Origin of the sequence: Nodularia sp. LEGE 04288 (assembly GCF_963896525.1) — a bacterium.
GTDB lineage: Bacteria > Cyanobacteriota > Cyanobacteriia > Cyanobacteriales > Nostocaceae > Nodularia.
The window spans coordinates 1-57,671 of record NZ_CAWQOY010000022.1 but is presented as its reverse complement, the minus strand read 5'-3'; the positions used below and the strand labels follow the sequence as shown (position 1 = coordinate 57,671).

Below are 57,671 nucleotides of genomic sequence, written 5' to 3'. Positions count from 1 at the left end.
ATTTGTCAGCAAGTTTAGGTATATTAATTAACGCGATGAATCAGCCCCAGTGGTGGAAAAAATTAGGTTTAAATTTATTTGCTAGTATAATATTCTACAGTTCTATTCCTCTGCCCTATATAAACGGGCTAGACTTCGCCAGAGTGGCGCATTTTGCCCCGCTAGTCGGGGTGATGATTGGCTCAATTTTAGGGCTATGTGATGTGGTCATGAATTATTTGGGGATACCACTGCTCACTCGTAGCGCTTTGGTGGTGAGTATTTGGATTGCGATTACTGGAGGTTTGCACTTAGATGGGGCTATGGATACTGCCGATGGTTTGGCGGTGGGTAACCCAGAAAAACGCTTAGAGGTGATGACAGATAGTGCTACAGGTGCATTTGGGGCGATGGCGGCGATCGCCTTAATCTTACTGAAAACCACAGCGTTCATAGATATTGCAGATCACCGTTGGCTAGTGCTGATGGCGGCTTGTGGATGGGGACGCTGGGGACAACAAGTAGCGATCGCTCGATATCCTTATTTGAAACCGACGGGTAAAGGCGCATTTCACAAAGCAGCGATTCGTTCATACCAGGATTTATTACCGGGACTGTTTTTATTATTTAGTCTCAGTGGTGTTTTAGTCCTATTAGATAGGAAATATTTATTTTTCGCCCTCAGTATGATATTGGCTGGAAGTGCGATCGCCACCCTTACCGGATTATGGTTCCATCACAAATTAGGCGGACACACAGGAGACACCTACGGCGCAGTTGTTGAGTGGACAGAAGCCTTATTTCTCTGCGTTTTGACCACTTTTTAGTTACGAATTACGAATTACGAATTACGAATTACGAATTACGAATTACAAATTACGAATTACGAATTACTTAACTTCTTGCAGTTTTGTCACCTTCAGTTTAAAAGGTCCAACCCCGGTTTCCCCAAAAGACCAGACACGGATAATATAGTTTCCGGTTTCCTGAATGCGAGTAAACAGTAAGGAATTGCTAGTACCATCCGGGCCATCATCATTTTCTGCCACTTGCGCGCCATTGGGGCCTAAGAGTGTGATGATGGTGTCAAAACTCTCAGAAGACAAGTCAATGACTAAGTTATCACCTGTGTTCAGGTTCACCATATAATCACGGCCAAACCCACCCTGTCCTGTGGGAATGTCTTTATTTGAGAGTGTATCGGCAAGTTCCGTGCTGGGAGTTAAAGGAATTGGACTATACAATTTATTTTGGGCAAATCCTACCCTGGGATTGATGCCCATGACTAACAAGGTGGCAGGAATAATCATTAGTTGTCTCAAACCCACCACAAAAGCTTTACTGATCATTATTAAACTGTGTTCCCACAAAAACAGGGTAATCGGTTAATTATAGGTTTGTTCAGCTGTAATTTGCTTGTAAAGTTTTTGGGGAGTAGTAACAGCGACTAAACCTAAGACGGTAATACCATGCTGATTAAGTATTTTTACAGCCGACCTGGTTGTAGCACCAGTGGTATAAATATCGTCAACTAACAACACTGGGACATGGGGACGGCGACGGCGTAATTCTTGCCCAACAGCAAATGCATCAGCTAAGTTAGCTTCTCGTTCAGAGACTAATAAATCAAATTGTGGTTTAGTTTCTTGGACTCTGGTTAAACCATTGACCTGCAATTTTAACCCAGTTGTTTGACAGAAACTTTTTGCTATTAATGCAGCTTGGTTATAACCACGTTTTTTTTGCTTATGGGGATGAAGTGGGATGGGGATAACTAAAGGAAGCGTTTTGGACACATTTGATAACAACCATGCTTCTCCTAGCCATTGACCCAAGGGGCGGGCAATTTGCGGTTGATTTTCATATTTCATCACGGCGATCGCTCTTTTGACAATCCCACCATACATTCCCCAGCCAAATACTGGTATTGGTTGTTGCCACAAAACCGTAGGATCTTTGTGCTGACACTTTTGTAGTTGCTTCGTACAGTCAGGACAAAATTCACCAGATGTAGGTCTTTGGCATAAAAGACAATTGGATTGCAGAAACAGGTTGAGAAAGTTGTTAAAACTGTGCTTCCAGATTGGCATTTAAACGAGTAGGGAGTGGGAAATGGGGAAAATCCCCTTGAGTTTTTAACTATTGTGCAGCAATTTCATATATACGCGATCGCAGCGTGGTGTTTCTACTCCCGTTGCAGCTTGATAACCATTGCTTTCATACAGTTTGACTGCTTCCACCAATACACTAGCGGTTTCAATCCAAATTTCCTGAAAACCACGGTTGGCGATCGCTGCTTCTAGTTGTTGTAATAAATATTTCCCCAGTCCTAAACCTCTGACACTCGATAAAAGATACATTTTGCGGATTTCCACAGCTTTTCTACCACGTTTAATCGGGTAATATGCCCCCGTACCAACTAGCTGATTTTGGTGTTCGATTACCCAAAACTCACCTCCAGTTTCTAAGTAAAATTCCTCTATTTGCAGCACATCTTTGTCTGCGCCCTTGGGTTCCCAACCCAGACCATATTCTGATAATACATAACTGACGACAGAAGCTGCTCTGGTGCGATCGCCTATCTCCCAGTTACGAATCAAAAAATCTTGATAATAGTTTTTCATTACTATTTAGGGGTCAGGTTTGCACAGAAAATTTTTCTGAATATATATCCCAATGTACCGAGTCAAGAACTAAGTCGGCGGAAAAATTTAAATGTCTATAACGAAATGTAAAGAAAGCTAATAGCTTGACAATAGGGGGTTTCACATTTTCACAAAACTAAACATATATTTGTTTTATTGTACCAACTGACTTCTGGAAAAAATATGTTACAAGCTGCTAAGTAACATCACCCTAAATATAGCCATCTCAAAAAAGGAAAAATCTGCCTAATCATACTAAATGTGGCTCATTCACATCCAAATCAAACAACATAGCAATGTATTAGCAAGTGCTAATCATTAAGTAAAAACCCATAAAATTACCGATTTTGAGGAATAACAATGTCCTAAATTATGCGAGTACGTCCATCTTTATCTAAGACTTCTATGCTAAATTATTACGTGTAAACTAAAACATTACTCATACGCCAGTCCTACCAGCAAAAATCAAGCTATTAAGGAATGCGTGACAAATGTCAATTAGTTTATTCTTGAATCTTGAAAATCAAGACTTTTTTCCCTAGAGAGAATATAAGACCAAAGCAGCTATTGAGCAACTCAGGCATTTCTGTTGAATGGGAAAGCCCACAAATTACCCCTATCCGGGTGATTGTTTAGCAGTTCAAATCATTTCAAAGATTAACAAAATGAAAAACCACGAACAAAAACCCACAAATCTACAACAGCTAAACTGCAATAAAATGCCACTATTTGAACCCCTCAAATTGGAAGAGCAAGATAGCGTAGTTGGTGGTCAAAGTTTCACAGAAGTGATTTTAAATCAAGCAGTAGGTCTTGCAACTAGATTTGTGCCACCGAGTCCTAACGTTCCGGCGAATCCTAACCTTTTTCCGCAGGGTTTTGGTCCCTGTGGAACGTTTATTTGTGCAATCAATTTAGCCCCCAGTCCCGTGGAACCTCAATAGCTGGCGTGGCGTAGCCTTCTACAACCCTTACTTCGTGAATCACCGGCTCAAAATCCCCACCCTATGCGTACATTGAGAGTGGGGACTTGTGCTTTACGTTACAGTAATTTATGAAACTTTAAAAGGGGTATCGCCGATTTGCCCACCATTTCCGCCCCTGAGCCGTTTTAAATGTGTCCCAAGCTACTTTATCACCTTTTTGTGTGGTGTGGAGAGAATCGCGATTTGATCACTCAAAATAATCATCCAGACATTTTTTGGTCATAAAATGCTACAAGCTGCTAAATAACAGCACTGTAAATATCGCAGGAGCAAAAAAAGGGGGATATGGCTAAATATCGTAACTATGACGGTATTCACAGCTAAACAAAAGCAGCTAGAAATGTATAGCTAAATTGGAATTACTAAGTATAAAACCAGTGTCAGAGTCCTGATCAATGAAAAGTGTCCTCAAATATGAGGCTGCGGTTATATTTATACAAGATTTCTATGCTAAATTATTACGTGTAAACTAAAACATTACTTAGTTTATTTTTTGGATCTTGAGAATCGGGACTCCTGCCCCTACAGGGAATATAAAACCAAAGAAGCTACGCAGCAACTCAGGCATTTCTGTTGGGGAAAACCCACCCTGTACCCCTATCCTGGTATTTGTGTAGTCGTTCACATAGCTTTAAAGATTAACAAAATGAAAAACAACGAACAAAAACTAACAAATCCACAACAGCTAAACTGTAATACAAAGCCACTATTTGAACCGCTCAATTTGGCACAGCAAGATAGCGCAGTTGGTGGATTGTTCTCCCTGTCGATTTTGGATGCGTTTCCTGCTGATTTACTCATTCCGGGAAGAGAAGAAGCAGAAGCAGCAGCAGCAGCAGCAGAAGCAGCAGGAACAGTAGCAGTATTACAGGCACAAGCACTGGGATTTTCGATTCAGTTTCCTTTGAGTTTATTACTTAATTAATCGGAAACGGTATAAATTTTTTCACGAAATCGCGTAATTTCCCATGCTTATATTAGCTGGGGATGTCAGCGAGCCAAAAATGAAACGTTCTCAAGGTGTTTTTTGACATAGCCCAAAGACCCTTGGGAACAGTTCAGTGTTTGGCAATACATTAACTTTTGGACGTTTCTGGAGATTGTATTGATATCGGTATAGCATTTCCCAGTCTAATAAAGTCCAAAACTATCCGCGTTTATCTGCGTCCATCTGCGTTTAATTATTACTGCTTGTACCTCACTTGAATAGGAATTGCTGGGACTAATGGCGAAAAACATGGCTTGGTTACTGCACCTCGAATTTTGACCGTGAACCAAAAATTCAGCAAATAAGCAAAGCCAATTCTCTTAAACCTGCGCCAAATTTCCGGAAATGCTGACTATTAATGACAAAAAATTAGATTAAATATATATTAGATTTCTTTAACGAAAATTGTCATGCAAATATCCTTACCAAGCAAATGGCAAAACTAAATAGTTGAAACCTGCTGTAATTTGGGAGATTAACCGGATAGCATTTAAATACGTCTAAACAGACTCTTCAGGATTAAAAGGTCAGTAATCATCAATGTCGCAGTTTTATTTTGATACAAACAATAACGGTCATAAATCTTTTGAATTACCAGGCGCTAGACCGCATTACAACCCAGACCGCCCTGGACAAGTAGAGCATATTTTTCTCGATCTGTGCTTGGATATTCCTCACCAAAGTTACCACGGTAGTTGCAGCATTCGCCTGTTGCCGATCCGCAATGGTATTGACCGTTTGACTTTGGATGCTGTCAACTTAAATATCCAATCTGTACAGGTAGACGAGATAGCGCAGGATTTTGACTATAACGGCGAACATCTGGTGATTCAACTTTCTCAACCAACGCAGATTGGTCAGCATTTGTTGATTGCGATCGCCTACTCAGTGGAAAAGCCTCAACGCGGTATATACTTTATTCAACCAGACAAACACTACCCCAACAAGCCCACCCAAGTCTGGACACAAGGCGAAGACGAAGACTCTCGTTTCTGGTTTCCCTGCTTCGACTATCCCGGACAACTTTCTACTTCCGAAATTCGGGTACGGGTTCCCAAAGATTTAATTGCTATTTCCAACGGCGAACTGATTGACACCCAAAAAGATGGGGATGAAAAAATCTACCATTGGTCACAACAGCAGATTCATCCTACCTACTTAATGACCTTAGCAGTAGGTGACTTTGCCGAAATTCGTGATGAATGGCAAGGTAAACCCGTCACCTACTACGTAGAAAAGGGTAGAAAGGACGATGCTAAACGCAGCATGGGCAAAACTCCCCGCATGATCGAGTTTTTGAGCGAAAAGTATGGTTATGCTTATGCTTTTCCTAAATATGCCCAAGTTTGTGTAGATGATTTCATCTTTGGTGGGATGGAAAATACTTCCACAACCCTACTAACAGATAGATGTTTACTCGATGAACGCGCCACTTTAGATAACCGTGGCACAGAAAGTTTAGTTGTTCACGAATTAGCGCACCAGTGGTTTGGTGACTTAATCGTAATTAAACATTGGTCTCATGCTTGGATTAAGGAAGGTATGGCTTCCTATTCGGAAGTTATGTGGACAGAACACGAATATGGCGACCAAGAAGCCGCATACTATCGATTATTAGAAGCGAGAAGTTACTTAAGCGAAGATAGCCACCGCTACCGCCGCCCGATGGTAACTCATGTTTACCGGGAAGCCATAGAACTTTATGACCGCCATATCTACGAAAAAGGGTCTTGTGTTTATCACATGATTCGGGCGGAATTAGGAGAAGAATTATTTTGGCCAGCAATTCAAAGTTTTGTCCAAGATAATGCCCATAAAACTGTAGAAACAGTAGACTTACTCCGCGCCATTGAAAAGGCTACCGGGCGTAATTTGGCATACCTGTTCGATCAATACGTTTATCGTGGTGGTCATCCCGATTTTAAAGTAGCTTACTCTTGGGATGGAGATGCTAATTTGGCGAAAGTCACAGTCACTCAAACCCAAGCTGACAAGAATGATAGCAAAGATTTGTTTGATCTGAAAATCCCCATTGGTTTTGGCTACAATCAACTGGGTAAACCTCCACAAATCACCACTTTCACTGTGCGGGTGAATGAACGGGAACAAAGCTTTTACTTTCCCCTAGCAGAAAAGCCCCAATTTGTCAGCTTTGATGTGGGAAATCATTTCCTCAAAACTGTGACTTTGGAATATTCAGTTCCAGAGTTGAAAGCACAGTTAGAATTTGACCCTAACCCCATTTCTCGGATCTATGCAGCCGAAGCTTTAGCAAAAAAAGGCGGATTAGAAGCTACCATTGCCCTATCAGCTGCACTGAAAAATGATTCCTTTTGGGGTGTGCAGGTCGAAGCTGCTAAACAACTGGCAGAAATTAAGTTAGATCAAGCCTTTGATGGGTTAGTTCCTGGATTACAAGACCAAAATGCTTATGTGCGGCGTTCTGTAGTCGAAGCACTGGCGACCATCAAAACCCATGACAGTTACAAAGCTGTGAAAAAGTTGGTCAAAAATGGCGATCCCAGTTACTACGTGGAAGCAGCCGCTTGTCGGGCTGTGGGGTCAATCGCATCTGTGAATTTGGCAGACAAACCCAAGGAAGAAAAAGTAATCAAGCTGCTGCAATCCGTTTTAGAATCAAAGGCGGGTTGGAATGAAGTGGTGCGGAGTGGTGCAGTGGTTGGTTTAGCTGAACTGAAAACTTCGGAAGCTGCTGTAAACCTGCTGCTAGAATACACGAAACTGGGTGTACCACAACCATTACGTCTAGCCACAATTCGGGCTTTAGGCAAGATTTCTGTGGGTCAAAGTCCGGTGAATTTAGAACGGATTTTAGAAAAGTTAGCAGAACTAGCCAAAGAAACCTTCTTTCTCACCCAAGTTGCTGTAGTTATAGCCTTGGGACAAATGGAAACTCGCAAAGCTATGGGAATTTTGCGATCGCTAGCCGACCAAACACCAGATGGGCGTGTGCGTCGCTATGCGGAAGAAGAAATTTCCAAGGTGCAAAAGAATGTGGGTACAGACAATGCACTGCGCCAGATGCGTGAGGAACTCGACCAAATCAAGCAACAAAATCAAGAACTGAAAAGTCGCTTAGAAGGTTTGGAAGCAAAATCTAAATAGTCATTGGTCATTGGTCATTGGTCATTGGTCATTGGTCATTGGTCATGAGATGGGGTATTGATGATGAGGAAAACTATTTCCCCACTCACCACTCCCCACTCCCCGGTCATTGGTCATTGGTCATTGGTCATTAGTCATTGAGAAGTGACTGTCTTCTCCCCCCTGCACCCTGCTCCCCTGCCTCTTTCCCCACTCACCACTCCCCGGTCATTGGTCATTAGTCATTGAGAAGTGACTGTCTTCTCCCCCCTGCACCCTGCACCCTGCACCCCTGCCTCTTTCCCTACTTCTCAAGAAAATATTTGTAGTTTTATAAAGTATAATTAAGAAAAAGATAAAAACATCTGGGCAGTATTGTAGGCTAAAACGGCCAAGTATATTACCCGGAAACAATTTAAATTCCTAGTTTTTGATACAAAACTACAAAAAATCCCGAATTACAATTAATTTGTAAGTTGGGACATAAAAAACGAAAGTATATAATTCCCAGTTGAAGAGGTATGTAAAGGCGTGGGTCAGAATCAGCCCGGTCAGCTAAGACGCTACAATTCAGACGCGATCGCTCGTCACTATCGTTACCGTCCCTGGCTTGCTTGGGGGCGAATGTTACAAGTTATCTGGTCTTTTGCTATATTTATCTTCAGTCTCAAGTGGGACGAATGGCAAGATAAAGTCGAGCAAAACAAAGGTAAACGCGCCACTCAGTTACGAGAACTACTCACTAGACTTGGCCCGACATTTATTAAAGTTGGTCAAGCCCTATCCACTCGGCCAGATTTAATCCGGAAGGATTTTTTAGAGGAACTGATCAAACTACAAGACCAGTTACCACCTTTTGATAGTGCGATCGCTTATCAAATTATCGAAACCGAGTTAGACAGACCCATTTCCGAAGTTTTTAGCGAATTGTCAGCTAGCCCAGTGGCGGCGGCTAGTTTAGGGCAAGTTTATCGTGGTCGTTTACTAACTGGCGAAGAAGTAGCAGTGAAGGTACAACGCCCCAACTTACGCCCAGTGATCACACTCGACCTTTATCTGATGCGGTGGATAGCTGGCTGGTTAGCGCCTTGGCTACCCCTCAATCTCGGTCACGATCTGACTTTAATTGTGGACGAGTTTGGCATCAAGTTATTTGAAGAAATTGATTACATCAATGAAGGTCGTAACGCCGAAAAATTTGCCAGCAACTTCCGCAGCGATCCGCGAGTTAAAATTCCGGTGATTTACTGGAGTCAGACTAACACCCATGTTTTAACTCTGGAATGGATTAATGGCTTCAAACTCACCGATACAGACAGAATCAAAGCAGCAGGTTTAGACCCAGAAGTTATTATCCAAATTGGCGTAACTTCAGGTTTACAACAGCTATTGGAACACGGTTTTTTCCATGCTGACCCCCATCCAGGAAATTTGTTTGCTATGCCCGATGGACGCATGGCGTACATTGATTTTGGCATGATGGATCAGTTAGAGGAAAACACCAAAGAAACTCTAGTAGATGCGCTAGTTCATCTGGTAAACAAAGACTACGCCGATTTAGCCGCAGACTTTGTTGAATTGGGTTTTCTCACACCAGACACAAATATTTGCCCCATTATCCCCGCATTAGAATCAGTATTGGGAAATGCCATAGGCAAAAATGTCACGGAATTTAACTTCAAAACCATAACTGATGAATTTTCGGAACTGATGTATGAATATCCGTTTCGAGTTCCCGCAAAGTTCGCCTTGATTATTCGTTCTTTGGTAACACAAGAAGGTATTGCCCTCAGTCTCAACTCAGACTTCAAAATTGTGGAAGTCGGTTATCCCTACATAGCACGACGCTTACTAACTGGGGAATCTCCCGAATTAAGGCGGCGACTATTGAACGTCTTGTTTAAAAATGGTAAATTCCAGTGGCAACGCTTAGAGAATTTGATCGAAATAGCTCGTACTGATAGCAACTTTGATGTATTACCCACAGCCCAAATGGGATTACAATATCTGATGTCTGAAGAAGGTAAATTTCTTCGCCGAGAGTTCGTATTAGCACTCACCGAAGATGACCGTCTCCATACTGAAGAAGTTCAACGCCTGTGGGATTTGGTTAAAGATGACATCAAACCGAATCGTTTGTTAGACGTAGCCATTAGAATGTTGACAGAGTTATCTAGAGAAAGCGTCGCGGCTATCATTCCCAAATCAGGTTTTTTTGCTGCTTTTGGTGGTGTTCAATCAAACTGTAAAAAATAAAAAGTTCAATTTTTTTGCTGCTTAAGTTTTTAATTTAAATTCGGAGTTTTCATGTACTATTTTCCTGAACAACCACCCTATTTTCTGCTAATCATTGGTTTTTTCATAGCATTGACTTCCGGTCTGGCTTTATCAGGCACACTAAAAGTCATAGTGCAGCAATGGACAAAAAATAGTGCAGAAATTTCTCAATCTCCTTCCTCATTAAAACAATTATTTGTGCCATTTTTGGGAATTACTGGCGGTGTTTGTCTATTTCTCTCATCAGGGTTAGAGATATTTGGCTTTCCGTCCTCATTGGCTTTGGGGGTAGGTTTACCAGTAAGTCTTCTGACTTGTTTATTGGTTTGGCTGCAATTGGGAAGTTTGCTAACTTTTGCCAAACGCGAAGGAATGCAAGCTTTAGATTTAGATTCTTGATCTGATAACTATTGATAATTAAGTAAGATATTCTGACAGCATTTTTTGCTGAATTTAGACCAAAGTCGAGAGACGTTCATGCAACGTCTCTAAATTTTTTTATCTGGGTTTGTGTGTTTGATTTACCTAAAAAAACCTGTAATAGCAAGCAGTTTTTTTCTCAGTAATTAAATTTATTTATAGTAAAAATTAGCATTTTTTAAAGCCATAACTCTAGCTAAATTTAAACGGTAGTGATAGCCAATTCTTTTTTGCAATTTTCCCCATAAACTCACCTGGTTGTTAATCAAGGAAGCATCTATATGATGAACTACATCTTTGATTTCTTGCCAGCCATCTGAAGAAATCGTCCAACCCACCTTAGTAGCAGCTATTCCCATTGCATTACCTTCACCAGCATGAATCCCTCTTAATTCCAAATACCTGCCAATCATTGCCCAACATTTTAAGTAATCTACTTCCCTACCATTGTCTCTAGTAATAACAAATAAAGATTCTCCCATATAAGTAACAGTTTCTAACTCTATATTTAAGTTTACAGCTACTTTTTGAAGAGGAGGCAATCTTTCAGGATTATACTTATTGGCGTGTTCTACCAAGTTTTCATAGTGTCCGGCTGTAATTCCTGGTTTCCACTGTAAATTATCTGGTAAAGGAGCTAATATTCTTGTGTCTGCATCAATATGAATTGCCGCTGGAAATTTTGATAAAGCAACTTCCATAAGAATACTTTTGTCATTATAACAATGCAGAATCCCCTGTTGGCGATGTTTAAAAGCTAAAACATTGGAATTTTCTTGAAAGCAACTTGGTTCGTCTGTTAAGACTAATAATATAGTGCCAGGAGAATATTTTTCTAAATCACTAGCTAATTGTTGAGCCAGAAGACGATATTTATTTCTTAAGGCTAATGTACAAAAGCAGAAATCCTTTTGTTCGTGACTCATAAACTGCTTGTTAATTGTATTTTATCTGAATTTCAATAGAGACAAAATAAATGATAGACAAATATTGTAAATGATTTTGCGTGATTTTTTTAAACTTCAGTGCCACACTCACCCGTCAGGTAAGTATGTAATATATCTTGTCTCTATCTGTCGCCTGAGTTATGAGATACTAGATTTTTGCTACAAATTAAGTCATTACTTAATAATTCGAGTGTTGGGAACTTGGGAGGGGTCGCAGAGTGGCTGAGGATAAAAGTACAGTAAGCCCAGAACAGATTGATCAGCAGGACTTTTCTTGGTCTTTCTGGTTTACATTGCCACTCTACCCTTATGGCAAGCGGCGGACAATTCGCCAAGAAGTAATTAAAGACACCATCTGGACTTTTGACCAAATGCAGGGCATTTTCTACGTTGTTGTGCCGATTCGCATGACCGTAGTTAAGCTAGATCAAGGAGGTCTTCTCGTCTATGCTCCCGTTGCGCCCACCCCAGAATGTATCCGACTTGTGAAAGAGTTGGTGGCAGAACACGGAGAGCTTAAGTATATTATTTTGCCAACTGTCTCCGGGCTAGAACACAAAGTCTTCGTTGGCCCCTTTGCCCGATACTTTCCCAACGCACAGGTTTTTGTGGCTCCACATCAATGGAGTTTTCCGTTAAATCTTCCTCTGGGCTGGCTGGGCTTACCTGCTAAACGAACTCAGGTATTACCTCCAGATGCTAGCCAAACCCCATTTGCTGAGGAGTTTGACTATGCGATTCTCGGACCTATCGAGCTAGGGCCGGGGAGGTTTGCGGAAGTGGCATTTTTCCACAAGCGATCGCATACTTTATTAGTAACCGATTCAATAATTTCCGTATCAGTAGATCCGCCAGCGATTGTACAATTAGATCCATATCCCTTGCTATTCCATGCCAAAGACAAAGCATCTGATCTGATTGCAGATACTCCAGCAAATCGCCGTCAGGGATGGCAGCGTATTTCGTTATTTGCTTTGTATTTTCGTCCCAGTGTATTAGAAGTCATTGGATGGGGTAAAGTATTGCGCGATGCTATTCAAGCACGCGATCGCTCACAAAAGGCTTATTTTGGTTTATTTCCTTTTAAATGGCGCTCAGATTGGCAGCGCTCATTCGATATACTCAGAGGTGAGGGTCGTTTGTTTGTCGCCCCGATTTTGCAGACACTCATTCTCAACCGCGCACCGAGAGAAACCATTGACTGGGCTTCAAAGGTGGCTAGTTGGGATTTTCAGTGGATTATTCCTTGTCACTTTGACTCACCGATTAAAGCAGAACCGATACAGTTTCGGCAAGCATTCTCCTTCCTGGAAAAGCATCCGGCTAGCAGTGCGGGTTTGTTAAGTAGTAATAGTTATCCCTTACCAGAGGAGGATTTTCAACTACTTAGAGAAATTGATCAAGGTTTAAAAAGAAGTGGTATTGTGCCACCACCAAAAGAGAAAGTATAGGCTGAAATTGGCAAAATGCGGGATACTCGGCTTTAAAAGTAGTGATTGCTGCGGAACATTGGAGAAGAATTGAGCTAGAAATTGAAGATATACCTTTGAGAATGTTGCTTCAACAAAAGGTATCGCCAGCCTCAAAACCCGCAACACCCCAATAAAGCGATAGACTCGTTACAACTCTGGGAGTAAAGACTGGTTGCTTGTCAGCACAGACAACGAGCTGCTGACAGGAAACATCACTGGACATACATAAATTTTCTTGTTAGGTAATCAGTAATTAGAATCGTCAGTGTTCAATCCGGAAAAATTCCATAAGTTCAGATGATTCTGACCAATAGTTCCTTAATGGTACAAGCCCCCAGATGTCTCTGTGGAATTAATCGAAAATACGACGCTGCTAGCTTTATCTGTGGGGTCAATCCAAAATCCAAAATCCAAAATCCAAAATCCAAAATCCAAAATTGTTTGACCTAATTTGGCGTTATTGCTGTTCTGACTCTTTGTGAGGTATACCCAAGGATGAACCACAGATTTACACAGATAAATCCGTACCTACCACATTCAGACTCGCCATAACTGAATTAACTTTTGAGCAAAACGTAGTTTTATTATGCCCAGTTCCAAAATATTCACTACAAATTTTGATTTTCAAGGAGTTTACCCTTGTCCCGTCTGTCGCGTAGGTAAAATTTCTCAGATGCCAATGATGGAGACTATGGCTTGTGACTTCTGCCATGAAATTTTTACCGTTAACCTAGAACAACAACAAATCAAGATGCCTTCTCGGCAACCTCCCCTGATTTGGCGCTGGAATGGCTTTAACTGGACAGAAACCCAGTTGGAAGGTGTGGAATTGGGTTGGGGTTATGGGCTAGCAGCAATTGCTTTTGTCGTGTTGCCCACAAGTTTAATTGGTCTAGTCGCTTATTACTTTCCTCCACTATCTCATGATCCCATTACTTGGCTACCTTATATCTGGACTATACTCACTTTTTTGTCACATTTATCCGTTATTTTGTGGATTTTGGTGGAGATATATCAAATTCCAGTTGTCGCTTATTTCAGAGCCATGAATCGGTGGCGAAATGGGATGATGGGGAGAGAATAAAATTTAATCCTCAAAAGCCAAAAAATCAGAGTTAAATGCCACGACTTGATTCGTATTTGTTTGGCATAAAAACCTCTTATGGCTAATATCTAGATCAAGTGGGAAAATAGGCATAAGGCTGATGACAAACAACTGCATCGATACAAAACTACACGTTTAACTAGGCGATGACGGTAAAGTTTCGGTGTATACAAAGAAGATAGAGTATTTGAGAATTTGCCCACAAAAAGGTTATTTATGAACTGAGTTATCTAATACACGCTTGTATAATATTTAAATCTCAGTATTGAATTTAGAGCAGATAAGGAGAAGCTCTTGTTGAATTTATTTATACCTGGGGACAAGAAACCGCCCACGGGCTTGGCCAAAACAGTAACTAGAACCAATTCCAGTCTGATGAGTAGATTTGAGTAGGTTTTATTGAGCGGCTGCATCACTCATACTTTATTTGATTGTTGACAATAATATCATAATGAGCGAGATGGAGCAGTATTATAGAGTTTTAGAAATAGAACCTGGAGCAACACTTGAGGAAGTTAACCAAGCTTATAAAGATTTGGTTTTCATTTGGCATCCTGATCGCATTCCTCAAGATAATCACCGCTTACAAAAGAAAGCCCAAGACAAGCTGAAAGCTATTAATGAAGCTCGTGATAAATTGCGCTCTTTACATGGTAAGCAGAAAAACATTTATCATTCTCCAGCATCTCAAGCCAAAAAACCACCTCAAAGTACCTACAAACCACCTAAGACTAACCCTGATTTGAGTGGTAAAGACTTTAGTGGCTCTAACTTAAGCAACAAAGATTTATCTGGCAGAAACTTGAGTTACGCTGACTTGAGTGGGGCTGATCTCAGTGATAGTTTTATGCATAAAGTTATTCTCAGAGGGGCAAATTTATCTGAAGCAAATTTGTTTAGAGCTAACTTGCTTTTAGCCGACATGAGAGAAGCCAACTTGCGTTCTACTAACTTGATTGGTGCGGATTTGAGTGGAGCCGATTTGCGCGGAGCCGACTTGACAGGAGCGCGGATTCGTTCAGGCGATCGCCTGCTGGTAAAATTGATTGGTGCTAACTTAGCTGGGGCAATTATGCCTGATGGTGTCATCCATAGTTAACATGACTACACAAAGAAGGTATTGTTAACCTAAAGATGCCTACTATCGACTGAAAAAATCTGTTTTATTTATGAACATTGCCATTATTGGTTGTGGTTACGTTGGTTGTGCAGTTGCTCAAGCTTGGCAGCAAAAGATGACTTTTATGGTCACAGCTACCACAACTACCCCTGAGCGTGTCCCAACTTTACAAACTGTAGCCCAAAAAGTTGTAGTCACCCAAGGAAATGACCGAGAAAAGCTAAAATCTGTATTGCACAATCAAGATATTGTGTTGTTGAGTATTGGGGCAAAAGGGGCAAATTCATATGAAGAAACTTATCTGAATACTGCGAAAACTTTAGTGGAAATTTTACAGGATACTCCTAGTGTTAAGCAACTCATATACACTGGCAGTTATTCTGTTTATGGCGATCACAACGGTGCTGGCGTAGATGAAGAAACCCTAGCGACACCAAGCCATGATAATGGAAAAATTCTCAAAGCAACTGAAGATATATTGTTAGGAGCATCGAGTGAAAAGCTCCGTGTTTGTATCTTAAGGTTGGGAGGTATTTATGGATTTAACAGAGAACTGATCAAAATCTTCAGTAGAGTTCCTGGTACAACTCGTCCCGGTAATGGTGAAGATGTCGCTAATTGGATTCACCTTGATGATATTGTTGGGGCGATAGAATTTGTGCGTTTCAATCATTTGCAAGGTATTTATAATCTGGTAGATGATGCTGGTCTTACCAGTGGAGAATTGCTGGATAGATTGATGGAAAAACACAATTTACCCAAAGTAAAATGGGATCATACTGCCAAAAATAACCGCTCATATAATGTTAAAGTATCCAATCAAAAAATCAAAGAGGCTGGATATAAATTAATTCATCCACAGATAATTTTTTAATTAAATTTTCAAATAAATACTATGGTAAACACAGTGAACATTACAATATCTCCTACCCAATTTTACACTTGGCAAAATTATCGTTGTGTCTACGAACTACATCAACCAGCTAACTCCAGTAATGAGGGTCTACCTTTACTTTTAATTCATCCGATTGGTGTGGGATTATCGCGGCAATTTTGGCAGAGATTTCGCAGCCAATGGTATAGAAAAGGTCATAAAAATCCTATTTACAATCCTGACTTACTAGGATGTGGTGAGAGTGATATGCCCCATGTGGCTTATACTCCTAAAGATTGGGCAGAGCAATTAGAATATTTTTTGCAAACAATCGTCAAAGAACCTGTTGTGATTGTAGTGCAAGGTGCTTTATTACCAGTTGCTATAGAGTTAGTGCAGAAACAATCTAATTTAATTGCTGGAATGATTTTAGCAGGACCTCCAGCTTGGCCAGTGATTACGAAAAACTCATCAGCATTGCAGCACAAAATTGCTTGGAATATCTTTGATTCGCCTTTTGGTAAAGCTTTCTATCGCTATGCGCGGACAGAAAAGTTTTTGCGTTCTTTCTCCACTCGGCAACTTTTTGCTTCGGAAAATGCTGTAGATAAAGAATGGTTAGATATGTTAGTTGCGGGGGCGGAAAATCCTGAAAGTCGCCATGCAGTCTTTTCCTTTTTGGCTGGATTTTGGCGACAGGATTATAGTGGTTATCTTGCTTGTATCAATCAGCCGACATTGGTAGTTTTGGGAGAAACTGCATCGAGTATTAGCAAAGAAGGTAAACAAGAAACACCAGATGAACGCATGGCGGATTATCTCGGCTGTTTACCTCAAGGTAGTGGAATTAAATTACCGGGACGCAACGTTTTACCCTATGAATCCACAGTTCAATTTGTAGAAGCGATCGCGCCATTTATCGCCGGACTGAAAACTGTCACCTAACTCTGAAACAAAACAGCAATACCCAAGCGCTTCTCTTATCTCTGCTTCGTTGTCTCTTGTATTTTAACTACGAAGCTGGATCTAATATCTGGAGTTTAATCAATTGAACTAAAATCTGTCCACAAAATGTGATAAATCCACCGATTATTAAAAGCATAATTGAGTTTTTATGTTCTACAAAGAAGTTATATTTGTTGGGTTCATTTATCATATAAACAACAGGATATTTTTTGTCTTCAGTTATTAAATGAAAAATGAAAATTATTAATGAGGATATAATAACAACGTATACTATAGTGACTTGAATAACATCATTTACATTGATAATATTTTTCTCCAGCAAAAAATAACCTATTAAAAAAATAAACATTGGTAAAAATGATTTAAGTAACCTCAAAAATAACCATAAAGTCTTATGAGACTTTGATTTAATACATCGAGTTTCCAGGATTTCTTTTAACTTAGTAACAATTCCTATGGATTCTATATCATCTTCTAAAGCAAAAATTGTTGTCTCGTAATCCGACATTTTTAAACTAACTTGTGGCTGTTTTGATTGGAATCGAATTTGGTAAAACTCTGACTGACCTAATTGTTTTAATTCCTCTAATGAATCTAATTCATAATCTTCAGTACATATGATGTAACATTGGCAATAAGTTTGATATATTGCGTCGAGTTTTTCAATATCTTCTAGAAAAAGTTTGACAGGAGGCAGAGACGTGTATACATATTTTGGTAATTTTTTCATGGCATTATTAAATAATGAACGATAAAATTAGGTAATCAATTGCTGTAATTTCAGGCGATTTTTCATCTACCTTCACTTGTCCCAACAATAATCTAAGCGATCGCAACTTCAAATAAATCGCTAAAATCGAAATGTTTACTTATGTGTGCTGAGGTTGTGGCTAATATATCTTGTCCCCATTGCCATCAACTCGTTGATAATCAGGCGATTACCTGCCCCTATTGTCGGACAACGCTCAAAGCTTACGGTCATCCAGGGATTCCACTGCACCGTGCAACTGGGAAAGAGTATCTGTGCGACAGTTGCACATACCACGCCGATAATACTTGTAACTTTCCTCAACGCCCCTACGCTAAAGACTGTACCTTGTACGAAAATCTCCAAGAGAGCAAGTTCAGATTACAAGAGCAGCGTGACGCTAGCAGCTTTGGTGCAACTGTGAAAAATTGGACTAAACGTAATCAGTCTTGGCTGTTGCTACTAGGCTTATTATTGGTCTGCTTGCTCATCGCTTTGTCAACTTCTTGATCTCAGCCCAATCCTGAGACTGTAGGAATTGTGATGGTTTCCGCCGGAGAATCAACTAGCATCTTTGGCTGTTCTTCAAATAAAGTTAAATCGAACCAAAAAGTAGTACCCACTCCCACTTCACTCACCAGATGCATTTGACTACGATGCCGTTCCATGATGTTTCTCACAATGGATAAACCCAAGCCAGTACCTTCTAGGGTGTGAACTCGGTTTTCTACACGGAAAAAACGGTCAAAAATTGCCTGTTGGTCTTCTGTGGCAATGCCAATACCAGTATCGGAGATTTCCACCCGCACATGAGCCTGCTGATTGTGTGAGTTCGGCTTGGGATCTAATTGGTAGGCGCGAATTGCAACTTGACCACCAGACTCAGAGAATTTGAGAGAATTACCGACCAAATTAGCTAAGACTTGCAACAATAAATCATAATTACCCAAGACTAAGGGTAAATCCACGGGTAATTCCTGAATGAGTTCAATACCTTTGTCCCTAGCATTCAATTGGTAAGTCCGCAGGGTTTGGTCGATGGCTTGGGCTAAGTCTACCCCACCAAAGTTGTAGCTGCGTCCAGATTCGAGTTTGGACAAATCCAAAACATCGTTAACTAAACGGGTGAGTCTGTCGGTTTCATTATTGACAGTTTGGAGAAAATCCTGTCGTTGTTCTACACTCAAATCTTCGCCATACTCATGCAAAGTTTCAATGAAGGATTTGATATTAAACAGAGGCGTGCGTAATTCGTGAGAAACGTTGCTGATAAATTGGCTTTTGGCCTCATTCAGTTCTACCTCACGAGTAATATCCTGGACAGTGATGGCAATACCTTTGATGCTCTCTCTTTGCAGGTTGAGTACAGTAGTCAAGAGAATGCGGACGGTGCGCTTAGTGGCTTCGTTCAAATGAATCCGGAACTCGGCACTTTCACATTCACCGGCGGCCATTTCCGACAAGGGACGGCTAATTTCCATCTGCACGGCTGAGGGCAAATGATGTAAAACATTGCAACCCTCAACTTTTATGCCTTCCCAGCCAAAAATGCGCCGCGCTGTGGGATTAACTAAAATCACCTGCATACTGTTATCAATTAACACAGCACCATCGGCGATTGTAGAAACTAGGGTTTCGAGTTTGGCTTTTTCTGCGGTTAATTCTTCAATATTTTGCTCTTCATAGCGCTCTAGACGCTCTGCCATTTCATTAAAACTGAGAATTACCTCTCCGAGTTCCCCTCCTAGCGGTAAGTCAATGCGCTGCTTGAAATTACCCGCAGCAATTTGTTTTACTCCCACCAGCAGTTCTTTAATCGGCTTCGTAATAGTCAACGCGTTAATTACTCCTGCCAAAATCACCATTACCCAAATCGTGATAAAAACGGCAATGGTGACATCGCGGGTGAAATTAGTGGAAATAACTGCGGTTTGGTTGGGGTTGATGCCAATGGCCAAGACACCCTGGTAGTTGTGATCGACAATCAGGGGGATAAATACATCGGTGACTACCCCAGATGGAGTCATGTGTTGCCGCACCATCGGCTTTTCCAGGTCATTGGTGTAATCTTCTGGCAGTTGTATGCGTCGTTCAATGGTCAGGGAGTTTTCTACCTCTGGTTCCCAAAAAGGAATGCCAAAAAATATTTTCCCAGTTTGATCCGCGTAGAGCATATAACGCACACTAGAGGTAGTGCTGTAGAAGCGTTGGGAAAATTGGGCAACTTCAGTGAGATTATGATCAGCTATGAGGGGAGCAACGTTAGCCGCAAGCAGTAGTCCTAAGTCACGACCAAAGCGGGTATCATTCATCCGGGCATCTTGCTGAATTGTATTCACAGCCCAGAAGGTTAGACCACTCATGACCAATGACACTACCAAGGTGGCGACAGCCAAAAGTTTGGTCTGGAGTGTGAATTCAGACCACCAGTTGGTGAGTGTCTTGGACACGCCGTTGGCGAACGCTTCTCGGATTGTTTTTAAAGGAGCCAGCATTTTAAACAAAGTTGTTAGTAGTTTTGGTTATTCAACCCCAACAACTAAAAAATTAACAGTTAATTTGATAAATATGTTAATTGAAGATGAGGGTATAGAGAAGATGGCAACTTTCAAGGGTAGGTTTTGCTTAATTCCCGCAAATGAGGTCAGAGACAGCAGACGATTATTGCCCTGCTAGATGGATAACTTCCATATACCTTAATCATACTGTGGTCTTCGCAGTCCTCTGAATTTTGGATGCGATGGCTACGCCGTGTAGCGTTGCCAAAGCAGACCGCTAGACTGAATTTCTAGTTCAGGACTCGATGACCGATATCTTTTCGGTAATATATTCCCTCAAATTCCAGGGATTTGATCCCAGTGTAGGCTTGAGCGATCGCCTCCTGAAAATCTTTGCCGATGCCAGTCACATTTAACACTCTTCCCCCATCTGTGACTATTTGTTGTTGCTGGTTTAATTTTGTCCCTGCGTGAAATACAGTCACTCCGGCGGACTCAGCCTCTTTAATCCCAGTAATAACTTGGCCTTTTGCGTATTCCCCTGGATAACCACCGGAAGCGGCAACCACAGTGGCAGCAGCGCCCTGTTTCCAAGCTATGGGGGGCATTTCGCCTAAACGTTGCTGTACACAGGCTAAAATCAATTCTTCTAGGGGTGTGTCTAACAGTGGCAAAATCACTTGAGTTTCAGGATCACCGAAACGACAGTTAAATTCTAAAACCTTCAAGTCGCCATCGGGGGCAATCATCAATCCAGCATACAGTACGCCTCGGTAGTCAATGCCTCTGGATCTTAAACAGGCGATCGCTCTTTCCAGAACTTCTGTTTGAATCCGTTTCATTAACTCTGGTGTGGCAATCGGTGCGGGGGCGTAAGCTCCCATCCCACCAGTATTATCGCCTGTATCACCTTCTCCAATCCGCTTATGATCTTGCGCCGGTAGCAACGGGCGAATGGTTAACCCATCGGTTAAGGCTAAAACTGATACCTCTTGCCCAATCAAACATTCTTCCACAACTACAAAGTTGCCCGCATTGCCAAACTGTCCCTGAAAAATGGCATCAATGGCATCTTCAGCCTGTTCTAAAGTTCCAGCAACTATCACACCCTTACCTGCTGCCAAACCGTCAGCTTTCACCACTATGGGGATTCCCTGTGCTTTCACATAGGATTTAGCTGCTGTTGCTTCAGTAAATACCGCAGCTTTAGCTGTCGGAATCCCCGCTTCTTGCATTAAAGCTTTTGCCCAAGCCTTACTCGCTTCAATTTGCGCTCCAGCTCTCACAGGCCCAAATACCATCAGTCCTTGACTTTGGAGGTAATCTGTGATACCCATTGCCAGGGGTACTTCTGGCCCGACTACCACCAAAGAAATCCCATTTTCCAGAGCGTATCTGCTCATACCCTCAAAATCATCTACAGCCAAAGGCAAGTTCTGGCAACGTTCCAGACTAGCTGTACCCCCATTTCCTGGTACACAGACAACTTGCTGAATTTGCGGAGATTGCAACAGTTTCCAGGCTAGAGCGTGTTCGCGCCCCCCATTACCGACTACTAAAACTTTCACTGATTTCCTCGTGCGTCCCTTGTGAAACGAGAATACCCTAGTAACTCTCGCGGATCAATTTTTTCATCAATTATTGTGCTTATGCAAGCCCCTAATCATACTCTGTGCTAATCACATTAAAGGTTATACTTATTTTATTTAATATATTTCAGGAGTAATTGCTGTCTTTTAACAACAGTAAACTTATGAGTATTTGCCAAATATGAATCCAGGTTTTCAGTATTTATAATGAGTTTTTCAACCTTAAAACAATTGACTGCAAAAAAGTTGCTAATTAATGACTTTTAATGATTGTATAGCAATTTTCATTCAAGTGAGGTACTAGCAGTAATAATTAAACGCAGATGGACGCAGATAAACGCAGATAATTTTTTACTGTATTAGACTAGGAAATGCTATAAGTATTAACCTTTAAAAAGATATCAATAAAATCAGAAACATGGCTAAAATTATTGTTACTGGCGCAGCAGGCTTTATTGGTTCTCACCTTGTGGAAGCATTACTGCAACAAGGAAATGAAGTAATCGGGATTGATCAATTTAATGATTACTACGACCCTAGATTAAAGCACAAAACTATTGCACATTTAAACGATTCACCTCAGTTTACTTTAATTGAAGAAGATATTCAGTTTTTAGATTGGCCGGGGCTGCTGAAAAATGTTGAGGTTGTTTACCATCAGGCGGCACAAGCTGGGGTAAGAGCCAGTTGGGGTGAAGGTTTCCGAAATTATACTGAACGGAATATTAGTGCCACACAAGTTTTGTTAGAAGCTGCTAAGGATGCTGAAAACCTGAAAAGATTAGTATTTGCCTCTACATCTAGTGTCTATGGCGATGCCGAAACATTACCCACCCATGAAAAAATTCCGCCGCAACCGGTTTCTCCCTATGGAATTACCAAACTAGCCGCTGAACGTTTGTGCGGACTATATCACAAAAACTTTGGTGTCCCGATTGTGGCATTACGTTATTTTACAGTTTATGGGCCTAGACAGCGCCCAGATATGGCTTTTCATAAGTTTTTCAAAGCTATTTTGCAGGATGAGGCAATTCCTATTTACGGAGATGGACAGCAAACGCGAGATTTTACCTTTGTCAGTGATGTCGTAGCTGCCAATTTAGCTGCCGCTACTGTACCCCAAGCGGTGGGTGAAATCTTCAATATTGGCGGTGGTAGCAGGGTAGTTTTGGCAGAAGTTTTGGACACTATGGCAGAAATAGTTGGTAAACCCATTAAAAAAAATTACATCGAAAAAGCGATGGGAGACGCGCGTCATACGGCTGCTGATGTCTCGAAAGCCCAGGAAATCTTAGGATATCAGCCCCAAGTTTCCTTAAAAGAGGGTTTAACTCAGGAATGGCAATGGGTTCAGGCTTTGTATGCTTAATTAAAAAAATAGTTGTACATCAGGGTGTGTCCATTGGTGACAAGTTAAGGAAAAGGGAAAATGGTCAAGGGTAGTAGATCACTCTCCAATTGGCAGAATCAAGTTTCAACTGCTTTAGTGTGAAGACCAATCCAGTCACCATTTTCAGTTTGACCAATAATATACATTTCAATTTCTCCGGCACTTAATCGATAAAGTCTTAAATTGGTTAGGTTTGAACGGACTAACTCAGCCTGAGTCTCGCTACCAAAAGGATTTTTGACCTCATTTGTGGTAACAATCCCAACAGTATCTAGCAAATTATGGATGAGTGCGCTTTTTCGCTCCGCTATTTCCCAAACAAAGCTTTTTAAGTATTCAGAAGCAAAACGTACTTCTGCAATTTCATTTTCCAAAGTCACAATCAGTTCTTGATTTTCTAGCTTGGCGACTGCTGAATCTCTGAACCGAAAAATTTGAGAAGAATAATGCTGTTGTTCCAAGTAAGACGAGACTTTAGTTGAGATACCTAGCCAATCTCCTGAAGGCGTATTACCGATAACAATATAAAAGTCTGGCGCGGAAACCGCTAATCGATAAACTTGTAAATTAGTTAAAAATGACTTTAACTGCAATAATAATGTTCGGAAAGACTGAATTACCTGTTTATTTTCTGGCAATAAATCATCAAAATTTCCATTACGAAAATCATCACTAGAAATTTCTCTCAAGTATCCAAAAGCTTTTAGTAATCCTTCTAAGGTAAACTCTCCTCGATTTGCAACTTCCCACAAAAAAACTTCATAGGGGTAATCTGCTTCACTACCGTAATACAGTCCTTGAGAAGCTTGTCGAATTTGCTCAAGTAGTTCCAAATTTGGGTTATTTGGCGAATTAGAAAAAATAGCAGCTGAACCAGATGTATTGCGGGCATTTGTCAAATTAGTGCCGAACAGTTTAGTACCAGTTAAATCAGCACTAGTCAAATCTACCTCCGTAAAATCAGCACCTTCTAAATTGGCATCTGTCAAATTAGCATTGTGTAAATTAGCATTTTGCAGTCTTGCTTGTTTTAAATTTGCACCAATTAAATTAGCTTGATTTAAGTTAGCTTGATTAAGATTAGCACCCTTCAAATTAGCACCAGTCAAATCAACTTGGCTAAGATTTGCACTTTCTAAATTGGCGCTACTTAAGTAAGCATTTTTAAGATTTGCACTACTAAGATCGGCATGGCTAAAATTTGCTTTAGTTAAGTTAGCTCTCTGGAAATTTATCCCTCTTAAATTAAGTCCGCTGAAATTGACATTTTGAAGATTGGCACTGCTAAGGTCAACATTAGCCAGATTTATGTTTTCGGCTCCTTGATTAATAATTTGCCAGATGAGATATATTTTTGGATATAGGTTAATGGCTCCTTCAATTTGAGTATTTCGCAAATTAGCATAAGTTAAATCTGCATTTTCAAGGTTTGTGTTACGTAGGTTTGCTCCTTCAAGATTAGTGCTTTTAAGATTTGTATTGGTTAAATTAGAACCATTGAGATTGACACCTTTCATCTCTAGAGTAGAAAAATTTTGCCCACTTAGGTCTAATTGGCTAAGATTAGCACGACTAAGATTAGCTCGATACCAATAGAGGTTTTGGTGACGAAAAATAGCATTTCTTAAGTTTGAGCCTTGAAAGTTTGCTTCAATTAAATCACACGTTAACTTTGTATTTGTGCAATCAGCATTTGCAAAGTCAATATTGGTGTTACCTAATCCATTAGCACCAAAATCAACATTCGTTAAATTAGCTCCTCTAAATTTAGTCCCATTAATTCGAGAAGCACCTATATGAGCATTCGTCAGGTCGGCTCCACTAAAATCAGTATTATTAATTTTGCCATTCATTCGGACTTCTTTAAGATTGGTATGACTGAAATTAGCATGATCAAGATTGACATGGCTCAAAATAGCACCTTCTAAGTTAGCTCCACTGAAATTAGCACCACTCAAATCAATCTTTTTACCTTGTGAACCATAGAGTTTGATGCCTCGTAAATCAGAACCAGAAAAATCTCTTTCTCCATTTACATAACGCTTGAGTAGTTCAGAACTGCTCATCATTATTAATATCTCCTTGTATTGATTGTTAAAAGAATAATGACAGTTTTAAATAGCCTGTTCAGGATGAAATTACCAAATAAAACTTAGGTGTTAGATAAATCCACATCTGCTAAAATGGTATCTGTAAAATCTACTTCATATAAATTGGAGTTGAGCAAGTTAGCGTTACTTAAATCAGCTTGGCTAAGATTTGCCCGACTGAGATTTGCACTACTCAAATTAGCTCCTTTTAAGTTAGCTCCACTGAAATTCGCACCGCTCAAATCAGTTCCGCTTAAATCTGCTCCGCTCAAATCTCGACCAACTGCACCATGATTGACAATTTGCCAAACTAAACGCCATTTCTCTGGTGCGGTTTCCTCATCTAGTTTGGTTCCTCGTAAATTTGCACTACTGACCTCAGTTTGAGTGAGATTTGCTCTCGTTAGGTCAGCCCCAGCTAAATTAGTAAAGGTGAGGTTTGCTTGGCTCAAATTCGCGCCCTTTAAGTTTGCAAGCGTCAGATTTGCTTGTGTTAAATTAGCTTCTGTAAGATTGGCAGTGCTTAAATTCGCTAGCGTCAGATTAGCACCTTTGCGATCGCAACTGTATCTGGCACCGTTCAGGTTCGCTCGGCTCAAGTTCGCTCCACTTAGATTAGCTTGGCTGAAATTAACTTGATTAAGATTTGCACCGCTTAAGTTCGCGTTGCTCAAATTCGCTTTGCTCATGTTAGCGCCATCGCACCGAGTATCTTTGAGATTTGCTCCGCTTAAATCAGATTCTCTCAGATTAACAACTGTCAAGTCAGCACCACTTAAATTTGCACCTCTGAGATCAGCCCCTCTAAGATTCGATACATTTAGCTTGGCAAAGTGTAAGTTAAATCCTCGTAAGTTACAACCTTGCAGGTTAACACATCGTAAATCCACATTTTCTAGAGTTGTACCGTTAAAATTTGCGCCTTTTAGAATCGCGCCTTCTAAAATGACACCCTGTAGTTTTGCATTCTGCAAGTTAGCATTTGTTAAATTTGCTTGTTTCAAACTAGCAGATTGCAAATCCGCATTGGTCAAATTTGCATCAGTGAGATTAGCACTGTATAAGTAAGCGGTACTTAGATTTGCGCCACTCAGGTTTGCACCACTGAGATTTGTTTCTCCAAAAGCTGATCCTCTGAGGTCTGCATTACTTAAATTAGAATTACTCAAGTCAGCTTTATCCAAGTTAACCAAAACTAGGATGATACCTTCTAGATTGGCATTGCTTAAATCTAGACTACTAAAATTCGGTCTTTTTGAATAAACGCTCCTACTAACATTAGAATTACTATTTGCTGTAGTTAAATGAGCATATCTCACATCTATTTGAGAAAAATTTCTTTCACCTGCTGCGTATCGTGATACTAATTCATCGGGATTCATAGAACTCCATGCTGAAAAGAAGCTAAAGGCTAAAAATTATCTTGAACTTTGACAAGTTTTTATATAGTTAGGACTTACGCAAGAACTCTCTGAAACCCTCTTGACTTCGTGTCCTTTGTGTCCTTCGCGGTTCGTTTTTCCATAATTTTGCGTAAGTCCTGATAGTATACCCAAAGTTTACTTTGAGCTAACTCAACGTTTTCAGGAAAAGGGAAAATGGTCAAGGGTAGTATTTGCAGAGGTCAAAAATAGTGGGAAACTCAATCTAGACAAGTAATTGAGCGATTGAGTCCAGCCATGACCACCAGCAAAAAAACCAATAGAGACCAATTTATCAAACAGAAGCGAAAACCAAATGTTAAGTTAATTGTCGCTCCGTTTCCGGATCTTCAACGTGGAACTGACGAGTTTTTTTTCAGCACTTCTCTCAAAGCTTCTTGACATAAGACTTACAGGCTTAACTTGTCACCAATGGGGTGTGTCACACTTTCTCAGGGCAATTTACCTCGCTGGACAGTGATTTGGGTCAACTGATGACACGCCCTAAGATAGATGTTAAAAATACATATTTAATGAGACATTCTACAACGGATGAAAATATTACAATCAAATAAACAGGTACATATTAGAAGTGGCTAAAAAACATGATAAACATACTTGGAGACAAGAAATAAATGATATTGTGCGTGGTACTTGTGGAGGTTTTTTATTTGGTATTCCACTAATATATACGATGGAAATATGGTGGATTGGATCGCTAGCAAAACCAAGATTGCTTGTCATGGCGATCGCCTTCATGTTTATTGTAGTTTTTTTCCTGAATTATACAGAGGGTTTTCGTAAACGCAAAAATAACTGGCGAGTTGATCAAGCATTGATAGATACTGTAGAGGCAATGGCAATTGGATTTATTTGTTCGGCATTTATGTTGTGGTTATTGCAAGAAATTACGCCACAAACCTCTTTGAAAGAATCCCTGGGTAAAGTTGTATTTACTAGTGTGTCATTTACGCTAGGTGTGGCATTAGCCAACCAGTTGTTCCCAGAAGATAATCAAAATAATTCCATATCGACCAATGATAAAGGTAACGGGATCAGCAAAGATCCGCAAAATGATTTGCAAGCCACATTTGCTGATTTAGGTGCAACTCTCATTGGTGCAATTGTGATTGCTTTTAATATTGCACCAACCGATGAAGTTCCGATGTTAGCATCTGCTATTTCACCTCCTTGGTTATTGGCGTTAATGGCTGCATCTTTAGTTATTTCCTACGCTATTGTCTTTCAAGCTGGTTTTTCAGACCAACAAAAACGCAGACAGCAAAAGGGAATTTTTCAGAGTCCATTAAGCGAAACTACCATGTCTTATTTAGTATCTTTGTTAGCAAGTGGAGTTATGCTATTTTTTTTCCAAAAGGTAACTTTTGCAGACCCATGGATGATGTGGTTAGAACATATTTTAATATTGGGATTACCTGCAACTATTGGCGGCGCAGCGGGTAGGTTAGCAATATGATGAAAACAGAACCAAAACCCGAAATTTCTCTAGCTGAGTGGATAACATTCGGGATTGCTTTATCTATTCTCTCAGTCGTTATTAGCTTAGTCGGGTATATGTGGCTGAATGAAAAAGATCAACCTCCCATTTTGTCGGTGCAGAAAAAACAAATGATTCGAGAAGTTGATGGAAAGTTTTATGTTCCCTTTGAAATAGTTAATACTGGTGGTGAAACTGCTACATCAGTGCAAATTATTGCTGAGTTGGAAATTGCTAATAAAGTTGTGGAAACAGGAGAGCAACAAATTGATTTTTTGTCTGATGGTGAAAAGGAAGAAGGAGCATTTATATTTAGCCAAAATCCGCTTCAGGGGCAATTAACTGTGCGGGTTGCTAGCTATCAGTTACCATAATCCCATTTATTGCCATTGCTGAAGTTCATCACTGATGTTGCGAAGTATGGTATTGATTTGAGTCCGGCGAGTTTCAAAGTTGGCGGCTATGGAAATGAGGATAATACCAACGAGTAAGCCGACAATCCATTTCAAAAAGGGATAGCTGAAGCTGAAAATCACTAGTTGGTAAAAACTGGTAATCAAGAAAGTTGCTGTCCCTAGATAGAGAAAAGCTCTGGTTCGTAAAGCTAATCCGGCAAAAATGGCAATCAGGCTGAAGATTCCGGGAATTAAGGGTGTTTGTTGCTCAAATAAAACTGCCCATCCACAAATCACGCCACTGCCTAGCAGTCGTAAAGTGTGACGAGCTGTTTTATACTCTGGTAGTTTCAACAAAGGATCTATTTGAGCAACATACAGCAGTGACAATCCGATTGGTGTCACATACCACAAAGCATTCGTTAAGAGTAAGCTATCAAACCAGCGCAGCAAAGCCCAATTAATTAAGGCTGCACTGATGTATGTCAAACGAATGTTTTCACCCAGTTTGGCGAGGAAGATATAAAACCCAGCGGCTATTAGCAAGGTGATGGGGGAAACTAGCAGTTTGGTTTCCCATAAAATTACTAGGGGTACGATGTATGCGGCTTGTTGCCAAGGTCTTTTAGACCAACCCCAGCTTTCCCAAGGTAAGATGTAGAGAAAATAGGCAATTACGCAAGCGATCGCACCATTCCAAGGCACTAAGGGACCACCAAACCACTGTCCTATGGTTGTTTCCCGCCAATAAATTCGCATTGCAGCTACCTCTAAAAGTCCGAGGTAAACCCACATTTCTCCTCTGGTGATCATGCCAAAGATCAGGGGGGAAGCAGGCGATCGCCTTCCTTGAAATATGGCATATCTAATTAAAAATACCCCTGTGGCTAATCCCACCAGACGGTTAACGTCAATGGGAAGGGGAATCGCCGCCATTAATAAGCCGCTACTCCAAAACCAGTGCAGATGGGCGATTCTTTGCAGTTCTAGGGGAGTTAGACGTAAGTAGCTGACAATCCAAGGGGTGAGGATGCGATAAGCATACATGATGCTCGTGCCAAGGGCTGACATGGCAATTAAGCCATCGCCTAATGCGCCTCCTGTGGCTTGGGACATTTGATAAAACAGCAGTTCATAGGCAGAAATTGATACGCCAATGATTCCTAAATACAACAGAGGTTTCAAAGATGCATTACGTCGCCCTACGCCAATGAGAATTAAAGCTACACCCAAAGAAAATAAACCAGTCCAAGCGGTAAAGGTATCTAAACGCAGCACTACACTAAATGCACCATAGATTAAGGGCAAAATGTGCAGGCTACTGGGAAGCCTTTCTAATTGGTGTTGTCGTCGCCACCACTCTCCTAGTAGTTGGGTGATTAAACCCAAGGCGATGTTAGCTAATGCAATTTTAATAAATGAATGTTCTCCAAAGGCCAGTACCTCAGCAATGATCAATTCCACACACCAACCGATGCTATAAAATGCCCAATTTGTGGGTGAGTGCCAACTGCGATAGAGAATAGCGCCTAATGTGATTGTAGTGGCTGTTAAGTATAAGAATCCTGGGTCGATTATCCCCTGATAAACTAAGGTTGAGTGCAGCGTCATTCCTAAGAGTTCAACGCTAGATAATGCGATCGCCCATCGATCACTGGCGACTGCATATATAGTTGCTAACTCGTTACCGCGTCGGCTGAAAGCTGTTCTTGCTAACCATAAACTGAGAATGGCGATCGCACCGACAACAAACCAACCGGCGATGGTAAGTTCAGGTAATCCCGGTATACCCTCCCACAGCAACGCCCCGATAAAACTCAGACCAAAACCGACTGTAATTCCCGCACTTGCTTGATGTCTTAAATAGCGGGTATTTGCCAACATCACAGCCGTAGCTACACCCAGACTAATTAATCTGATTCCAGGCAGTGGTAAAGTTAATAGCTGAGTCATGCACACAGCGAGAACACTACAAAAACTGCTATTGATGCGGCGTTGTTCAGTGGTGCGACTAGCCAAACCTGTGAGAGTTAAAGGCGTAATTAGCCATAAGATACCCCAGTAATATTGATTTTCAACTGGGTTATACCAAGACAGTTCGCTATTTACCCACAGGAGATTAAAACTCACTATCGCTAGTGCGAAACCGATATACCAGGCGCTACGTTGCCATAATCCATCCCCCAGACTAAATACCCATTCCGCCACCATCACAGCTAGTATAATGCCTGCCCAGATGTGTAAAGCTAGATTTGGTAATAGCCAATTAATCGTCGAAGCAACTGTCAGCAGCCCGATGATATGAGTCAGATATACCAAAGGAATGGGGACAGAGGAACGGCGTTTGGTGACGACGGCGAGAGTGATGGTAGAAAAGAGTAAATTCAGCGATCGCAATGTCGGATTTACAGTGGCAACTGTGGTTAAAAAAGCACCAAATACGAGAGTTAGCAGTTCACCAAATTCAGCTACTTCTAGCTTTTGGGCGCGATTTAGCCTTTCAGTGGTTGCCACCATGAAGATTAAATAAGGGAATAAAGCGACACTCAATAATGCCCAAGGTTCATTTTGAGAATTGGTGAGTTGAGTTCCAATGGCGATCGCTCTTGACTGTAACTCAATCGGGACTAACCGCCAACCCAGCCAAACGGCTTGTAAACCAATGGCAAAAAATGCCGCCAAGTCAGTCTGAAAACTATATCTTTGTAAGCGATTACCTACATACAACAAAGCCAACCCACTCACGACTATTGCTTGTCCTGGTTGATTGAATACCGTTACTAGCCAACCGAGGAATAGTAAAATGCTTCCCAAGTATTGCCAGGGGGATGAAGAATCTCTTTGTCGTGCTAACCAAGTTGCCAACCAGCCGCAAATCCCAATGGCTAACCCTAACTGAGTGACATTTACCCCATGTACAAATATGGCTCGGATTAATAAAACTACTAAGGCATAAATAATTACAGCAGCAAATAAGCTTATACCTAATTTATTCGGCTGTTCATGGGGATTTTCTGAAGTTGTGGGGGGCTGCTGTGGGTAGCGATGATGATAAAGAGTAATGATAGTTGTACCTACCATAGCCACGTAAATGGCAATTACGGGAAAGCCGGGTAGTTGCCAACCCCAATGCAAATAAATTAACCCCAGAATATTGATTAACGGTAATTTTCCGGTGGGTAAGTTGCTAAAAACAGCGCGATTTTTGCAGAGTACAACTGTAATAAATGTCAGAGTAGGGCAGGCGATCGCAACTGTCAACCAGTCCAAAGGATTCTGCCACAACCGAAAGCTATCCATTGCCCAAAAGTTCACCGGGATTAATAACAGGGTGACAATCAGCAACGTCTGAGCTGTTAACCTGAGATTATCTTGCCTCCCCGCCCAAAAGCTAAATCCCCAGAAACTTAAGGTATAAGCGAATAAAACGCCATACTGTCCCGAAGCCGGAAACCTCTCCCACTGACTAGCAGCCAGTACGCCAGAGGAAACCACAACCAGAAATAAACCTAAAAATAGTAGCCAACGCACACTCAATTCTGCCCCCAAGGACTGCAACATTGAGGTGAGGAAGTTGGGTTCTGGTGGTTTTTTAGGAGTTTGTCTGCGGCTACTAGATGCTAAAACTTCTACAGGTAAAAGTTTTACAGGGTCAGAAACAGTTCTAACTACGGGAGTTTCGGGTATATTCAGGGGAACTAATTCCACGGGACAAACCAGAAACCGTCGGCATAGTTGCCTGACTTGGACATCGGATATTAAACCCAAGCGCAACCATATATCCAATCCTTCTAGTAATTGAGGATGTGAGGATGATAGCCTGAGTTGGATATTTAAGAGGTCGTCAACTGGAGATGGCATAAGCCGTAACCGTATCGGTAGATACTTATATCATTATTGCTGAACGGTGGATTTATGCGATCGCTATGCCAGTTATTTTTAGTGACCAGCCACATAGTACTATGTACAAAATGGCACGGAGTGTAAATTTATGTAAAGGTATTTTGGGAAAGATTTGATTTACCGCTTGTCCTCTGGAAAACTATGTAATAACTTGGTTAAAGGTGTAAATTTAGTTGCACTTATTTTTGTATTGGGAGAATATTTATGTCTGAAAATAAAAAAGAAGATGTGAATGCACAAGCGGTTCCATTCTTTGCTCGATTCCTAGAAGGTCAAAACTGTGAAGACCTAACTGATGAAGAATTAGAACGAGTGAGCGGCGGACAAATTCCGGAAGAAGAACTAGTTGTCACTCAGAAATACCCGTCAGATGGCGAGGAAGATTCATCACCTGTCACGCTGAAATACCCGTCAGATGGCGAGGACGGTTCATCATCTGTCACGCTGAAATACCCGTCAGATGGCGAGGACGGTTCATCATTTGTTCCTTCAGAAATACTATCGAGATTGCAACGAAAATTTTTTAACATCACGTAACTAGAATAAACTAGGTTTTTAGTTGGGAAAATTCTGGAGTCAATGTATATTATTTTTGTTACCAACCCCAGGAAAGGGTTGGTTTATTAATAATTAATGACTTTGGTTTTTTAGGATATTAAATCAGAAATTCAACTTGATCAGATAATTTATGCACCCAAAGCGTGATGTAGTTTTATTAATTACTCATAGTGGTGATTATTTCACAATAGATAGAGTTGCCGCAGCCCTATCAAATAGAAATGTCCAGGCATTTCGCCTCGATACTGATCAGTTTCCCATGACAATTAAACTCCAGGCTTATTTCCATCAATCAAGTACCAATCATCAGGTCGAATATGGAGATATTGCCTTTAACACTGAGGAAGTACAGGCAGTCTGGATGCGGCGGTTATGGCAACCGCATTTAAGTGAAGAATTGGCTCCACAATATCGCGCAGCTTGCGCCAGAGAGTCACTAGCTGTTTTAGATGGCTTTTGGGACAGCCTCAGACACGCTCACTGGGTGGATGATTTACAAAAGATTAATGCGGCTGAAAACAAGTTATATCAACTCAGAGTTGCTGCTGAGGTTGGTCTTGTGATTCCTCAAACCTTGGTGACGAATAACCCCAAAGAAGCGAGAGAATTTTTTCAGCAAGTCAAGGGCAAAATGATCACCAAGCTATTAAAACCCCTTTCTTATGGCATGGAAGGTTCATCTTTTTTTATGTACACCAGCACTGTCAAAGAAGAAGACTTGCTAGATGCCGAGACTCTGCGCTACTGTCCGATGGTTTTTCAAGCACAAATTCCCAAACAGCAGGAACTACGGGCAGTGTATGTCAATGGGAATCTGTTTGTAGGAGCTTTAGACGCTTCTAGTTATGCCGCATCTGCCCAAGATTGGCGACACGCTCCTCAAGGTGCTTGTGTATGGCAGCCTTACGAATTACCAGAGCCGATGATCCGCCGCCTTGATCAATTTATGGCGCGGTTGGGGTTGACATTTGGCGCGCTTGATTTAATCGTCACGCCATCAGGAGAATATGTTTTTTTAGAAATTAACCCCACAGGAGAATGGGGAATGCTAGAGCGAGATTTAAATTATCCCATTTCCCAAGCGATCGCAGATGCTCTACTAGAAGGCAAAAAATTATCCTGATGAATGTCTTAATTATTACTCACAGCCACGACAATGAAAGTATTTCTTTAGTGACTCAGGCAATTGAGGCGCAAGGAGGTAAAGCATTTCGTTTTGACACAGACCGATTTCCCACGGAAGTACAACTAGATATTTATTACAGTGATAGTCAAAGATGTATTCTGATCGTCGATGACCAAAAGCTAGATTTAAATGAAGTATCGGCGGTTTGGTATCGGCGCGTTGGCATTGGGGGCAGAATTCCCCACACTATGGACAAGCAACTGCGACAAGCTTCTATCCAGGAATCTCGTGTAACTATTCAAGGAATGATTGCCAGCATTAAGGGTTTTCACCTCGACCCTTTACCAAATATTCGTCGTGCAGAAAATAAGCAATTGCAACTGCAAGTGGCACGAGAGATTGGTTTAGATACCCCACGCACCTTAACCACCAATAGTCCCGAAGCAGTTAAGCAATTTGCCGCAGAATGTCCGCAGGGTATGATTACTAAAATGCTTTCTTCCTTTGCCGTTTATGACGAACAACAAAGAGAGCAGGTAGTATTTACCAATCCCGTTTCCGCCGCAGATTTAGAGCATCTGGAGGGATTGCGTTTTTGTCCGATGACCTTTCAGGAAAAAATTGCCAAAGCCTTAGAATTGCGGATCACAATTGTGGGTAAGTCTATATTTACGGCTGCTGTGGATTCTCAAGCTTTGGAGCAAGCACGTCACGATTGGCGCAAACAGGGAATAGCCTTACTCGATGCTTGGCAACCCCACAATTTACCCCAGGATGTGGCAGAAAAACTGCTGCAACTGATGGCTCACTTCGGTTTAAACTATGGGGCTATTGATATTATTTTGACCCCAGATAATCGCTATGTCTTTTTAGAAGTTAACCCTGTAGGAGAATTCTTTTGGCTAGAACGGTGTCCTGGCTTACCTATTTCCCAGGCGATCGCAGAAATTTTACTGAATCATTGATTGTAGAAGGTCTGACCAATGAACAATGAGCGTTTTTTGAATTGTTTTGATCCACAGGAACTTGCAAATCATCAAATCCTCATACCAATTTAATATAAAGATGCATAAATAGAATTTAAGCAGAAATCCAGTTCCCCTCCTCGCTTGCGCTACCGTGAACACACAAGTGATCGAATCGCCCCCTAACCCCCAATTATGGGGGAACAAGAATTTTCAAAGTCCCCCAAACTTGGGGGATTTAGGGGGCAAAACAGGCTCAAACGCAGATAGATAGGACTTGTGTGTACACTGTAGCCTCGCTTGCACTGGAGGGGTTAGGGGTGGGGTCGAAATAATATGCAGCCTCACAAATAATTAGTATCAGTTAGCAGAAATGTTCAATTCTTTTTGCTGTTGATACATCTTCTTAAATAAAGCTTGCTGCACTTTATGATCTACAATCGGTGCAGGATAGTCGATACTTTGAAGTTCCAAAGGGGGAATTTTTCCAGTTACTAAATATTCGGTATCTACAGACCGCAATTCTGATACCCATTCACGAATATATTCCCCTTCTTCATCAAATTTTTGGGCTTGACTAGCAGGGTTGAAAATCCTTAAAGGTTTCGGGTCCATGCCACTAGAAGCACTCCATTGCCAGCCGCCGTTATTAGCAGATAAATCACCGTCGATGAGTTTCTGCATAAAGTATTTTTCTCCCCATTGGGGATTGATGATTAAATCTTTAGTTAAAAAACTCGCCACAATCATCCGACAACGGTTGTGCATCCAACCAATTTCATTTAACTGACGCATGGCCGCATCGACAATGGGATAGCCTGTTTTGCCCTCGCACCAAGCCTGAAAATGTTCTGGGTTATTTTGCCAAGGAAAGTTTTTGAAGGTGTCGCGGTAAGCCCCCTCAGCTAATTCCGGGAAGTTATACATGGCGTGTTGATAAAACTCCCGCCAGGCTAATTCCTGTTGCCATGTGCGGATGCTAGCTTCTGTTTCTTCGCTGCGGCTTTGTTCTCGCGCCTCTAAAGTGGCTGACCAGACGCTGCGAATCCCAATTACTCCAAATTTCAAAGCTGCACTCAATCTGGATGTGCCATCAACGCCGGGAAAGTTACGCTGTTCTTGATATTCAGCGATCGCATTATCAGTAAATTCCGCTAATCTTTCTTGTGCTGCGGCTTCTCCTGGTGCAATGATTAATTCTCCATCCCAGATAAATCCTAAGTCTGGCGCTGAGGGTAAGGCAATTACTCCGGCTTGTTTGGCAATTTCTTGTTCAGTCTCTGTTAAGCCTGTGGCATTTTGCAGTGTTTCTACTGGTTTCGCTTTGGGTTTGCTACTCCAATTTTTCCAGAAAGGTCCGTAAACAGTGTAAGGACTTTTCGTACCTGTACGAATCTCCTCTGGTGAGTGGAGTATCTGATCCCAATTTTCGTGCAGAAATTCAATGCCTTGTGCTTTCAGGATATCAATGATTGTGCGATCGCGTGTTTGAGAATAGGGTTCTACATCCCAGTTCCAAAATACAGCTTTGGCATTTAAAGCCCCCGCTAAAGCTGGTATAGCTTGTACGGGGTTGTCATGCAGAATTAACAATTGGCCACCTACTTCCGCATATCGCTGTTGCAGTGCCTGTAAACAGCCAATCATGTACGTTACTCTCGCTGGGGCGACATCATCTCGTTCCAGAATCTGGGAATCAAGGCAAAACACGCCCACCACTTTTGCACTCCGCCCTCTGGCCGCCGCTAGTCCTGTATTATCAGAAATACGTAAATCACGCCGATGCCAAAACAAAATTAAGTCAGACATTCCACACATTCTTAGTTCGCTTGTACTAGCTTAAACCTTCATGGTATCTTTAAGCATCATTCTGCCGACAAATTTCTGCTTTGTGGTGAGGGTGGTAGATTCACCTGAAAGTTGGCAAAAATAAATGAGTATTTCCGGACTACAGAGGTTAAAATATCATCGCAGCATAATCACCTGTATATCTATCGAGATTATGTCCTATAGAGTTAAACTAAATTAGTTCATTAGTATTTTTATTATGCCCATCCTATTACTAGACGACGGTACAATCAAGGTAAATTTAGATGAAATAGTGCGAGAACTTGCGCCTCTTGATATTCACCTCAAACACTATGACCCAGGAACATCATTGCTTTTCCCCCATCTGCTAGAACAGGATGTTTTGACTGATTCCGAGAAACAGCAGATTGTAGAATTGCATAACGGCAGTTTTGAATTTATCCAGCAAGAAAAGGGATATCTGTGGTCTGATTTGCTAAATCTGCATCCAGGTTCAGCGAATTTCCAGAATTTGATCGCTACTTACAACCGTTATCATCATCATACTGCTCCTGAAGCCCTTTACGTATTGGCAGGAGAAATGATTTTTGGTTTTGTTAAACCCGATGGTCATCAGATACAGCTGTTAATTCAGTCCCAAGACTATATCCACATTTCTGAAGGTGTAGAACATTGGTGTAGTCCTACCGCATTGTTGCATTTTAAAGCGGTACGCTATTTTACAACTGTAGAAGGATGGGTTCCTCATTATACGGGTACTCAGTTGAGTGATTCACGCCATCAAAAGCAGTGAAAGTGAAATTATTTTTCAGTATTTAATCGTTGGATTAGTTGATTTGCGTGAGACGCGATCGCCTGCCAATCTCTTTCTTTAACAAGTCTTTCAGGAAATAATTGACCACTCAAACCCACAGCGATCGCACCAGCTTGGATAAATTCTGGAGCATTTTCTAAAGTCACTCCCCCAGTGGGAATTAAGGGAATTTCACCCAGTGGCCCTTGTAAACTTTTAATATAATTAACTCCGCCCACAGCTTGCACAGGAAACACCTTCACACAACTTGCACCCTGATTCCAAGCAGTCACAATTTCTGTGGGAGTCATAGCACCGGGAATAATTGGCACATCTTGTTTGACTGCGGCTTGAATCATGGCAGAATCAACGTGGGGTGAGAAGAGAAATTGCGCCCCCGATGCGATCGCCTCTTGCAATTGTCCGACATTGAACAGCGTCCCAGTGCCAATGATACAGTTTGGTAACTCCGCCCGTAATAGACTAATTAATTCCCCAGGGCGATCGCTATTCCAGGTAATTTCAATCAGCCGCATTCCCCCATCAGCCGCAGCCATAGCCATATTTTGAGCTAACCGCATATCTGAAGCGCGAATAACTGCGATCGCACGGTGTTTTTGCAGATGTGATAACCAAACTTGATCAGACATTTCATAAAAACGTGAGTTCTGCTTAAATCCAGTTCCCCTCCTCGCTTGCGGGGAGGGGCTAGGGGTGGGGTCTTATGACACAAAATGGAAGGTACAAGATATGTGTTTTGACTCTTCCTAGAGGGAGATCCATACATCTATATATCATGCGACCTTAGCCAGATGGAATCAGAGATTGAGATTTTTAAGCTGAATATAGTAAGAACCGAAATCTAACAGGTGTAAAAACCGTATCGAACTTAACTTGCGCGGTGATACGGAATTTAAAACCCGTGCGGGTATTTCTCAATCATTAATTCCTATGCTTGACGCAACTATCACCAACATAGTCGATGCGGTGCGTGGGTATGCACACAGATTAACAGGAGCGGATCAAGACTACGATCCATTAATGAATTTAATCGGCAACGCGCGTTTTGTCTTGATTGGCGAAGCCTCCCACGGGACTCATGAATTTTACGAACAACGGGCGGAAATTACTAAACGGCTAATTCAAGAAAAGGGGTTTACAGCCGTAGCGGTGGAAGCGGATTGGCCTGATGCTTACCGAGTCAATCGTTACGTCCAGGGTGTCGATGATGACCCCACACCAGCCGAAGCACTCTTAAGTTTTCAACGCTTCCCTTTATGGATGTGGCGGAATACAGATGTGCTAAATTTTGTCGCCTGGTTACGAGAATACAATGATCGTTTACCCAAAAAAGCTATTAAAACGGGTTTTTATGGGTTAGACCTTTATAGTATGTATGCTTCCATAGAAGCAGTTCTCGGCTACCTGAATCAAGTTGACCCCGAAGCCGCCGAACGCGCGCGCGATCGCTATTCATGCTTGGAGCATTTTGGCGAAGATGCCCAGCACTATGGGTATGCTACCAGTTTTGGTATTGCTAAATCCTGTGAGCAAGAGGTAATTAATCAACTGCAAGAAATGCAACGTCGGACTGCCGAATACGTCCAAAAAGATGGGCGAATTCAGGCTGATGAGTTGTTTTATGCCGAACAGAACGCTCGACTAGTCAAAAATGCCGAGCATTACTACCGCTCAATGTTTCAAGGGCGAGTGTCTTCGTGGAATATTCGCGATCGCCACATGGCAGAAACTTTACATGAGCTGGTGGCACATTTGGATCAACAAAATCCACCAACCAAAGTTGTGGTTTGGGAACACAACTCCCATTTAGGTGATGCACGCGCCACTGATATGGGGTCAATGGGTGAGGTGAATGTTGGTCAATTGGTCAAAGAACGTTATGGCAATCATGCTGTAAATATCGGCTTTACCACCTATACAGGGACTGTCACGGCAACTTCTAACTGGGGAGAAACGGCTCAACTCAAACAAGTTCGCTCTGCCTTACCTGGAAGTTACGAAGCTTTATTCCATGAAACGGAAATACCCCGATTTTTCCTCAACCTCCGGGATGAGAATCAAGCAACTGTGGGTCTGCGGGAACTTCGCCTAGAAAGAGCAATCGGTGTGATTTACCTCCCGGAAACTGAGCGTGTCAGTCACTACTTCCATGCTTGTCTCCCCGAACAATTTGACGCGGTAATTCACATTGATGATACCAAGGGAGTCCAACCTTTAGACCGTGTTCCCACCTGGGAAATGCGGGACGCACCGGAGACTTTTCCCTTTGGTGTTTAGACCAACTATTGATAACTTTAACGCCAGTTACAAACTCCAGCTATGACAAACCTTGACCCCATGAGAATGGGAACGCGCTTGGCCAGGAATTGGTGGACAGTTGCATTACGAGGTGCGATCGCGATCATCTTTGGTTTAGCCGCCCTCTTCTGGCCAGATATTACCCTCACAGCTTTGATCTTGATCTTTGCTGCCTTTGTCTTAGTCAGTGGAGTATTATTAGCGATCGCTGCATTCCGCGATGGTCTGACTCATACCCACGGTTGGCTAATGTTGCTCGAAGGTGCAATTGGCATGGCGATCGGAGTCATGGCTTTCATCTGGCCAGGGATCACAGCATTAGTCTTACTTTACCTGATTGCAGCTTGGGCGATCGTCACTGGCGTTTTAGAGATAATTGCCGCCATTCAAGTCCGAAAAGAAATTGAGAATGAATGGCTACTAGCATTAGCTGGTATCGCGTCGGTAATGTTCGGCGTACTACTGATTATCTGGCCGATTGCTGGGGCATTAGCAATCCTGTGGATTATTGCCGCCTACGCCATTATTTTCGGTGTCTTACTTTTAATTCTGGCTTTTCGGCTCCGTAGATGGGGAACTGAACGCAGCATCTTTTAAACACTTGATCAATTAATTGGAGATAAAAATCATGGTATTAAGTCGCTGGGAACCTTTTAGAGAAATAGAAACCATCCAACGGCAAATGAATCGTCTACTTGATCAAATCACACCCTCAAGTGATACTGGCGAGATCATTAGCGATCGACTGACATTTGTACCTCCAGCCGAACTGGAAGAAACCTCTGAGGATATCAAACTGTGGATGGAAATTCCTGGTATTGACCCCCAAAACTTAGATGTCAAAGTTGCCGCAGATACAGTTTCTATCACTGGTGAGCGTAAATCTGAAATCAAGGACGAAGAAAGAAGAGGTATGCGGCGTTCAGAATTTCGTTATGGCAGATTTCAAAGAGTAATTCCTCTACCATCTCGAATCCAAAACGATAAAGTCCAGGCTGACTTTAAAAATGGTGTTTTGTGTCTCACCATGCCAAAAGCCGAAGAAGAAAAAACCAGAGTTGTGACTGTTCAATTACCAGGACAAAGCCAACAAGGACAAATTTCCGGAGGTAAGAAAGAGAAATAAAACCATTGTGGGGTGGGCATACTTCGGCAAGCTCAGTACAAGTCTTGCCCGCCCATAACAGGTATCTTGCCTGTTCCACAAGACAAAAATAATGCACTATTCTAACTGTGTCAATCCAGCAAGGTGCGTTATAAGGTTTAACGCATCATCTTAAACAAACTACGAATTACGAATTACGAATTACGAATTAGATAAAATATGCCAACGGCAACAGACTATAAAGACTATTACGCCATACTGGGTGTAGATAAAAAAGCTACACCAGAACAAATCAAACGAGCATATCGCAAATTAGCCCGTAAATATCACCCTGACCTGAATCCTGGAGACAAAGAAGCCGAAACACGCTTCAAAGAAATTAACGAAGCCCAAGAAGTGCTATCTGACCCAGAAAAACGACAAAAGTATGATCAGTTTGGACAATATTGGCAACAAGTAAGTCAAGGAGGCGCACCACCACCCAGAGGCGCAGGCGTTGGGGTGCAAGGATTTGATTTTGACCAATACAGCGACTTTGATTCCTTCATTGAAGACTTGCTAGGTGGTTTTGGCGGCGCAGGTAGAACTAGGGGCAGAACTTACACCTATCGCACTCCTACAGGGCGACCAACTGGGTTTACAGAACCAACACCGGCGGCTGATACGGAAGCGGCAATTGCACTCAGTTTTTCCGAAGCTTTTCACGGCGTACAAAAACGGCTACAACTGGATAATGAAACCATTAACGTGCGAATCCCCCCAGGTGCTAAACCAGGAAGCCGGATTCGGATTAAAGGTAAAGGTCGTCTGAGTCCCTTTTCTCAGCAACGGGGAGATTTGTACCTGACAATTGAAATTTTGCCTCACCCCTTCTTTCAATTTGAAAACGATCACATTGTTGCTGAAGTCCCCATTCGACCTGATGAAGCAGTGTTAGGCGCTCAAATTCAAATCCCCACTCCTGATGGGAGCGTCACCTTAAAAGTACCGCCAGGCGTGCGTTCTGGTCAGTCCCTGAGATTACGGGGTCAAGGCTGGAGAAAACCCCAAGGCGATGATCGCACTGATTTAATCGTCAAACTCCAGATTGTACCTCCCAAACATTTAGATCCCATAGAGCGGGAAGCCTACGAAACCATTCATAAACACACCAGCTTTAACCCCCGCACTCAATTACAAGAGATAAGATTATGAGTGAGTTTAGTCTTTCCCAAGTTGTAGTTTCCCAACAGGGAGAGCAGCTTTATACTTTTGAATATGCAGCAATCGTTACCGAAACATCCACCAGTTTAGTAGAAAGTTTTGCTCAGTTGGGATTAATTGAACCCGTGGGAGTGATGCTACAACAGCGTGATATTGCTCGGATTGCTCAAATTCAACATTTGCGTCAGGATTTGGGATTGAATTTGGTCGGCGCTGCAATGGTTCTCGATATGGCGCAAGAAATCGCTCAGTTACGCGCCCAAAATCAAGCTTATGAGTTGTTGCTGGATTTTATGCACGCAGAGGCGCAGAGGCGCAGAGAGAAGGAAGATTAGGAGATTGTACCAAATCCGCCGCCGCCAGGGGTTTCAATGATGAAAACATCTCCAGGCTGCATTTGTACTGTGGCGGTACTGTTTAAATTCTCTTGGGTTCCATCTTGACGTTGTATCCAGTTGTGTCCGACTTGTCCTGGTTCCCCTCCATTTAATGCAAAGGGTGGAACTAAGCGATGGCTAGAGAGAATATTTGCTGTCATGGGTTCTAAAAACCGAATGCGGCGAATTACGCCATCACCACCGAAATGTTTACCTTGACCACCGCTATTAGGACGCAGACTAAAGCTTTCTACTAATACAGGATAGCGGGTTTCTAAAACTTCGGGGTCAGTTAATCGAGAGTTGGTCATGTGGGTATGGACTGCATCAGTACCATCAAAATTAACTCCTGCGCCAGAACCACCGCAGATGGTTTCATAATATTGATAACGCTGATTTCCAAACGTAAAATTATTCATTGTTCCCTGGGAACCAGCCATGACACCCAACGCACCATATAAAGCATCGACAATGGTTTGAGAGGTTTCCACATTACCTGCTACGACTGCGGCCGGGTATATTGGGTTAAGCATACAGCCAATTGGCACAATTATTTCTAAAGGGTTAAGACAGCCAGCATTCAGGGGAATATTATCATCAACCAAAGTCCGGAAGACATATAAAACTGCTGCTTGAGTTACGGCTTTGGGAGCATTAAAGTTACTATTTAGCTGTGGAGATGTGCCAGTAAAATCAATGATAGCACTGCGATTTTCTCGATTAATTGTGACTGTAACTTTAATTTTTGCCCCATTATCCATTGCATAAGTAAATGAACCATCTTTGAGTAGATTTATCGCTCGCCTCACTGATGCTTCGGCATTATCTTGCACGAATTTCATATAAGACTGCACTGTCTCAATGCCGTATTGAGTAACCATTTTTCGGAGTTCTTGCACTCCTCTAGAATTAGCAGCAATTTGGGCTTTGAAATCAGCAATATTTTGGTCAGGGTTACGCGCCGGATAGGGATGATTTGCGAGGATTTCTCGTACTGGAATTTCCTGAAATTTTCCCTGTTCAACTAAGAGGAAGTTATCAAATAAAATTCCTTCTTCTTCTACTGTGGTGCTGTGGGGAGGCATGGAACCGGGCGTAATCCCACCAATATCGGCTTGGTGTCCACGAGAAGCCACGTAAAAGAGGGGAATTGAGGTGTGAGTATCTTCGAGGAAAACGGGGGTAATAGCTGTAACATCTGGAAGGTGCGTTCCGCCGTTATAAGGATTATTTGATAGGTAAACATTTCCGGGTTTAATGGTGTCGCCTTTATCGTTAATTAAGCTGCGGACACTTTCACTCATTGAGCCTAAATGTACGGGAATATGGGGGGCGTTGGCTACTAATAATCCCGAAGTATCAAAGATGGCGCAAGAGAAATCGAGGCGTTCTTTAATGTTTACCGATGCGGCTGTGTTTTGCAGCACGATTCCCATTTGTTCGGCGATAAATTGATAGAGATTTTTGAATATTTCTAGGCGAACTGGGTCGGGTTGATGTGTTGTGTACATTTTTTTAATCCTATTTATAAAACCACAGAGATGCAGAGAAAGCAGAGAGAATTTAGATGACTGGGTTTAAGTTGTCTTCTGAGCAAGGATAATGAGAAACCAAGGTTTTTGAGAGAGTTTTTCATAATCTTGCGGGTAAAGTTGTTTGCACTCCTCGGTGGGACGTGGTTCAACAATTTGTTTGATGACAAATCCTGCACTCTTTAATGCGGAAGTCATCGCACTTAATGGACGGCGGTAAAAGCGCACGCTTACAGGTGTGTTACCATAGCCTTGCCAAGAATCTTCTAATAAATCTGTGGCAAAATAATCAGCTTTTTCAAACAATTGGAAATCCATAAAAGGATGATGTGTGGAAAACAAAAATAATCCTTTAGGTGATAGAATGCGGTGAAATTCTTGGAAAACTTGTTCCCAATCTCTTAAATAGTGGAGAGTTAATGAGCTTAAAATGAGATCAAACGAATTATTATTTAAAAAAGTCAGGGGTTGATTCAAGTCAGCTTGGTAAACTTCTCCCCGGTCTTTGAGTCTTTCTTGGGTCAATTTTACCATTTTATTGCTAATATCAATAGATACAACTTCAGCACCATGATTAATCAACCATTCAGAATAAATTCCGCCTGCACAACCAGCATCTAATACACGCTTAAATTTGATATGGGATAAAAGAGAGAACATGGCTGGTCTTTCGTAGTAAGCGTTGTGGGAATTGGATTCTGTACGCTTTACATAAGCTTCTGCAAAGGCTTCGTAGTCGTTAAAATGCATAGATTCCTGCTGTTCTAGACTCATATTCAATCTCATCCTTTATTTGTATTTGATTTGGGATAGCTTTTAAATGGCTTGGCTAAAAGACTTTTAATGATATGTGGTACAAGTGTGAAACCTGGAATAAAAACAATACCCAGTTGTTGCATTAATCCTAGTGCGTCTCCTTGTCCCCAATGCTCTACAATTTTGCCGTTTTCAACGCGGTCAATGTGCATGATGGATAACTGGATTTGTTTACCTGTTGGTGGAATACCCTGAAAGTTACCCAGATGTGTAGCTGTGAATGTCCCACAAGTAACGATTTTATCTTCTTCAACAATCACCTGATCAAATTTGTGTTCACTATTGGTAAAGGCTAAGTAGAAAGCCATACCAAATTCTTTAAAACCTTCGCCATTGAGGGGTTCAGCGACACCAGCCATGTGAGCTACAAAATTTGAGGCGAGAAGTGCGAATGCTTTGTCAATATTTCGATTGTCGAAAGCTTGATAAAACTCAAGAACTATGGCTTTATTTTCCTGGGGTAACATTTATTTTATATAGGACTACTATTTGATTTTTGTTGGCGTAGCCTGCGCTTTGCGCTTACAGACACGTAGGGTGTGTTAGCGGGGAGATTACGGCACTAAAGCCTTAATAATGGTGCGTTACTGACTTCATCCTAACGCACCTTACAATACTTAATTTTTTCATAAATCAAACCGGATTCCTATATTTAGGTTTATTACCAGTGAATTGGCATAATCATTGCTAAAGTTTTCAGAGGATATTTGAAAAGTTTTATTGTAGGTAGATGCGCTAAACTATGATTAGGAACGCTGTAAAATTAAATGATTGCGTTCAGTTAATCTGGCTTGCCAATTTGGTTCAACTATAATTGTGCTAATTTTTTCTACGATAATCGCAGAACCATTAATACTATCTCCTGGTTGTAAATCTTCTCGCCGATAAACGGGTGTATGATGCCATTGGTTATCTGTAAACATTCTGACTGTTTCCACAGGTTTTGGTGCTTCGTCTCTGGGACGGATACGAGTAATTAAAGGTTCTTCAGGTGTATCCATTTCCTGAATTACTTCTACTGAGACAGATTCGATAATTAAGGTTTTGTCTTGTTGCATAAAACCGTAGCGAGTTTTATGTTCAAGCTCAAATTCTTGTCGCATTATCGCTATATCTGAAGCAAAATTAATATTTAAGGTTGAGTTAGTACCTGCATATTTTAAATTAACTTTCTGCACTACTAACTCTTCACCATTTACACCGTCTGAAGTTAATTCATTTCTCGCTTGAGTTTCTAATGTTGCCATTAGTGGCTGTAATTGCGGGATTAATTCTGGGTTTAAAGGCTGTTCTACTCCTGCTTCTCTAATTGATCTAATATCAGCTAATCCCATTCCATAGGCAGATAAAACCCCAGCGTAAGGGTGCAAAAATATCTTTTTCATCCCCAATATATCGGCAATTAAACAAGCAACTTGCGCTCCAGCACCGCCAAAGCAACAAAGGGTATATTGACTAACATCATAGCCTCGTTGTAGACTGATTTTTTTAATGGCATTTGCCATATTTTCAACTGCGATCGCCATAAATCCAGCCGCTACTTGTTCTGGTGTACGATGATTGTCTGTGACATCGGCAATTTCTTGGGCTAACTGGGTAAATTTCTCAATCACAATCTCTCGATCTAAAGGCAAATTACCATCTAAGCCAAAGACAGAGGGAAAATATTGCGGGTGTATTTTGCCTAACATCACATTGGCATCTGTAACTGCTAATTTACCACCTCTGCGGTAACAAGCCGGCCCAGGATTTGAACCCGCAGATTCAGGTCCGACACGATAACTAGAACCATCAAAAAATAAAATTGAACCACCACCAGCCGCTATGGTATTAATTGCTAATACAGGAACTCGCATTCGCGCCCCAGCAATTTCCGAATCTAATTGGCGTTCATATTCTCCTTTAAAGTGGGCAACATCTGTACTGGTTCCGCCCATATCAAAGGTAATTACTAACTGGAAATCTGCTCTTTGACTGGTTTGAACTGCGCCGACTATCCCCCCAGCCGGGCCACTTAAAATACTATCTTTACCTTGAAATTGTGGGGCTGCTACTAATCCGCCGTCAGATTTCATAAACATTAATTTGACTGCGGGTAACTGACTAGAAATTTGGTTAACGTAGCGGCGCAAAATTGGTGTTAAATAAGCATCTACAACTGTTGTATCGCCCCGGCTGACTATTTTCATTAAGGGACTAACTTGATGAGATATAGATATCTGCGTAAATCCGATTTCTTGGGCAATTTGGGCTACTTGTTGTTCGTGGTGGGGGTAGCGATCGCTATGCATGAAAACTATGGCACAACTGCGGATGCCTGCGTGGTAAACTGTCTGTAAATCGTTTTTGACTTGTAAAATATTTACAGGCGTTAACTCCTCACCGTGGGCATCATAGCGTTCATCTACCTCAATCACCTGTTCGTACAGCATCGTGGGTAGTACGATATGACGGGCAAAGATATCAGGACGATTCTGGTAGCCAATGCGTAGGGCATCTTTAAAGCCTTTGGTAATGAGAAGAACGACGCGATCGCCTTTTCTTTCTAAGAGGGCATTGGTGGCTACTGTAGTCCCCATTTTGACCACTTCTATGGCTGCTGTGGGAATGGGTTCATTACCTGTCAGACTCATGATATCCCGAATACCTTGAATAGCTGCGTCTTGATATTGTTCAGGATTCTCGGAAAGTAGTTTGTAGACTATCACCCATTGCTGTTCAGGAATCGGCACAATTAAAAAACGCTCAGGATGTCTGGATAGTTTATCAATAATTATCTGCTCATCCGTGACAGCAACTATATCTGTGAATGTACCGCCGCGGTCAGCAAAAAATTTGAGCATTTTTCATTTCCTCAAAATAATCGAACTTTAAATGGGAATACTGAAATTAGGGCGTTGCTGAATCAAAGTATGAAATGCCAAAATGACCTTTCTTCTTCTTCGTACCTTTGCGCCTTTGCGTGTTAGCACAGCGGGACGTAGCCCAACAAATTCATATTTGAAATCAGCAACGCCTAAATATTTATAAGAAAACTATCAATATTATACTGAGGGTAAAAGCAAACAACAAGGCATATGCAAATTGGCGACTAAAATATCCTATAGCAGCAATCAAGGCAATAGCCAGTATACCAATGCCAATGTACTGCTCGCGTTGCCAGCCTTTAGCAATGAGCGAATCTTGCTGAATCGGGTCAGAGGAGGGAATTTCTTGAATTGTACTGGGTAATGGTTTTTTAGATTGTGAAATCATAAAATATACCTGAAGTTAATTATGAAAGTACGAAGATACAAAATAGGTGATACCGCAGAAATTATCCAGTTGTTCTATGACACTATTCATGAAGTGAATATTCGAGATTATACTCAAGAACAAATTGATGCTTGGACATCAGTAAATATGGATGTTGAAGTTTGGATGAACAGCTTAAAAAGTAAGTTTACTTATATAGCGGAAAAGGATAATAAAATTCTGGGTTTTGGGGAATTAGAGGCAAATGGACATATTGACCGCTTTTATTGCCATAAAGATTTTCAAGGTCAAGGAGTTGGTACTAAAATCTTAGAACAAATTGAAGTAACAGCGAGAAATTTAGAAATTAAAAAGTTATTTGTTGAAGCTAGTATTACAGCCAAGCCTTTTTTTGCTAGGAAGAATTTTATGGTTGTAAAACAACAAGAAATAGAACGCAGTGGGCAAAAATTAATAAATTTTGTTATGGAAAAAGTTTTATCTAATGGCTGAATTGCTGTGCAGTCGAAGCTTTTTAAGCCATTCATCCCAATTATTTGTGAAGCTGCATATTATTTTGACCCCACCCCTAACCCCTCCCCGCAAGCGAGGAGGGGAACTGGATTTTCGTTTCAATACTGTTTTTAGGACGGAAAACTCGCTCTAGGCCAATTTGTGTGTACACCGTAGGCAAACGAGGAGGGGAACTGGATTTTCGTTTCAATGGGGAACTGGATTTCTGGTTAAATTCTACTTATGCATCTTTATATTAAATTGGGATCAACATAATTCTAACTCTTTAATTATCTGAAAATATTGTTGATCAACAATACATAAATACTGATATGGGTTTTATATACCCTGAGAAAGAAAGGGTAGTTATTCCATTAGAAAGAAGTTATTACGCCTCCTACTCTCTAAAGTAAACCCAGGAAGAATGAAATAAATTTTTTGAGCAATCTTTGTTAGTTAGTAGTTACCACCCATAACAAAATTAAACGTTAAAAAATCAACAAAATCATCTGGATTTGGGAATAGAGCATAGTGGTAATTTTTACGGAGAAATAGCTCAAGTTAGCCAAAAATTTGGATTTTGATTGAGGAAAAGTATTATGACCACACAAGAGCAACTACACCGATGGCATGAATTAGCGCAACAGTTACGTGTCGATAGTATTCGCACTACTACCGTTGCGGGTTCGGGTCATCCTACCTCGTCTATGTCGCCGGCTGATTTGATGGCGGTTTTACTCTCTAAATATCTGCACTATGATTTTGACAATCCAGATAATCCCAATAACGATCGCTTGATTTTCTCTAAAGGTCATGCTGCACCTCTACTGTATAGTATGTATAAGGCAGCCGGGGTAATCAATGATGACGAATTGCGATCGCTACGGCATTTTGGTAGTCGTTTAGAAGGTCATCCCACACCGCTTTTACCTTGGGTTGATGTCGCCACTGGTTCTCTAGGACAAGGATTACCCATTGGTGTAGGTATAGCTTTAGCAGGTAAATATTTAGACCAATTACCTTATCATACCTGGGTGTTACTAGGTGATAGTGAAACCGCTGAAGGCTCAGTTTGGGAAGCTTTTGATCATGCTGCACACTATACCCTAGATAATTTAATTGCGATTATTGATGTGAATCGCCTCGGTCAACGGGGTCAGACTGAATTGGGTTGGAATACACAAGCTTATGCTAACCGTGCGAGAGCCTTTGGTTGGCAAGCCATTGAAATTGACGGTCATGATTTAACCGAGATTGATCAAGCATACAGCGCGGCTGTGACTGTGAACGATCGCCCCACAGTAATTATCGCCCGGACGAAGAAGGGTAAAGGTGTCGCTTCCCTCGAAGATTTAGGCGGTTGGCATGGTAAAGCGCTGGAATCTGATGATGCGAAACGAGCAATTTCTGAGTTAGGTGGTGAAAGACAGATGATAATTTCAGTGGATACACCAGAAGCACAAGGACAACCAGCCAGCATCGGTAATCCTCAACCATTGCAACTTCCCAAATATGACAAAGGTGCAAAAGTCGCCACACGACGAGCTTATGGTGATGCTTTGGTCGCATTAGGCGCTGCACAACCCAATGTCATTGCTCTTGATGCCGAGGTGAGTAATTCCACTTACGCCGAAGATTTCGCCGAAGCATACCCAGAGCGCTACTTTGAGATGTACATTGCCGAACAGCAAATGGTCGCAGCTGCGGTGGGTTTACAGGTGCGAGAATACAAACCCTTTGCTTCTACCTTCGCGGCTTTCCTGACTCGTGCTTACGACTTTATCCGCATGGCGGCTGTGTCTCGTGCGAATATTAAATTAGTGGGTTCCCATGCGGGGGTATCCATTGGTCAGGATGGTGCTTCACAGATGGCTTTAGAAGATTTAGCCGCATTTCGATCTGTGTGGAGTAGTACGGTACTTTATCCCAGTGATGCCAATCAGACAGCCAAATTAGTTGCCCAAATGAGCGATCGCAATGGTATTGTCTATCTTCGCACAACACGGGAAAAAACACCGATTATCTATGAACCTCATGAAGAATTTCCCATTGGTGGTAGCAAGATAATTCGCAGTTCTGACCGAGATCAAGCAACGGTGATTGGTGCAGGTATCACTCTGCATGAAGCAATTAAGGCTTACGACCGACTGAAAAACGAAGGGATTACAGTCCGGGTTATCGATACTTACTCAGTCAAACCCATTGATGTGCAGACATTGCATCAAGCCGCACGGAATACCAAAGGTAATTTAATCGTTGTGGAAGACCACTGGATTGAAGGCGGACTCGGTGCGGCTGTCCTGGATGCCTTTGCAGGTACTAACAATACTCCCATTTATGATGGCCCCCAACTGCGATTAATTAAATTAGCGGTACGAGATATGCCGAGTTCAGGGACACCAGAAGAATTACTTCATGCTGCCAAAATTGATGCTGAGGCCATTGTGGAAGCTGTGAAATCCCAAGTCAGACAGCCGGTAGGAGTATAAACATTAATGTCTAATTCTTTCCTCTGGTAGGAGTTAACAGTAAAAGCCACAGTTACCGTAGAAACTACTATAACCAGGAGTTAAGACAATGCCTGATAAATATCATACTGGAACTAAGGACGAACACTTTAATTTAATCAGCGTATTATACCACGCCCTACAAAGTGCAGCTTGCTGTGAAACCTATCTTAACGATGCCCAACAAGCAGGCGATCGCGATTTGACCCAATTCTTCCAAGATGTGAAAAGCCAAAACCAGAATTTAGCAGAGAGAGCAAAGCAGCTATTAGCACAGCGGACTGAGCAGCTTGTAGCGCATTAGGTGAAGGTTTTAGACATATTGTGGGGTGGGCATCCTGCCCGCCTTCTTGGTTGAATCATATCGGGTTCCTGTCGCCGTGGGTTCCATTGCAGATATCACCTTTGTCACCGAAAGACCAACCACTGTAAAAGAAATCAACAACATTTTTAGAAAAGAAACCAACAGCCAAAGATACCAAGACATTTTAGGAGTTTCCCAAGACCCCATAGTTTCATCTGATATTATCCAAGACCCTCGCGCCTCCATTGTCGATTTAAGCATGACTCAAGTTGTCGATGGCGACTTAGTAAAAGTCATGAGTTGGTATGACAACGAATGGGGTTACGCCTGTCAGATGGTTCGACAAGCCCAACATATGGCGAAAATCTCTCGACCTCTGCAAACTGTTGAAACGAACCGCATTGGCGCTAGCCTCTCCCTTTGGGAGAAGACGCAAAGTACACGAAGGAAGAGAAGAAAGGAAACTCTGCGTATCTACCCTGCGGGAACGCCTAACGGCGAATGCGTTGAAAAAAACCATTTTAATGGTAAATGCTTATGAAAATCAGCGCCAGGTAGCCGCGAAAAGAATTTAATGTCTATGAAAAGATATAGATTAACCGTAGGGCTAACGCACCCTACTAAGGTGGGAAACTATTCAGAGTTTGACGATGAATTGTATTTGGTGCAATGGATGAGGTGATGATTTATTTTAAAGCAGTCTCTTCTGGCTTTTGATATAGCATTTGTCCTGACTTTAATTCCGAAGCAATTTGCTGACGACTATTAATGAAAGTGTACTGTTCGTTAAAGCTACCGGGAGGACGCTCTCCAATAATGTATTGACGCACTGGTATATCCGGACTATTAACAACAACACGATCAGAAACACGTACTGTTGTATCTGGTGCATTGGGATTTTCTTCTTCAAGTTGAGAAACCACCCAAAGCTCATTGTTTAGGGCATATATACCTTGAATGTCCAGATTGTAACCACTCGAAGGAACCTCAATTTCAGTTGTTATAGTCCGCTCTTTCCGGTCTGCTCCGGGTACATCAACATCAATATAAGGAACTTCAACGGTTTGTTCTTCCTGTATGACAATTACCTTGGGTACTGTAACCGTGCGCTTTGCGACTCCGACCTTCACATCGGGTCCTTGAATATCATATTGTGGTAGCCTTCCGGGTTCTACATTCACATCAGGTAAGCGACCTGCCTGTTCTCGCTCTACTTGACAGGATGCCAAAGGAAGGAGAAGCACAATTAAAGATAAAGGAATGATTTTTTGTAAGGTTAAAGGTTTTGATTGCATAATATATCTAAACACCAAAAAAAGCTATCACTTCGTTATTTTCTGATAAAATAGTGCTAATTTGAATCTATCTACAGACCAATATCTATATCTATCTCAGTAGAGGTTTTGAGGATAAATTCACAAGTACCAGCGAAACAACAGCGTCATACGTCCGATTAAATGCTCCTGCAAGGAACGATGGCGTAAATCCCTGTTGCTCACCAGCCGACTCTTTGCAAAAGCGTCCAGAAAAAATTGCTCCATCTGCTCGAACAAATAGCGATCGCTTGTGGAAATATTTAACTCGTCATTATGAAATAAGCTCCGGGAGTCAAGATTAGCACTACCCAAACTCACCCAATCATCATCTATTAATAAGCACTTGGCGTGCATCATGCTAGGCTGATATTCATAGATTTCGATGCCCGCTTTTAACAGTTTTGGGTACAATCGCCGAGAAGCATAGCGGACTGGCGGTTTATCATTATGCACTCCCATTGTCAGAATTTTGACATCAATTCCTCTAGCTTTTGCTTGCTGTAATATTTTGCGGGAATTGGGATTAGGTAAAAAATAGGGGCTAGCGATCCAAATCCGCTTTCTCGCCGCTTGTAGTAATGATTCAAACAGAGCGCGAATTCCCGAATCTTTCTGAGTGGGATCTTCTCCCTTGGTAATTAACAAGGTTTCCTCTTGTTCGTGAGGCTGAGAACTACTTGCAGAGTTCCAATCTAATGAACCACCCGTGTCTAGCCAGTGTTGGAGAAAAATACCTTGGAAACGAGCAACTAAGGAACCTCGAAAACAAACCTCATAATCTAACCAAGGTTGGTTATTTTCAGTTTCCTCCTTTCCATCCCACAAGTCAGAAACTCCAGCGCCCCCAATCAGGACAATTTCTCCGTCTACTATTAATAACTTACGATGGTTGCGTCTGAGGTTAGCGGCGGGATCTTTCCAAGTGAAAGGATTGAACAGCAGCACTTCCACCCCTGCGGCTTTGAGTTTATTCCAATATTCTTTGGGTATAGTTTTTGCGCCATAGGTATCTGCAATTACTTGAACGGTAACACCTGCTTGGGCTTTTTTTATTAAAGCTTGAGCAAAATCATCAGAACGTTTTCCGGGGGTGATAATAAAAGTTTCAAACTGAATGGATTGAGAAGCACTATTGATTACTTCCAGTCGCGCCGCAAAAATATCTGTCGCTTCCCGAAAAAATCCGGTACTTTTACCCTGAGTGATAAAGGAATCTGACAGACTAGCTATGGTGACAGGAAAGTTAGCTGTGGTTGGTGAGGGTAAATTTTTAATTTTGTAAAAAGTTCGAGACCGGAATAACCCTCGGAAATAGAGAACTATTAAGGTAACGAGAATGAGTAGGCTAACAGGAAAAATTATCCACACAAATGTTTGGCTCATGGCTCGTTTTGCCTCATTTTTATGTTTACAGGAGCGGAAATCTTCTAGGTATTTATTTGTTTCTCATGTTCTGAGAATCTCGGAAAAAACAGAAAATACCTGATCTGGTTTCACCTCATCCAGCAAATCTCGAATTTGGTTATCGCTGAAAATTTGACTTACACCAAATAGGCTTTGAACATTTTAACCTATCAACTTATTCCAAATAAAAAAATATCCCCAAATTTATTGTGGAGCGGGCATACTTCTCTACGAGACGCTACGCGAACGACAAGCTCAGTACAAGTCTTGCCCGCTAATCATAAAGGACTGGAGTTTTATTAAAAAATCAGGTGCGTTTACCGTGCCTAAATTTGGGAATTTAAACCTTGCGAAACCAAGAAAATAGAGGCAGTGGTTTTCCCGAATGGTTATAACTATTTCTTATGCTAAGTCCTTCTAAATTAGACTAAAAAGGTCTATTTGGGCGTTATGTATAATTTTCTGAGGAATATATGACAAAAATAGCTGTATATTAGATTTTACGTGATAATGTAAGCGTTAAAGATAACTATTATCGCCACTACAAATTATTTAGGATTAACTATGGAACCTATTACTCTTATTATTACTGCACTGGTGGCTGGAGCGGCAAAAGCTGCTGGTGATGCAGCCCCAGATGTTTATAATGGCTTGAAAGCTTTGATTAAGCGTAAGTTTGAAAGTGAACCAAAAGCGCAAATGGTTCTGGAGGAACACGAAAAAGACCCAGAAACCTATGAAGCACCACTAAAAAAGAAATTAGCTGAAGCTGGTGCTGATCAAGATGAGGAAATTATTAAAGCTGCTCAGGAATTGTTGAAACAGGTAGAACCTGAAGAGTCTGCATCTGGTAAGTATAACACAGTGTTTCAAGGAGAAGTGAAAGGCGCTCAAATCGGCGATCGCAACACACAAACAAATACATTTAGCTAAAAGCCACTGGAGAATCTGAATGGCTGAAGATAGTTCTAAATACAATCTGGAATTTCAAGACCAAGCCAAGGGTGTTGCGGTTGGTGATGGCAATATTATCTCCAATTATTTCTACTATAGAGAAGAGGTAGTAACTGCATCTGTTGATGTTGCTGATGACAATCTCCTCTGTCCTTATCGGGGTTTGTTTCACTTTGGCCCCAATGATGCTGAGGTTTTCTTTGGACGGGAAATATTTATTGAAGAACTCTATAGTGCAACTAAAATCCGTAATTTTATTCCGGTGCTAGGTGCGTCAGGAAGTGGTAAATCTTCGGTGGTCTTAGCTGGACTTGTCCCTAAGTTACAAAAAGAGGGTCATTGGCAATTTACTCATTTTCGTCCTGGTTCTGACAAAGATCCATTTTATGCGTTAGCTGAGGCACTGGTTCCACTTTACAGAGCAGAGATAGATTCTACTGATAAAATAACTCAGGCTGGTAAGCTGGCTGAATCTCTTAAAGACGGAACAACGCCACTTTCTCGTATATTTAGCTCTATTCAACGCAATCATCCGCATCATCGAGTGCTACTGATTGCTGACCAATTTGAAGAAATTTATACTCTTTTTCACGATGAGGAAATTCGCCGCAAGTTTCTTGACTGCTTATTAGCTGGTCTAGGAACTACTACTTCCCTGTCTGCATCGCCTATGGTATTGGTAACAACGATGCGGGCGGATTTTTTGGCAAATGCTCTCTCCTATCGTCCCCTTGCTGATGTCTTGCAAAATGCTGATGTGAAACTGGGACCGATGAATCGAGAGGAACTAACAGAAGTCATAGAAAAACCTGCTGAAAAGTTGGGCGTAACATTTGAGGCGGGACTGGTAGAACGCATTCTCCAGGATGTGGAAGAGCAACCGGGAAATTTACCTTTGCTAGAGTTTGCTTTGACAGAGTTGTGGAATCAGCGCACAGGTAAACAATTAACTCACAAAAGTTATGAAGAAATTGGTCAGGTAAAAGGTGCGTTAGCTCGCCATGCTGATCAAAAATATGGCAACTTGACAGATGAGGAGAAAGAAAAAGTCCGGCGCATTTTTATTCAATTGGTGCGTCCAGGTGAGGGAACAGAGGATACACGACGCATTGCGTTGAAAGCGGAATTGGGGGAGCAAAGTTGGTCTTTGGTCAAACAACTAGCTGATGCGCGGTTGGTCGTGACAAGTAACAATCTGACCAGTCAAGAAACGGTGGAGGTAGTCCATGAAGCTCTGATTCGTAATTGGGGAGAACTGCGACAATGGATGAATACAAACCGCGTTTTTAGAGCTTGGCAAGAACGACTGCGGTCAGCAAAGGGACAATGGGAAGCAACGAAGCAAGATTCTGGTTCATTGTTGCGGGGTGCAGCGTTAGCAGAAGCAGAAGAAAAACTCAAGGAACGCCCAGAAGACTTAATTGATGAGAAAGAATTTATCGAGCAGAGTATTAAAGACCGCGATTTGATCAAGAGGCGCGGAATCATAGCTAGGTGGGGGATTGTGGTGAGTTCCCTGGTGGCGGTGGTAATTAGCGGTGGATTGGGTTTGACGGCTTGGAATCAGAAAAACCAATCGGAACTCAATCAAGCTGAATCCCTTGGTCGATATTCTTTTTCTCTATTTAATGAACATAAAGAATTGGAGGCTTTTGTTGAAGCAATCAAGGCCGGTAAAATTTTGCAAAGCCAACGGACAACTAACCCAGAGGTGATGAAAGCCTTGCAGCAAGTTATTTCTCAAGGAAGTGAACGCAACCGCTTGGCAGGGCATGAGGAATCGGTCAGGAGCGCCAGTTTTAGCCCCGACGGCAAGACTTTGGCTTCTGGTAGTGATGACAAGACGATCAAACTCTGGGATGTAGAGACAGGAACCGAAATCCGCACCCTGAAGGGGCATGAGGAATCGGTCTATAGCGTCAGTTTTAGCCCCGACGGCAAGACTTTGGCTTCTGGTAGTGAAGACAAGACGATCAAACTCTGGAATCTAGAGACAGGAACCGAAATCCGCACCCTGAAGGGGCATGAGTCTCCGGTCTATAGCGTCAGTTTGAGCCAAGACGGCAAGACTTTGGCTTCTGGTAGTTAAGACAAGACGATCAAACTCTGGAATCTAGAGACAGGAACCGAAATCCGCACCCTGAAGGGGCATGAGTCTCCGGTCTTGAGCGTCAGTTTGAGCCAAGACGGCAAGACTTTGGCTTCTGGTAGTTATGACAAGACGATCAAACTCTGGAATCTAGAGACAGGAACCGAAATCCGCACCCTGAAGGGGCATGAGTCTCCGGTCTATAGCGTCAGTTTGAGCCAAGACGGCAAGACTTTGGCTTCTGGTAGTGAAGACAAGACGATCAAACTCTGGAATCTAGAGACAGGAACCGAAATCCGCACCCTGAAGGGGCATGAGTCTCCGGTCTTGA

The 57,671-nt window shown here is 41.7% G+C and carries 48 protein-coding genes and 1 pseudogene; 30 read left to right on the top strand and 19 right to left on the bottom strand.

Annotated features, from left to right (window positions below; all coding sequences use genetic code 11):
- Nucleotides 1-35 precede the first annotated feature (35 nt).
- Nucleotides 36-806 (top strand): adenosylcobinamide-GDP ribazoletransferase, encoded by a 771-nt coding sequence (gene cobS / locus AACX33_RS01985; RefSeq protein WP_193997519.1) that lies wholly within the window; start codon nt 36-38, stop codon nt 804-806.
- Nucleotides 807-869: 63 nt separating this feature from the next.
- Here the strand turns inward: cobS and AACX33_RS01980 are convergent, their stop codons facing one another.
- The 3 genes from AACX33_RS01980 to AACX33_RS01970 are packed head-to-tail and all read right to left on the bottom strand — an operon-like array spanning nt 870 to nt 2,603.
- Nucleotides 870-1,328 carry a PPC domain-containing protein gene (locus AACX33_RS01980; RefSeq protein ID WP_193996959.1) on the bottom strand — a complete coding sequence of 153 codons (459 nt, stop codon included), beginning with the start codon at nt 1,326-1,328 and terminating at the stop codon, nt 870-872.
- Nucleotides 1,329-1,364: 36 nt separating this feature from the next.
- Nucleotides 1,365-2,069 (bottom strand): ComF family protein, encoded by a 705-nt coding sequence (locus AACX33_RS01975; RefSeq protein ID WP_193996958.1) that lies wholly within the window; start codon nt 2,067-2,069, stop codon nt 1,365-1,367.
- Nucleotides 2,070-2,114: 45 nt separating this feature from the next.
- On the bottom strand, nt 2,115-2,603 hold the full coding sequence (locus AACX33_RS01970) for a GNAT family N-acetyltransferase (RefSeq protein ID WP_193996957.1): 489 nt from the start codon (nt 2,601-2,603) through the stop codon (nt 2,115-2,117).
- A gap of 686 nt (nt 2,604-3,289) precedes the next feature.
- Between AACX33_RS01970 and AACX33_RS01965 the strand changes: the two genes are divergently transcribed.
- The 5 genes from AACX33_RS01965 (at nt 3,290) to AACX33_RS01945 (ending at nt 10,379) form a co-directional block, all read left to right on the top strand.
- Complete coding sequence (locus AACX33_RS01965) at nt 3,290-3,568, top strand: hypothetical protein (RefSeq protein WP_193996956.1); 279 nt, start codon at nt 3,290-3,292, stop codon at nt 3,566-3,568.
- Between the two features lie 688 nt (nt 3,569-4,256).
- Nucleotides 4,257-4,535, top strand: coding sequence for a hypothetical protein (locus AACX33_RS01960; RefSeq protein ID WP_227788841.1), 279 nt, complete (start codon nt 4,257-4,259; stop codon nt 4,533-4,535).
- 603 nt (nt 4,536-5,138) lie between these two features.
- The gene (locus tag AACX33_RS01955; protein ID WP_193996955.1) at nt 5,139-7,724 is read left to right on the top strand and encodes a M1 family metallopeptidase; all 2,586 of its coding nucleotides are present in this window, start codon (nt 5,139-5,141) and stop codon (nt 7,722-7,724) included.
- 510 nt (nt 7,725-8,234) lie between these two features.
- Complete coding sequence (locus AACX33_RS01950; protein ID WP_193996954.1) at nt 8,235-9,959, top strand: AarF/UbiB family protein; 1,725 nt, start codon at nt 8,235-8,237, stop codon at nt 9,957-9,959.
- Nucleotides 9,960-10,010: 51 nt separating this feature from the next.
- Entirely contained in the window at nt 10,011-10,379 is a 369-nt protein-coding gene (locus AACX33_RS01945; RefSeq protein WP_193996953.1) for a hypothetical protein, read from the top strand.
- Between the two features lie 173 nt (nt 10,380-10,552).
- Here the strand turns inward: AACX33_RS01945 and AACX33_RS01940 are convergent, their stop codons facing one another.
- Nucleotides 10,553-11,326: a hypothetical protein gene (locus tag AACX33_RS01940; protein ID WP_193996952.1), complete on the bottom strand. Its 774-nt coding sequence runs from the start codon at nt 11,324-11,326 to the stop codon at nt 10,553-10,555.
- Nucleotides 11,327-11,565: 239 nt separating this feature from the next.
- On the opposite strand from AACX33_RS01940, the gene AACX33_RS01935 reads away from it, so the two are divergent.
- The 5 genes from AACX33_RS01935 (at nt 11,566) to AACX33_RS01915 (ending at nt 16,863) form a co-directional block, all read left to right on the top strand.
- Nucleotides 11,566-12,798, top strand: a complete 1,233-nt coding sequence (locus AACX33_RS01935; protein WP_193996951.1) for a DUF4336 domain-containing protein — start codon at nt 11,566-11,568, stop codon at nt 12,796-12,798.
- A 607-nt stretch (nt 12,799-13,405) separates the two neighbouring features.
- On the top strand, nt 13,406-13,903 hold the full coding sequence (locus AACX33_RS01930) for a hypothetical protein (protein WP_193996950.1): 498 nt from the start codon (nt 13,406-13,408) through the stop codon (nt 13,901-13,903).
- A gap of 472 nt (nt 13,904-14,375) precedes the next feature.
- Nucleotides 14,376-15,023 carry a pentapeptide repeat-containing protein gene (locus AACX33_RS01925; protein WP_193996949.1) on the top strand — a complete coding sequence of 216 codons (648 nt, stop codon included), beginning with the start codon at nt 14,376-14,378 and terminating at the stop codon, nt 15,021-15,023.
- 70 nt (nt 15,024-15,093) lie between these two features.
- Nucleotides 15,094-15,918, top strand: a complete 825-nt coding sequence (locus AACX33_RS01920) for an NAD-dependent epimerase/dehydratase family protein (RefSeq protein ID WP_193996948.1) — start codon at nt 15,094-15,096, stop codon at nt 15,916-15,918.
- 21 nt (nt 15,919-15,939) lie between these two features.
- Nucleotides 15,940-16,863 (top strand): alpha/beta fold hydrolase, encoded by a 924-nt coding sequence (locus AACX33_RS01915; protein WP_193996947.1) that lies wholly within the window; start codon nt 15,940-15,942, stop codon nt 16,861-16,863.
- A 67-nt stretch (nt 16,864-16,930) separates the two neighbouring features.
- Here the strand turns inward: AACX33_RS01915 and AACX33_RS01910 are convergent, their stop codons facing one another.
- The gene (locus AACX33_RS01910; protein WP_193996946.1) at nt 16,931-17,614 is read right to left on the bottom strand and encodes a hypothetical protein; all 684 of its coding nucleotides are present in this window, start codon (nt 17,612-17,614) and stop codon (nt 16,931-16,933) included.
- Between the two features lie 156 nt (nt 17,615-17,770).
- Between AACX33_RS01910 and AACX33_RS01905 the strand changes: the two genes are divergently transcribed.
- Nucleotides 17,771-18,142: a zinc ribbon domain-containing protein gene (locus tag AACX33_RS01905; RefSeq protein ID WP_193997517.1), complete on the top strand. Its 372-nt coding sequence runs from the start codon at nt 17,771-17,773 to the stop codon at nt 18,140-18,142.
- Nucleotides 18,143-18,144: 2 nt separating this feature from the next.
- On the opposite strand, the gene nblS is transcribed toward AACX33_RS01905, so the two are convergent.
- The gene (gene nblS / locus AACX33_RS01900) at nt 18,145-20,127 is read right to left on the bottom strand and encodes a two-component system sensor histidine kinase NblS (protein ID WP_193996945.1); all 1,983 of its coding nucleotides are present in this window, start codon (nt 20,125-20,127) and stop codon (nt 18,145-18,147) included.
- A 293-nt stretch (nt 20,128-20,420) separates the two neighbouring features.
- Nucleotides 20,421-21,698 carry a phosphoribosylamine--glycine ligase gene (purD, locus tag AACX33_RS01895; protein ID WP_193996944.1) on the bottom strand — a complete coding sequence of 426 codons (1,278 nt, stop codon included), beginning with the start codon at nt 21,696-21,698 and terminating at the stop codon, nt 20,421-20,423.
- Nucleotides 21,699-22,137: 439 nt separating this feature from the next.
- Between purD and AACX33_RS01890 the strand changes: the two genes are divergently transcribed.
- Nucleotides 22,138-23,088, top strand: coding sequence for an NAD-dependent epimerase/dehydratase family protein (locus AACX33_RS01890; protein ID WP_193996943.1), 951 nt, complete (start codon nt 22,138-22,140; stop codon nt 23,086-23,088).
- Nucleotides 23,089-23,186: 98 nt separating this feature from the next.
- Here the strand turns inward: AACX33_RS01890 and AACX33_RS01885 are convergent, their stop codons facing one another.
- Together AACX33_RS01885 and AACX33_RS01880 are read right to left on the bottom strand one after the other, a co-directional pair.
- On the bottom strand, nt 23,187-25,178 hold the full coding sequence (locus AACX33_RS01885) for a pentapeptide repeat-containing protein (RefSeq protein WP_193996942.1): 1,992 nt from the start codon (nt 25,176-25,178) through the stop codon (nt 23,187-23,189).
- 83 nt (nt 25,179-25,261) lie between these two features.
- Nucleotides 25,262-26,581 carry a pentapeptide repeat-containing protein gene (locus AACX33_RS01880; RefSeq protein ID WP_193996941.1) on the bottom strand — a complete coding sequence of 440 codons (1,320 nt, stop codon included), beginning with the start codon at nt 26,579-26,581 and terminating at the stop codon, nt 25,262-25,264.
- A 631-nt stretch (nt 26,582-27,212) separates the two neighbouring features.
- On the opposite strand from AACX33_RS01880, the gene AACX33_RS01875 reads away from it, so the two are divergent.
- Nucleotides 27,213-28,097: a TIGR02587 family membrane protein gene (locus tag AACX33_RS01875; protein WP_193996940.1), complete on the top strand. Its 885-nt coding sequence runs from the start codon at nt 27,213-27,215 to the stop codon at nt 28,095-28,097.
- Nucleotides 28,094-28,492, top strand: a complete 399-nt coding sequence (locus AACX33_RS01870; protein WP_193996939.1) for a TIGR02588 family protein — start codon at nt 28,094-28,096, stop codon at nt 28,490-28,492. Before AACX33_RS01875 ends, AACX33_RS01870 begins: the two co-directional genes overlap by 4 nt.
- Before the next feature lie 6 nt (nt 28,493-28,498).
- Here AACX33_RS01870 and AACX33_RS01865 read toward each other — a convergent pair whose 3' ends face one another.
- Nucleotides 28,499-32,374, bottom strand: a complete 3,876-nt coding sequence (locus AACX33_RS01865; protein WP_193996938.1) for a DUF2157 domain-containing protein — start codon at nt 32,372-32,374, stop codon at nt 28,499-28,501.
- Between the two features lie 246 nt (nt 32,375-32,620).
- Between AACX33_RS01865 and AACX33_RS01860 the strand changes: the two genes are divergently transcribed.
- The 3 genes from AACX33_RS01860 to AACX33_RS01850 all read left to right on the top strand — a co-directional run bounded on the left by AACX33_RS01860 (nt 32,621) and on the right by AACX33_RS01850 (nt 35,065).
- Nucleotides 32,621-32,953 carry a microviridin/marinostatin family tricyclic proteinase inhibitor gene (locus AACX33_RS01860; RefSeq protein WP_193996937.1) on the top strand — a complete coding sequence of 111 codons (333 nt, stop codon included), beginning with the start codon at nt 32,621-32,623 and terminating at the stop codon, nt 32,951-32,953.
- Nucleotides 32,954-33,104: 151 nt separating this feature from the next.
- The gene (locus AACX33_RS01855; RefSeq protein ID WP_193996936.1) at nt 33,105-34,097 is read left to right on the top strand and encodes an MvdC family ATP-grasp ribosomal peptide maturase; all 993 of its coding nucleotides are present in this window, start codon (nt 33,105-33,107) and stop codon (nt 34,095-34,097) included.
- Complete coding sequence (locus AACX33_RS01850) at nt 34,097-35,065, top strand: MvdD family ATP-grasp ribosomal peptide maturase (RefSeq protein ID WP_193996935.1); 969 nt, start codon at nt 34,097-34,099, stop codon at nt 35,063-35,065. The genes AACX33_RS01855 and AACX33_RS01850 overlap by 1 nt, the downstream gene beginning before the upstream one ends.
- A gap of 360 nt (nt 35,066-35,425) precedes the next feature.
- Here AACX33_RS01850 and AACX33_RS01845 read toward each other — a convergent pair whose 3' ends face one another.
- Nucleotides 35,426-36,874, bottom strand: coding sequence for an FAD-binding domain-containing protein (locus tag AACX33_RS01845; RefSeq protein ID WP_193996934.1), 1,449 nt, complete (start codon nt 36,872-36,874; stop codon nt 35,426-35,428).
- Between the two features lie 238 nt (nt 36,875-37,112).
- Between AACX33_RS01845 and AACX33_RS01840 the strand changes: the two genes are divergently transcribed.
- Nucleotides 37,113-37,667: an acireductone dioxygenase gene (locus AACX33_RS01840; RefSeq protein ID WP_193996933.1), complete on the top strand. Its 555-nt coding sequence runs from the start codon at nt 37,113-37,115 to the stop codon at nt 37,665-37,667.
- A gap of 8 nt (nt 37,668-37,675) precedes the next feature.
- On the opposite strand, the gene AACX33_RS01835 is transcribed toward AACX33_RS01840, so the two are convergent.
- Entirely contained in the window at nt 37,676-38,317 is a 642-nt protein-coding gene (locus AACX33_RS01835) for a bifunctional 4-hydroxy-2-oxoglutarate aldolase/2-dehydro-3-deoxy-phosphogluconate aldolase (RefSeq protein ID WP_193996932.1), read from the bottom strand.
- Nucleotides 38,318-38,618: 301 nt separating this feature from the next.
- Between AACX33_RS01835 and AACX33_RS01830 the strand changes: the two genes are divergently transcribed.
- The 5 genes from AACX33_RS01830 to AACX33_RS01810 all read left to right on the top strand — a co-directional run bounded on the left by AACX33_RS01830 (nt 38,619) and on the right by AACX33_RS01810 (nt 42,629).
- Nucleotides 38,619-39,965, top strand: coding sequence for an erythromycin esterase family protein (locus AACX33_RS01830; RefSeq protein ID WP_193996931.1), 1,347 nt, complete (start codon nt 38,619-38,621; stop codon nt 39,963-39,965).
- A 42-nt stretch (nt 39,966-40,007) separates the two neighbouring features.
- Nucleotides 40,008-40,583 (top strand): HdeD family acid-resistance protein, encoded by a 576-nt coding sequence (locus AACX33_RS01825; RefSeq protein WP_193996930.1) that lies wholly within the window; start codon nt 40,008-40,010, stop codon nt 40,581-40,583.
- Nucleotides 40,584-40,614: 31 nt separating this feature from the next.
- Nucleotides 40,615-41,112 (top strand): Hsp20/alpha crystallin family protein, encoded by a 498-nt coding sequence (locus AACX33_RS01820; RefSeq protein WP_193996929.1) that lies wholly within the window; start codon nt 40,615-40,617, stop codon nt 41,110-41,112.
- A gap of 198 nt (nt 41,113-41,310) precedes the next feature.
- Nucleotides 41,311-42,285, top strand: a complete 975-nt coding sequence (locus AACX33_RS01815) for a DnaJ C-terminal domain-containing protein (protein ID WP_193996928.1) — start codon at nt 41,311-41,313, stop codon at nt 42,283-42,285.
- Nucleotides 42,282-42,629 carry a chaperone modulator CbpM gene (locus AACX33_RS01810; RefSeq protein ID WP_193996927.1) on the top strand — a complete coding sequence of 116 codons (348 nt, stop codon included), beginning with the start codon at nt 42,282-42,284 and terminating at the stop codon, nt 42,627-42,629. The genes AACX33_RS01815 and AACX33_RS01810 overlap by 4 nt, the downstream gene beginning before the upstream one ends.
- Here the strand turns inward: AACX33_RS01810 and AACX33_RS01805 are convergent.
- From AACX33_RS01805 to AACX33_RS01785, 5 genes are all read right to left on the bottom strand, one after another.
- Nucleotides 42,626-44,182: a hydantoinase B/oxoprolinase family protein gene (locus AACX33_RS01805; RefSeq protein ID WP_193996926.1), complete on the bottom strand. Its 1,557-nt coding sequence runs from the start codon at nt 44,180-44,182 to the stop codon at nt 42,626-42,628. The two genes, AACX33_RS01810 and AACX33_RS01805, sit on opposite strands and share 4 nt — an antisense overlap.
- A 66-nt stretch (nt 44,183-44,248) precedes the next feature.
- Complete coding sequence (locus AACX33_RS01800; protein WP_193996925.1) at nt 44,249-44,977, bottom strand: class I SAM-dependent methyltransferase; 729 nt, start codon at nt 44,975-44,977, stop codon at nt 44,249-44,251.
- Between the two features lie 8 nt (nt 44,978-44,985).
- Nucleotides 44,986-45,486, bottom strand: a complete 501-nt coding sequence (locus AACX33_RS01795; RefSeq protein WP_193996924.1) for an ester cyclase — start codon at nt 45,484-45,486, stop codon at nt 44,986-44,988.
- Nucleotides 45,487-45,765: 279 nt separating this feature from the next.
- On the bottom strand, nt 45,766-47,862 hold the full coding sequence (locus tag AACX33_RS01790; protein ID WP_193996923.1) for a hydantoinase/oxoprolinase family protein: 2,097 nt from the start codon (nt 47,860-47,862) through the stop codon (nt 45,766-45,768).
- 181 nt (nt 47,863-48,043) lie between these two features.
- Entirely contained in the window at nt 48,044-48,274 is a 231-nt protein-coding gene (locus AACX33_RS01785) for a hypothetical protein (RefSeq protein ID WP_193996922.1), read from the bottom strand.
- Between the two features lie 21 nt (nt 48,275-48,295).
- On the opposite strand from AACX33_RS01785, the gene AACX33_RS01780 reads away from it, so the two are divergent.
- The 4 genes from AACX33_RS01780 to AACX33_RS01765 all read left to right on the top strand — a co-directional run bounded on the left by AACX33_RS01780 (nt 48,296) and on the right by AACX33_RS01765 (nt 52,118).
- Complete coding sequence (locus tag AACX33_RS01780; protein WP_193996921.1) at nt 48,296-48,766, top strand: GNAT family N-acetyltransferase; 471 nt, start codon at nt 48,296-48,298, stop codon at nt 48,764-48,766.
- A 599-nt stretch (nt 48,767-49,365) separates the two neighbouring features.
- Nucleotides 49,366-51,255: a transketolase gene (locus AACX33_RS01775; protein WP_193996920.1), complete on the top strand. Its 1,890-nt coding sequence runs from the start codon at nt 49,366-49,368 to the stop codon at nt 51,253-51,255.
- An 88-nt stretch (nt 51,256-51,343) separates the two neighbouring features.
- Complete coding sequence (locus AACX33_RS01770; RefSeq protein WP_193996919.1) at nt 51,344-51,577, top strand: hypothetical protein; 234 nt, start codon at nt 51,344-51,346, stop codon at nt 51,575-51,577.
- A 46-nt stretch (nt 51,578-51,623) separates the two neighbouring features.
- The gene (locus AACX33_RS01765) at nt 51,624-52,118 is read left to right on the top strand and encodes a hypothetical protein (RefSeq protein WP_227788839.1); all 495 of its coding nucleotides are present in this window, start codon (nt 51,624-51,626) and stop codon (nt 52,116-52,118) included.
- 145 nt (nt 52,119-52,263) lie between these two features.
- Here AACX33_RS01765 and AACX33_RS01760 read toward each other — a convergent pair whose 3' ends face one another.
- Both AACX33_RS01760 and AACX33_RS01755 read right to left on the bottom strand, forming a co-directional pair.
- Nucleotides 52,264-52,872, bottom strand: coding sequence for a hypothetical protein (locus tag AACX33_RS01760; RefSeq protein WP_193996918.1), 609 nt, complete (start codon nt 52,870-52,872; stop codon nt 52,264-52,266).
- 120 nt (nt 52,873-52,992) lie between these two features.
- Nucleotides 52,993-54,276, bottom strand: a complete 1,284-nt coding sequence (locus AACX33_RS01755; RefSeq protein ID WP_193996917.1) for a phospholipase D-like domain-containing protein — start codon at nt 54,274-54,276, stop codon at nt 52,993-52,995.
- Nucleotides 54,277-54,861: 585 nt separating this feature from the next.
- Here AACX33_RS01755 and AACX33_RS01750 point away from each other — a divergent pair.
- Both AACX33_RS01750 and AACX33_RS01745 read left to right on the top strand, forming a co-directional pair.
- Nucleotides 54,862-55,230 (top strand): hypothetical protein, encoded by a 369-nt coding sequence (locus AACX33_RS01750; RefSeq protein ID WP_193996916.1) that lies wholly within the window; start codon nt 54,862-54,864, stop codon nt 55,228-55,230.
- A 19-nt stretch (nt 55,231-55,249) separates the two neighbouring features.
- Nucleotides 55,250-57,671, top strand: a pseudogene (locus tag AACX33_RS01745) (nSTAND1 domain-containing NTPase); the annotation flags it as partial.

Coding starts and splice junctions, on each gene's coding strand:
- cobS (WP_193997519.1), top strand. CDS start 36: ATGAATCAGCCCCAGTGGTGGAAAAAATTAGGTTTAAATTTATTTGCT.
- AACX33_RS01980 (WP_193996959.1), bottom strand. CDS start 1,328: ATGATCAGTAAAGCTTTTGTGGTGGGTTTGAGACAACTAATGATTATT.
- AACX33_RS01975 (WP_193996958.1), bottom strand. CDS start 2,069: ATGCCAATCTGGAAGCACAGTTTTAACAACTTTCTCAACCTGTTTCTG.
- AACX33_RS01970 (WP_193996957.1), bottom strand. CDS start 2,603: ATGAAAAACTATTATCAAGATTTTTTGATTCGTAACTGGGAGATAGGC.
- AACX33_RS01965 (WP_193996956.1), top strand. CDS start 3,290: ATGAAAAACCACGAACAAAAACCCACAAATCTACAACAGCTAAACTGC.
- AACX33_RS01960 (WP_227788841.1), top strand. CDS start 4,257: ATGAAAAACAACGAACAAAAACTAACAAATCCACAACAGCTAAACTGT.
- AACX33_RS01955 (WP_193996955.1), top strand. CDS start 5,139: ATGTCGCAGTTTTATTTTGATACAAACAATAACGGTCATAAATCTTTT.
- AACX33_RS01945 (WP_193996953.1), top strand. CDS start 10,011: ATGTACTATTTTCCTGAACAACCACCCTATTTTCTGCTAATCATTGGT.
- AACX33_RS01940 (WP_193996952.1), bottom strand. CDS start 11,326: ATGAGTCACGAACAAAAGGATTTCTGCTTTTGTACATTAGCCTTAAGA.
- AACX33_RS01930 (WP_193996950.1), top strand. CDS start 13,406: ATGCCCAGTTCCAAAATATTCACTACAAATTTTGATTTTCAAGGAGTT.
- AACX33_RS01925 (WP_193996949.1), top strand. CDS start 14,376: ATGAGCGAGATGGAGCAGTATTATAGAGTTTTAGAAATAGAACCTGGA.
- AACX33_RS01920 (WP_193996948.1), top strand. CDS start 15,094: ATGAACATTGCCATTATTGGTTGTGGTTACGTTGGTTGTGCAGTTGCT.
- AACX33_RS01915 (WP_193996947.1), top strand. CDS start 15,940: ATGGTAAACACAGTGAACATTACAATATCTCCTACCCAATTTTACACT.
- AACX33_RS01910 (WP_193996946.1), bottom strand. CDS start 17,614: ATGAAAAAATTACCAAAATATGTATACACGTCTCTGCCTCCTGTCAAA.
- nblS (WP_193996945.1), bottom strand. CDS start 20,127: ATGCTGGCTCCTTTAAAAACAATCCGAGAAGCGTTCGCCAACGGCGTG.
- AACX33_RS01890 (WP_193996943.1), top strand. CDS start 22,138: ATGGCTAAAATTATTGTTACTGGCGCAGCAGGCTTTATTGGTTCTCAC.
- AACX33_RS01885 (WP_193996942.1), bottom strand. CDS start 25,178: ATGATGAGCAGTTCTGAACTACTCAAGCGTTATGTAAATGGAGAAAGA.
- AACX33_RS01880 (WP_193996941.1), bottom strand. CDS start 26,581: ATGAATCCCGATGAATTAGTATCACGATACGCAGCAGGTGAAAGAAAT.
- AACX33_RS01870 (WP_193996939.1), top strand. CDS start 28,094: ATGATGAAAACAGAACCAAAACCCGAAATTTCTCTAGCTGAGTGGATA.
- AACX33_RS01865 (WP_193996938.1), bottom strand. CDS start 32,374: ATGCCATCTCCAGTTGACGACCTCTTAAATATCCAACTCAGGCTATCA.
- AACX33_RS01860 (WP_193996937.1), top strand. CDS start 32,621: ATGTCTGAAAATAAAAAAGAAGATGTGAATGCACAAGCGGTTCCATTC.
- AACX33_RS01855 (WP_193996936.1), top strand. CDS start 33,105: ATGCACCCAAAGCGTGATGTAGTTTTATTAATTACTCATAGTGGTGAT.
- AACX33_RS01850 (WP_193996935.1), top strand. CDS start 34,097: ATGAATGTCTTAATTATTACTCACAGCCACGACAATGAAAGTATTTCT.
- AACX33_RS01845 (WP_193996934.1), bottom strand. CDS start 36,874: ATGTCTGACTTAATTTTGTTTTGGCATCGGCGTGATTTACGTATTTCT.
- AACX33_RS01840 (WP_193996933.1), top strand. CDS start 37,113: ATGCCCATCCTATTACTAGACGACGGTACAATCAAGGTAAATTTAGAT.
- AACX33_RS01835 (WP_193996932.1), bottom strand. CDS start 38,317: ATGTCTGATCAAGTTTGGTTATCACATCTGCAAAAACACCGTGCGATC.
- AACX33_RS01830 (WP_193996931.1), top strand. CDS start 38,619: ATGCTTGACGCAACTATCACCAACATAGTCGATGCGGTGCGTGGGTAT.
- AACX33_RS01825 (WP_193996930.1), top strand. CDS start 40,008: ATGACAAACCTTGACCCCATGAGAATGGGAACGCGCTTGGCCAGGAAT.
- AACX33_RS01820 (WP_193996929.1), top strand. CDS start 40,615: ATGGTATTAAGTCGCTGGGAACCTTTTAGAGAAATAGAAACCATCCAA.
- AACX33_RS01815 (WP_193996928.1), top strand. CDS start 41,311: ATGCCAACGGCAACAGACTATAAAGACTATTACGCCATACTGGGTGTA.
- AACX33_RS01810 (WP_193996927.1), top strand. CDS start 42,282: ATGAGTGAGTTTAGTCTTTCCCAAGTTGTAGTTTCCCAACAGGGAGAG.
- AACX33_RS01805 (WP_193996926.1), bottom strand. CDS start 44,182: ATGTACACAACACATCAACCCGACCCAGTTCGCCTAGAAATATTCAAA.
- AACX33_RS01800 (WP_193996925.1), bottom strand. CDS start 44,977: ATGAGTCTAGAACAGCAGGAATCTATGCATTTTAACGACTACGAAGCC.
- AACX33_RS01795 (WP_193996924.1), bottom strand. CDS start 45,486: ATGTTACCCCAGGAAAATAAAGCCATAGTTCTTGAGTTTTATCAAGCT.
- AACX33_RS01790 (WP_193996923.1), bottom strand. CDS start 47,862: ATGCTCAAATTTTTTGCTGACCGCGGCGGTACATTCACAGATATAGTT.
- AACX33_RS01785 (WP_193996922.1), bottom strand. CDS start 48,274: ATGATTTCACAATCTAAAAAACCATTACCCAGTACAATTCAAGAAATT.
- AACX33_RS01780 (WP_193996921.1), top strand. CDS start 48,296: ATGAAAGTACGAAGATACAAAATAGGTGATACCGCAGAAATTATCCAG.
- AACX33_RS01775 (WP_193996920.1), top strand. CDS start 49,366: ATGACCACACAAGAGCAACTACACCGATGGCATGAATTAGCGCAACAG.
- AACX33_RS01770 (WP_193996919.1), top strand. CDS start 51,344: ATGCCTGATAAATATCATACTGGAACTAAGGACGAACACTTTAATTTA.
- AACX33_RS01760 (WP_193996918.1), bottom strand. CDS start 52,872: ATGCAATCAAAACCTTTAACCTTACAAAAAATCATTCCTTTATCTTTA.
- AACX33_RS01755 (WP_193996917.1), bottom strand. CDS start 54,276: ATGAGCCAAACATTTGTGTGGATAATTTTTCCTGTTAGCCTACTCATT.
- AACX33_RS01750 (WP_193996916.1), top strand. CDS start 54,862: ATGGAACCTATTACTCTTATTATTACTGCACTGGTGGCTGGAGCGGCA.